The 57,671-nt window shown below is 45.1% G+C and carries 58 protein-coding genes (2 of these 58 only partly in view); 28 read left to right on the top strand and 30 right to left on the bottom strand.

Features of this window, described 5'->3' with window-relative positions:
* The 3 genes from KN811_RS11760 to KN811_RS11770 all read left to right on the top strand — a co-directional run.
* Positions 1-708, top strand: partial view of a cation:proton antiporter gene (locus tag KN811_RS11760; RefSeq protein ID WP_187963753.1) — the end only. It extends 1,314 nt beyond the left edge of the window; the window shows 708 of its 2,022 coding nt (coding positions 1,315-2,022); its start codon lies off the left edge, out of view; the stop codon is at positions 706-708.
* Between the two features lie 11 nt (positions 709-719).
* A complete protein-coding gene (locus KN811_RS11765; protein WP_187963754.1) occupies positions 720-2,495 on the top strand; it encodes an SLC13 family permease in 1,776 nt (591 codons plus the stop codon).
* Between the two features lie 280 nt (positions 2,496-2,775).
* Positions 2,776-2,946: a hypothetical protein gene (locus KN811_RS11770; protein ID WP_187963755.1), complete on the top strand. Its 171-nt coding sequence runs from the start codon at positions 2,776-2,778 to the stop codon at positions 2,944-2,946.
* Between the two features lie 160 nt (positions 2,947-3,106).
* Here KN811_RS11770 and accC read toward each other — a convergent pair whose 3' ends face one another.
* The 6 genes from accC to pdxA all read right to left on the bottom strand — a co-directional run bounded on the left by accC (position 3,107) and on the right by pdxA (position 8,622).
* Positions 3,107-4,459: an acetyl-CoA carboxylase biotin carboxylase subunit gene (gene accC, locus KN811_RS11775; RefSeq protein ID WP_187963756.1), complete on the bottom strand. Its 1,353-nt coding sequence runs from the start codon at positions 4,457-4,459 to the stop codon at positions 3,107-3,109.
* An 85-nt stretch (positions 4,460-4,544) separates the two neighbouring features.
* A complete protein-coding gene (accB, locus tag KN811_RS11780) occupies positions 4,545-5,045 on the bottom strand; it encodes an acetyl-CoA carboxylase biotin carboxyl carrier protein (RefSeq protein WP_187963757.1) in 501 nt (166 codons plus the stop codon).
* Positions 5,046-5,169: 124 nt separating this feature from the next.
* Positions 5,170-6,168, bottom strand: a complete 999-nt coding sequence (locus tag KN811_RS11785) for a beta-ketoacyl-ACP synthase III (protein WP_187963758.1) — start codon at positions 6,166-6,168, stop codon at positions 5,170-5,172.
* A 340-nt stretch (positions 6,169-6,508) separates the two neighbouring features.
* A complete protein-coding gene (rpmF, locus tag KN811_RS11790) occupies positions 6,509-6,706 on the bottom strand; it encodes a 50S ribosomal protein L32 (protein WP_187963759.1) in 198 nt (65 codons plus the stop codon).
* A gap of 29 nt (positions 6,707-6,735) precedes the next feature.
* Complete coding sequence (locus tag KN811_RS11795; RefSeq protein WP_187963760.1) at positions 6,736-7,269, bottom strand: YceD family protein; 534 nt, start codon at positions 7,267-7,269, stop codon at positions 6,736-6,738.
* Positions 7,270-7,572: 303 nt separating this feature from the next.
* Positions 7,573-8,622 (bottom strand): 4-hydroxythreonine-4-phosphate dehydrogenase PdxA, encoded by a 1,050-nt coding sequence (pdxA, locus tag KN811_RS11800; protein WP_187963761.1) that lies wholly within the window; start codon positions 8,620-8,622, stop codon positions 7,573-7,575.
* 199 nt (positions 8,623-8,821) lie between these two features.
* On the opposite strand from pdxA, the gene KN811_RS11805 reads away from it, so the two are divergent.
* Positions 8,822-9,412 (top strand): riboflavin synthase, encoded by a 591-nt coding sequence (locus tag KN811_RS11805; protein WP_187963762.1) that lies wholly within the window; start codon positions 8,822-8,824, stop codon positions 9,410-9,412.
* 54 nt (positions 9,413-9,466) lie between these two features.
* On the opposite strand, the gene KN811_RS11810 is transcribed toward KN811_RS11805, so the two are convergent.
* Positions 9,467-10,474 (bottom strand): AraC family transcriptional regulator ligand-binding domain-containing protein, encoded by a 1,008-nt coding sequence (locus tag KN811_RS11810; RefSeq protein ID WP_187963763.1) that lies wholly within the window; start codon positions 10,472-10,474, stop codon positions 9,467-9,469.
* Positions 10,475-10,717: 243 nt separating this feature from the next.
* Here KN811_RS11810 and KN811_RS11815 point away from each other — a divergent pair, with 243 nt between their 5' ends.
* Both KN811_RS11815 and KN811_RS11820 read left to right on the top strand, forming a co-directional pair.
* Positions 10,718-11,092, top strand: a complete 375-nt coding sequence (locus KN811_RS11815; protein WP_187963764.1) for a hypothetical protein — start codon at positions 10,718-10,720, stop codon at positions 11,090-11,092.
* 162 nt (positions 11,093-11,254) lie between these two features.
* A complete protein-coding gene (locus tag KN811_RS11820; RefSeq protein ID WP_187963765.1) occupies positions 11,255-11,650 on the top strand; it encodes a nuclear transport factor 2 family protein in 396 nt (131 codons plus the stop codon).
* A gap of 168 nt (positions 11,651-11,818) precedes the next feature.
* Here the strand turns inward: KN811_RS11820 and KN811_RS11825 are convergent, their stop codons facing one another.
* The 9 genes from KN811_RS11825 to KN811_RS11865 form a co-directional block, all read right to left on the bottom strand.
* The gene (locus tag KN811_RS11825) at positions 11,819-12,604 is read right to left on the bottom strand and encodes an enoyl-CoA hydratase/isomerase family protein (protein WP_187963766.1); all 786 of its coding nucleotides are present in this window, start codon (positions 12,602-12,604) and stop codon (positions 11,819-11,821) included.
* Between the two features lie 88 nt (positions 12,605-12,692).
* Positions 12,693-14,105, bottom strand: coding sequence for a sensor histidine kinase (locus KN811_RS11830; RefSeq protein ID WP_187963867.1), 1,413 nt, complete (start codon positions 14,103-14,105; stop codon positions 12,693-12,695).
* Between the two features lie 142 nt (positions 14,106-14,247).
* Complete coding sequence (locus tag KN811_RS11835; RefSeq protein ID WP_187963767.1) at positions 14,248-14,799, bottom strand: CopD family protein; 552 nt, start codon at positions 14,797-14,799, stop codon at positions 14,248-14,250.
* Between the two features lie 85 nt (positions 14,800-14,884).
* The gene (locus KN811_RS11840) at positions 14,885-16,246 is read right to left on the bottom strand and encodes an MATE family efflux transporter (protein WP_187963768.1); all 1,362 of its coding nucleotides are present in this window, start codon (positions 16,244-16,246) and stop codon (positions 14,885-14,887) included.
* A 214-nt stretch (positions 16,247-16,460) separates the two neighbouring features.
* Positions 16,461-17,477 carry a ferrochelatase gene (gene hemH / locus KN811_RS11845; RefSeq protein WP_187963769.1) on the bottom strand — a complete coding sequence of 339 codons (1,017 nt, stop codon included), beginning with the start codon at positions 17,475-17,477 and terminating at the stop codon, positions 16,461-16,463.
* An 87-nt stretch (positions 17,478-17,564) separates the two neighbouring features.
* On the bottom strand, positions 17,565-18,683 hold the full coding sequence (locus KN811_RS11850) for a phytase (RefSeq protein WP_187963770.1): 1,119 nt from the start codon (positions 18,681-18,683) through the stop codon (positions 17,565-17,567).
* 91 nt (positions 18,684-18,774) lie between these two features.
* Positions 18,775-21,546, bottom strand: coding sequence for a TonB-dependent receptor (locus KN811_RS11855; RefSeq protein ID WP_187963771.1), 2,772 nt, complete (start codon positions 21,544-21,546; stop codon positions 18,775-18,777).
* A 134-nt stretch (positions 21,547-21,680) separates the two neighbouring features.
* Positions 21,681-22,400 carry a ThuA domain-containing protein gene (locus tag KN811_RS11860; protein WP_187963772.1) on the bottom strand — a complete coding sequence of 240 codons (720 nt, stop codon included), beginning with the start codon at positions 22,398-22,400 and terminating at the stop codon, positions 21,681-21,683.
* Positions 22,401-22,541: 141 nt separating this feature from the next.
* Complete coding sequence (locus KN811_RS11865; protein WP_187963773.1) at positions 22,542-23,435, bottom strand: AraC family transcriptional regulator; 894 nt, start codon at positions 23,433-23,435, stop codon at positions 22,542-22,544.
* 199 nt (positions 23,436-23,634) lie between these two features.
* Between KN811_RS11865 and hemA the strand changes: the two genes are divergently transcribed.
* The 9 genes from hemA (at position 23,635) to hemB (ending at position 33,082) form a co-directional block, all read left to right on the top strand.
* Positions 23,635-24,942, top strand: coding sequence for a glutamyl-tRNA reductase (gene hemA, locus KN811_RS11870; protein ID WP_187963774.1), 1,308 nt, complete (start codon positions 23,635-23,637; stop codon positions 24,940-24,942).
* A 64-nt stretch (positions 24,943-25,006) separates the two neighbouring features.
* The gene (gene hemC, locus KN811_RS11875; protein WP_187963775.1) at positions 25,007-25,975 is read left to right on the top strand and encodes a hydroxymethylbilane synthase; all 969 of its coding nucleotides are present in this window, start codon (positions 25,007-25,009) and stop codon (positions 25,973-25,975) included.
* 146 nt (positions 25,976-26,121) lie between these two features.
* Positions 26,122-27,879, top strand: a complete 1,758-nt coding sequence (locus tag KN811_RS11880) for a TrkH family potassium uptake protein (RefSeq protein ID WP_187963776.1) — start codon at positions 26,122-26,124, stop codon at positions 27,877-27,879.
* Positions 27,880-27,971: 92 nt separating this feature from the next.
* Entirely contained in the window at positions 27,972-28,658 is a 687-nt protein-coding gene (locus KN811_RS11885; RefSeq protein WP_187963777.1) for a potassium channel family protein, read from the top strand.
* On the top strand, positions 28,658-29,329 hold the full coding sequence (locus KN811_RS11890) for a uroporphyrinogen-III synthase (RefSeq protein WP_187963778.1): 672 nt from the start codon (positions 28,658-28,660) through the stop codon (positions 29,327-29,329). Before KN811_RS11885 ends, KN811_RS11890 begins: the two co-directional genes overlap by 1 nt.
* Positions 29,330-29,390: 61 nt before the next feature.
* Positions 29,391-30,416: a uroporphyrinogen decarboxylase gene (gene hemE, locus KN811_RS11895; protein ID WP_187963779.1), complete on the top strand. Its 1,026-nt coding sequence runs from the start codon at positions 29,391-29,393 to the stop codon at positions 30,414-30,416.
* 46 nt (positions 30,417-30,462) lie between these two features.
* The gene (locus tag KN811_RS11900) at positions 30,463-30,972 is read left to right on the top strand and encodes a DUF6973 domain-containing protein (protein WP_187963780.1); all 510 of its coding nucleotides are present in this window, start codon (positions 30,463-30,465) and stop codon (positions 30,970-30,972) included.
* A gap of 156 nt (positions 30,973-31,128) precedes the next feature.
* Positions 31,129-32,031, top strand: coding sequence for an oxygen-dependent coproporphyrinogen oxidase (gene hemF / locus KN811_RS11905; RefSeq protein WP_187963781.1), 903 nt, complete (start codon positions 31,129-31,131; stop codon positions 32,029-32,031).
* A 58-nt stretch (positions 32,032-32,089) separates the two neighbouring features.
* Positions 32,090-33,082 carry a porphobilinogen synthase gene (gene hemB, locus KN811_RS11910; RefSeq protein ID WP_187963782.1) on the top strand — a complete coding sequence of 331 codons (993 nt, stop codon included), beginning with the start codon at positions 32,090-32,092 and terminating at the stop codon, positions 33,080-33,082.
* Between the two features lie 15 nt (positions 33,083-33,097).
* Here hemB and KN811_RS11915 read toward each other — a convergent pair whose 3' ends face one another.
* A complete protein-coding gene (locus KN811_RS11915) occupies positions 33,098-34,159 on the bottom strand; it encodes a DUF3667 domain-containing protein (protein ID WP_187963783.1) in 1,062 nt (353 codons plus the stop codon).
* Between the two features lie 168 nt (positions 34,160-34,327).
* On the opposite strand from KN811_RS11915, the gene KN811_RS11920 reads away from it, so the two are divergent.
* The 8 genes from KN811_RS11920 (at position 34,328) to KN811_RS11955 (ending at position 42,003) form a co-directional block, all read left to right on the top strand.
* Positions 34,328-34,690 carry a hypothetical protein gene (locus KN811_RS11920; RefSeq protein ID WP_187963784.1) on the top strand — a complete coding sequence of 121 codons (363 nt, stop codon included), beginning with the start codon at positions 34,328-34,330 and terminating at the stop codon, positions 34,688-34,690.
* Between the two features lie 97 nt (positions 34,691-34,787).
* Positions 34,788-35,255, top strand: a complete 468-nt coding sequence (locus KN811_RS11925) for a hypothetical protein (protein WP_187963785.1) — start codon at positions 34,788-34,790, stop codon at positions 35,253-35,255.
* Between the two features lie 180 nt (positions 35,256-35,435).
* Positions 35,436-36,512 carry a CNNM domain-containing protein gene (locus KN811_RS11930; RefSeq protein WP_187963786.1) on the top strand — a complete coding sequence of 359 codons (1,077 nt, stop codon included), beginning with the start codon at positions 35,436-35,438 and terminating at the stop codon, positions 36,510-36,512.
* A complete protein-coding gene (locus KN811_RS11935; RefSeq protein ID WP_187963787.1) occupies positions 36,509-36,985 on the top strand; it encodes a methylated-DNA--[protein]-cysteine S-methyltransferase in 477 nt (158 codons plus the stop codon). Before KN811_RS11930 ends, KN811_RS11935 begins: the two co-directional genes overlap by 4 nt.
* Positions 36,986-37,097: 112 nt before the next feature.
* Positions 37,098-37,562, top strand: a complete 465-nt coding sequence (tnpA, locus tag KN811_RS11940) for an IS200/IS605 family transposase (protein ID WP_187963788.1) — start codon at positions 37,098-37,100, stop codon at positions 37,560-37,562.
* A 165-nt stretch (positions 37,563-37,727) separates the two neighbouring features.
* A complete protein-coding gene (locus tag KN811_RS11945; RefSeq protein WP_187963789.1) occupies positions 37,728-38,885 on the top strand; it encodes a serine hydrolase domain-containing protein in 1,158 nt (385 codons plus the stop codon).
* Positions 38,886-38,965: 80 nt separating this feature from the next.
* Positions 38,966-41,167, top strand: a complete 2,202-nt coding sequence (locus tag KN811_RS11950) for a S41 family peptidase (protein WP_187963790.1) — start codon at positions 38,966-38,968, stop codon at positions 41,165-41,167.
* 122 nt (positions 41,168-41,289) lie between these two features.
* Positions 41,290-42,003 carry a 3'-5' exonuclease gene (locus tag KN811_RS11955; protein WP_187963791.1) on the top strand — a complete coding sequence of 238 codons (714 nt, stop codon included), beginning with the start codon at positions 41,290-41,292 and terminating at the stop codon, positions 42,001-42,003.
* Here KN811_RS11955 and KN811_RS11960 read toward each other — a convergent pair.
* The 4 genes from KN811_RS11960 to KN811_RS11975 all read right to left on the bottom strand — a co-directional run bounded on the left by KN811_RS11960 (position 41,992) and on the right by KN811_RS11975 (position 44,543).
* Positions 41,992-42,957 (bottom strand): endonuclease/exonuclease/phosphatase family protein, encoded by a 966-nt coding sequence (locus tag KN811_RS11960; RefSeq protein WP_187963792.1) that lies wholly within the window; start codon positions 42,955-42,957, stop codon positions 41,992-41,994. The genes KN811_RS11955 and KN811_RS11960 overlap by 12 nt on opposite strands.
* A gap of 142 nt (positions 42,958-43,099) precedes the next feature.
* Complete coding sequence (locus KN811_RS11965) at positions 43,100-43,384, bottom strand: DUF1330 domain-containing protein (RefSeq protein WP_187963793.1); 285 nt, start codon at positions 43,382-43,384, stop codon at positions 43,100-43,102.
* A gap of 15 nt (positions 43,385-43,399) precedes the next feature.
* Positions 43,400-43,807, bottom strand: a complete 408-nt coding sequence (locus tag KN811_RS11970; protein WP_187963794.1) for a DinB family protein — start codon at positions 43,805-43,807, stop codon at positions 43,400-43,402.
* A gap of 85 nt (positions 43,808-43,892) precedes the next feature.
* Positions 43,893-44,543, bottom strand: a complete 651-nt coding sequence (locus KN811_RS11975; protein WP_216334828.1) for a helix-turn-helix transcriptional regulator — start codon at positions 44,541-44,543, stop codon at positions 43,893-43,895.
* Positions 44,544-45,137: 594 nt separating this feature from the next.
* Between KN811_RS11975 and hflX the strand changes: the two genes are divergently transcribed.
* Positions 45,138-46,349, top strand: coding sequence for a GTPase HflX (gene hflX / locus KN811_RS11980; RefSeq protein ID WP_187963796.1), 1,212 nt, complete (start codon positions 45,138-45,140; stop codon positions 46,347-46,349).
* A 75-nt stretch (positions 46,350-46,424) separates the two neighbouring features.
* Here the strand turns inward: hflX and KN811_RS11985 are convergent, their stop codons facing one another.
* From KN811_RS11985 to KN811_RS12010, 6 genes are all read right to left on the bottom strand, one after another.
* Positions 46,425-47,345 carry a DUF3078 domain-containing protein gene (locus tag KN811_RS11985; RefSeq protein ID WP_187963797.1) on the bottom strand — a complete coding sequence of 307 codons (921 nt, stop codon included), beginning with the start codon at positions 47,343-47,345 and terminating at the stop codon, positions 46,425-46,427.
* 103 nt (positions 47,346-47,448) lie between these two features.
* Entirely contained in the window at positions 47,449-47,952 is a 504-nt protein-coding gene (locus KN811_RS11990; RefSeq protein ID WP_187963798.1) for a DUF2480 family protein, read from the bottom strand.
* Positions 47,953-48,036: 84 nt separating this feature from the next.
* Positions 48,037-48,366 carry a DUF59 domain-containing protein gene (locus KN811_RS11995; protein ID WP_187963799.1) on the bottom strand — a complete coding sequence of 110 codons (330 nt, stop codon included), beginning with the start codon at positions 48,364-48,366 and terminating at the stop codon, positions 48,037-48,039.
* Positions 48,367-48,475: 109 nt separating this feature from the next.
* Positions 48,476-48,898, bottom strand: a complete 423-nt coding sequence (locus KN811_RS12000) for a SufE family protein (protein WP_187963800.1) — start codon at positions 48,896-48,898, stop codon at positions 48,476-48,478.
* Between the two features lie 32 nt (positions 48,899-48,930).
* Positions 48,931-49,383: a hypothetical protein gene (locus tag KN811_RS12005; protein WP_187963801.1), complete on the bottom strand. Its 453-nt coding sequence runs from the start codon at positions 49,381-49,383 to the stop codon at positions 48,931-48,933.
* A 210-nt stretch (positions 49,384-49,593) separates the two neighbouring features.
* The gene (locus KN811_RS12010) at positions 49,594-50,697 is read right to left on the bottom strand and encodes a zinc metalloprotease (RefSeq protein ID WP_187963802.1); all 1,104 of its coding nucleotides are present in this window, start codon (positions 50,695-50,697) and stop codon (positions 49,594-49,596) included.
* A gap of 374 nt (positions 50,698-51,071) precedes the next feature.
* Here KN811_RS12010 and KN811_RS12015 point away from each other — a divergent pair, with 374 nt between their 5' ends.
* On the top strand, positions 51,072-51,938 hold the full coding sequence (locus KN811_RS12015; protein ID WP_187963803.1) for a cupin-like domain-containing protein: 867 nt from the start codon (positions 51,072-51,074) through the stop codon (positions 51,936-51,938).
* A gap of 88 nt (positions 51,939-52,026) precedes the next feature.
* Here the strand turns inward: KN811_RS12015 and KN811_RS12020 are convergent, their stop codons facing one another.
* The 3 genes from KN811_RS12020 to KN811_RS12030 all read right to left on the bottom strand — a co-directional run bounded on the left by KN811_RS12020 (position 52,027) and on the right by KN811_RS12030 (position 54,857).
* Positions 52,027-52,524, bottom strand: a complete 498-nt coding sequence (locus KN811_RS12020) for a regulatory protein RecX (protein WP_187963804.1) — start codon at positions 52,522-52,524, stop codon at positions 52,027-52,029.
* A 151-nt stretch (positions 52,525-52,675) separates the two neighbouring features.
* Positions 52,676-54,220: an Rne/Rng family ribonuclease gene (locus tag KN811_RS12025; RefSeq protein WP_187963805.1), complete on the bottom strand. Its 1,545-nt coding sequence runs from the start codon at positions 54,218-54,220 to the stop codon at positions 52,676-52,678.
* Between the two features lie 346 nt (positions 54,221-54,566).
* On the bottom strand, positions 54,567-54,857 hold the full coding sequence (locus tag KN811_RS12030) for an HU family DNA-binding protein (RefSeq protein WP_187963806.1): 291 nt from the start codon (positions 54,855-54,857) through the stop codon (positions 54,567-54,569).
* 131 nt (positions 54,858-54,988) lie between these two features.
* Here KN811_RS12030 and mutY point away from each other — a divergent pair, with 131 nt between their 5' ends.
* The 3 genes from mutY to KN811_RS12045 all read left to right on the top strand — a co-directional run.
* Complete coding sequence (mutY, locus tag KN811_RS12035; RefSeq protein ID WP_187963807.1) at positions 54,989-56,026, top strand: A/G-specific adenine glycosylase; 1,038 nt, start codon at positions 54,989-54,991, stop codon at positions 56,024-56,026.
* Between the two features lie 221 nt (positions 56,027-56,247).
* Complete coding sequence (locus KN811_RS12040) at positions 56,248-56,706, top strand: single-stranded DNA-binding protein (RefSeq protein WP_187963808.1); 459 nt, start codon at positions 56,248-56,250, stop codon at positions 56,704-56,706.
* 25 nt (positions 56,707-56,731) lie between these two features.
* Positions 56,732-57,671, top strand: partial view of a gliding motility-associated protein GldE gene (locus KN811_RS12045; RefSeq protein ID WP_247716474.1) — the 5' portion only. The gene runs 395 nt beyond the window's last position; the window shows 940 of its 1,335 coding nt (coding positions 1-940); it begins with the start codon at positions 56,732-56,734; its stop codon lies off the right edge, out of view.

The raw sequence follows: 57,671 nt of genomic DNA on the forward strand, positions 1-57,671 counted from the left end.
AAAGACAAAAAATCCAATTACCCTTTATTTATACTCACTGTTGTTCCTAATAACCTGGAGGCTGAAAAAAATGTGACCAAAGCAAAGAATAAGCTGGAAAGTTTTACCAAAGATGCAGCCGCCTCTGAAACAAAGACAGAAGTCATTGCCACCATAGATTACAACGCATCCAGCGGAATTGCCAGGACCGCAAGAGAGGTCATGGCCAATATCATTTTACTGGGCTGGCCGCAGCGAAAAGGTTTTATACATAAACTCATCGGAGAAAAAATGGAGCATGTTCTGACCTACACAGACAAAATGCTCTTTATATGCGACCTTAAAAAACCGCTGGTCAACCACAAAAGGATATTTGTTGCCGCCCCCCCATTGACCGAACTGGAAAAAGGCTTCGGATTATGGATTAACAAGGTTTCAAAACTTGCGCAGGAACTGAGTATTCCAATCGTATACAGCTGTAATGAAGACACGGAAAAGGCTATTGACAAGCACACAAAACTCAACACTCAAAATTCCAACAACAAGTTCAACAATTTTAAAAACAAGGAAGATTTTTTCAGTTTTTCCAAACAATTGGCTCCTGAAGACCTGTTTGTACTGATCTCAGCCCGAAAGGGATCTGTTTCTTACATCAATACCCTGGACAACCTTCCTGCAAAACTCGAAAAACACTTCTATAATAACACTAAGGTTATCATTTACCCGTAATTACAAAATTTATGGACTTTAACCTTATCATTACCCTCTGTATCATTGCCATAGGTATATTCCTTTTCGTTAAGGACTATTTTTCCATAGACACCACCTCCATACTGATCATGGCTCTGTTCATTGTGGCAGGGGTTTTAAGTCCTGAGGAAGGATTTTCCGGCTTTAACCACCCGGCAACCCTAACCCTAGGCTGTATGTTTGTGGTTAGCGCCGGAGTATTTCATTCCGGCTTACTGGACGGCTTAAGCACAAAACTGGTGAGGCTAGCCCGGATCAATTACTTTTTTGCCCTGGTCATTTTTTGTCTTACCGCTGCGGTATTTTCGGCATTTGTAAACGACTCGGCTGTTGTAGCCCTGTTACTCCCCATAGCCCTCAAGGTGTGCCGGGAGAGTGAGATCAGCCCTTCCAGACTGCTCATCCCCATTGCCTTTGCAGCGCTTTTCGGGGGTACCTGTACGCTGATAGGGACTTCAACCAATATCCTGGTAAGCAGCTATGCCCAGAAATACGGGCTGGAGGGCTTTGGCATGTTTGAGTTCAGCCTGGCGGCGCTATGCCTTGCTGCAGTAGGTTTTGCCTATATCCTTTTTATTGGCCCGCTACTATTGCCAAAACGCAGGGAAGCCTCCCCCGGACTTAGCGAGGAGGCAGAAAAATATGTCACGGAGATCATGATAGGCCAGGACTGCCCCGACCTGGAAAAGTCCATACACAAAACCCGGCTGGTCAATCAATTCAACATACAGGTCCTGAGTATTCGAAGGGGAGATAAAAACCTTTTTACCATACAACAGGATACCATGCTCCGGGAAGGAGATATCCTGAAAGTGATCGTTCTCCCCGAAACCCTGAATGCTTTACGGAATGCAAAAGGCTATAAGATCAAGGGAGATTATTCGGAATACGGTTTTAAAAACGACAAAGACGAACGCAATCTCTACGAAGTCATTATCCCGTTCGGCTCTTCGCTTGCAGGAAATTCTCTCCGCTCCATCAATTTCCGGAGAAAATACAAATCGTCCGTACTCGCCATCCGGCACCGGGGAGAGATCGTCCTCGAAAAGCTATCGGAGATCAAACTCCTCGAAGGCGACATGCTGCTCATCCTCGGGTCACAGGAAGAACTGGACACCCTGTCTGCCCAAAGACTGGCCATAACGCTTTCCGAACACAAAACCACCGGGGTAAACCTGAGAAAGGCCATTCCCGCTGTTATCATTGCCCTGGGTGTGGTGCTGACCGCAGCCCTGGACCTTACCTCAATACTCATCAGCAGTATGGTGGGGTCTTTGCTGCTGATCACCACTGCCACCCTGAAACCGCAGGAGGCTTACAAAGCCGTGGAGTGGAAAGTGATCTTTATGATGGCCGGGGTACTCTCCATGGGAACGGCCCTCGAAAAGACGGGAGGAGCTGAAAAAATAGCGCTTCTGGTACAGGAGAGCCTGGGGCAGTACGACCCGCGCATCACCCTGAGCCTTCTCTATCTCATTACCTTCCTTTCTACAAACGTACTTTCCAGCAAGGCCGCTGCTGCCCTGATGACCCCTATCGTTATAAGCCTGGCTTCTGCAATGGGCGTTAGTGAAAGGCCCTTTCTTATCGCGGTGATGTTTGCCTGTTCCCTTACTTTTATGACCCCCGTAAGTTACCCTACCAATACCATGGTATATGCTCCCGGAAACTATCGGTTTAATGATTTTCTACGTATCGGCACACCGCTCAATCTTATCACCTGGGTCACAGCTTCGTTCGTTATTCCGCATTTCTTCCCGTTTTAACAGCATATTATCGATATAGATTTGTTTTATATTTCAAAAAATATACTTTTGTAAGCAACCAGGGCACAGCTATTAGCCGCAGATCTTTTTCTTTTGCTCTTTGCCCATCATATATAACAGCCCCTTCCCCGAAGTGATATACTACCCCGTAGCTTCGCAGGTGCCTGGAACTCCATTGCACCGGGATATTCTATTGTTCCAAACAACCATTGACCCACTAATGAGGTCCCGTATTTCTTTTTATACGGGCAGTGACAACTATTATAGCAACAACCGAATTATGATTGACAAACACAGGAACGAACTGGAAAAACTCCCGGATGAAATAAAGCACGAAATAAACAAGTGCATGGAAATATACGAAGAACTGGAAAGCTATGACCAAGGCGATCTGGACATCAATACCCTTCAAAAAAGGCTGGAGGACATCCTGGATAAATACGAGATATAACCCCTGCATCTCACTTTGTTTTTACGGTCAACACTTCCCGAGGTGATGCTTTTAGCTTATGCCGAGGAATTCATGCTAAAAAACAAAACCCGGAGCACACCAGGTGTCCGGGCCTTATAGCCTTCTTTTATGTATTATAAAAACATTTTAGTTTCTATATTTACTCTTCCTCCACAGGTTTCATTTCGAAATCTTCCATAAATTTGGTGGTATAGTTCCCTGCGATATAATCGGGATGATCCATCAACTGCCTGTGAAAGGGTATCGTGGTCTTTACGCCTTCTATGACAAATTCGTCCAGGGCCCGTTTCATTTTATTTATGGCCTCGTCCCTGGTCTGTGCCGTAGTGATGAGCTTGGCGATCATAGAATCGTAATTCGGCGGAATAACATACCCGCTGTATACGTGGGTATCCAGTCGCACACCATGTCCTCCCGGCGCGTGTAATGTGGTGATCCTTCCGGGTGAAGGACGAAAATCGTTGTAGGGGTCTTCTGCATTTATCCTGCATTCGATGGAATGCAGTTTGGGTGTGTAGTTCTTACCGGAGATCGGCACTCCTGCCGCTACCAGTATCTGTTCGCGTATCAGGTCGTAATCTATGACCTGTTCGGTGATAGGGTGTTCTACCTGAATACGGGTATTCATTTCCATGAAGTAGAAGTTGCGGTGTTTGTCTACGAGAAATTCTACGGTGCCCGCACCTTCATATTTTATATATTCTGCCGCCTTGACGGCTGCTTCTCCCATTTTGTCCCGGAGTTCATCGGTCATAAAGGGCGAAGGGGTTTCTTCTGTAAGTTTCTGATGGCGCCTTTGTACGGAGCAATCCCTTTCAGAAAGGTGGCAGGCTTTGCCATAGGCATCGCCGACGACCTGGATCTCTATATGCCTGGGCTCTTCGATGAGCTTTTCCATATACATCCCGTCATTGCCAAATGCAGCGGCGGCTTCCTGCTGAGCGCTCTCCAGGGCCTTTTTGAGGTCTTCTTCCTTCCAGACGGCACGCATTCCTTTTCCTCCGCCTCCTGCGGTAGCCTTAAGCATTACGGGATAGCCCATATCTCCGGCCAGTTTATTCGCTTCTTCGTAAGATTCCAGGATGCCCTCAGAACCGGGCACCGTAGGCACTCCCGCTTCTTTCATGGTAGCTTTGGCCGAGGCTTTGTCTCCCATTCTTTCGATCATCTCGGCAGAGGCTCCTATGAATTTTATGTCGTGTTCTGCACAAATCTTGGAAAACTTGGCATTCTCGGAAAGAAATCCATACCCGGGGTGTATGGCGTCTGCATTGGTAATCTCGGCAGCCGCTATGATGTTGGACATCTTCAGGTAGGACAAATTGCTCGGGGGAGGGCCTATGCAAACCGCTTCGTCGGCAAAACGCACGTGCAGGCTGTCGGCATCTGCCGTAGAATAGACAGCTACCGTTTTTATCCCCATTTCTTTACAGGTACGAATAACACGAAGCGCAATCTCCCCTCGGTTCGCTATTAGTATTTTTTTAAACATCTGCTGAAACTTTTATTTTGAATTCAAAAGTCATCCTGAGCTTGCCTGCACTGAACGCAGTTGAAGTGTCGAAGGATAAAATTTCTTATGATGGGTCAACTAAAAACAGAGGCTGATCGAATTCCACCGGAGAAGAGTCGTCTACTAACACTTTTACGATCTTACCGGAAACTTCAGACTCTATTTCATTGAACAGTTTCATCGCCTCTATAACACATAACACATCGCCCTGGCTCACCGTGCTTCCTACTTCTACAAAAGACGGTTTATCCGGAGATGGTTTTCGGTAAAAGGTTCCTATGATGGGAGACTTTATAGTGATGTATTTATCGTTATCGCTTTCTGCCGGGGCCTCTTCGCCCGGTTTGGCAGGAACTGCAGGCTCCTGGGCTTGCTGCTGTCCAGGTTGTTGGGGTACGGCAGCTGTAGGAGCAACCGGCACCTGCTGTATAAACGCGGTTTCTGACGAACTGCCTTCCGTGCCTGTCTTGATGGTGATCTTTATATCATCCATCTCCAGCTTCACCTCACTGGCACCCGATTTGGCTACAAATTTGATCAGATTTTGAATTTCTTTTAAATTCATGATTATTTGTTTTGTTAGTTTTTAGTCTCTTTTTCCCACTTCCCGGGGTCCGGTGTTCAGTAATCGGTGTTCGGTTAATACACTGATTACTGTTTACCGATTACCTCCTTACCTCAATCGGTCATTACCGGGGGTTATATGCCCATTTCAGATATACGGAGCCCCAGGTAAACCCTCCTCCGAAAGCAGCAAAAATAAGGTTATCTCCTTTTTTCAGTTGTTTTTCGTAATCAGCCAGCAAGAGAGGAAGTGTTGCCGAGGTGGTATTTCCGTATTTCTGAATGTTTATCATGACCTTTTCTGCTTCGAGCTTCATTCTTCCGGCGGTAGCATCGATGATCCGTTTGTTGGCCTGGTGAGGTACGAGCCATTGCACATCTTCCCGGGTCAGGTTGTTCTTTGTCATGATCTTCTCTGCAACGTCGGCCATATTGGAAACGGCGAACTTAAAGACGGTTTTCCCGTCCTGGTGAACAAAGTGCTGCTTGTTCTTCACGGTCTCTTCGGAAGCGGGCAACAGGGACCCTCCGGCCTCCATATTCAGGTATGCCCTTCCCTGTCCGTCAGACCTCAGGTATTCATCCTGCAGCCCCAGCCCTTCTTCATTGGGTTCAAAGAGGACTGCCCCGGCGCCGTCACCGAATATGATACAGGTGGTGCGATCGGTATAGTCTATAATAGACGACATCTTGTCCGCACCGATAAGCAATACTTTTTTATACCTTCCGGATTCGATATAGCTGGCCGCAGTGGACATGCCAAATAAAAAGCTGGAACATGCCGCCTGCAAATCGTAGGAAAATGCATTCACGGCTCCGATCTCAGTGGCCACATAGGCTCCTGTGGAAGCCACCAGCAGGTCGGGCGTAGCAGTTGCCATGATCACCAGATCTATGTCTTCAGGATTTATTTTTGCCTTGTCGATAAGGTCTTTTGCAGCTTTTATGGCAAGATATGAAGTTCCTTTACCTTCTCCTTTGAGTATACGCCTTTCTTTTATACCTGTTCTTGTCGTTATCCATTCGTCATTGGTCTCCACCATGGTTTCCAAGATCTGATTAGATAACACAAAATCCGGAACGTATGCTCCTACAGCGGTGATTGCTGCTGTTTTTCTACCCATAGTTTAATTTCATTTATACCAAAACCACGAAACCGAAGAAAAATCAATGTAAAAATCATACCCCCTTCAATGTCTCTTTTCTCCGTTTCGGATATGAAGATCATTCAGTCCCGGTATTTTCTATGTTAATTTTTGCTTTCAAACCAAAATTCAATCAAACCGTCTTTCTTTAAACCTCTTCTTCATTTATTCACAGACGAAGAGGCTTAAACTGTGTGAAATTATTAATTTTCTTTGAATTCTGGTGCAAAATAGTTGGTTTTTACTATTTAGAAAAATATTTCCTCATAAAAAAAACCCTCACATCGTGAGAGTTTTACCTTTTTTCAGACCGTTATTACTATGCTACCTCTTCGGCAGTATTATCGATCAACACTTTGCCTCTGTAGTACAACTTACCTTCGTGCCAGTGAGCTCTGTGATACAGGTGAGCTTCTCCGGTAGTGGAATCTACGGCAATTTGAGGAGCAGTCGCCTTGTAGTGCGTTCTTCTTTTATCTCTTCTCGTACTAGACTGTCTTCTTTTAGGATGTGCCATTTTTGTTTATTTTAAAAAATTTTGTTTTCTTATTTATCCGTTAACAGTTTTTTTAATTCATCCCATCTGGGATCTGTTTCTTCTTTCTTCGCTTTTGCTTCACCGGGTTCCAGCTCTTTCAGTTTCCGAACAATATCGGAATCCAGGCTACCGTCTTCTATTCCAGGGTGCACTTTTTTGGCCGGAACGGAAAGCACGACCATTTCATAGATATACTGTGCTACATTGACCTGGTGTTCACCATGGGGCAGGATAAGTACTTCTTCGCTCTCATCGTTATATTCTTCTCCAAACTTTACGATAAGATCCAGATCTCCTTTTATTTCCAGGTCAAAAGGTTCGTTAGAAAGGTCGCAGTTTACATTTACCGTTCCTTTTGTATTGAACCCAAACTCCAGCATATTGCTTTTTTTGTGCAAGACTACACCTACCTTCAGCGATGCATCGTTAAAGTCGGTATAGTCAAAACCTTCAAAGAACAAATTATCGACATGATAATCAAACCGGTGCTCTCCCTGCTTTAACCCAGCAAAAGGAATATCGAACTCCTTGAACTTCTTCATTTTAAACATCAGTTTGCCTTTGCATCTCATTCCAAAAGCCTTAGGCGCCGGGAACGGGTGTGCAAAGATATAAATTTTTATTAATGACCAACTTACTATCCGGATTTTTTGCCTCCATTTTTATTTTCCCGGAGATCTCCCGCGAAAAAAACCAAGGTTAAACCAGATATTTTAAAGTTTTATGCCGGTCGTCCGGCTTTGTTATAGTCAAATTTACATAAAGAAAACTGAAAATCGTCGTAAAACCTGCGGATTAACAATTTCATTAACTTTCTATGTATCCTGTATTTCAGCCCCCCCTGTTTATTTGGTGTTCACCGACGATTTTTTAAGCGGATTGGCACTTATCTTCTTGTATTCTTCGCGATTCCTATAAATGTGCAAGGCCGTAAAAACCGCTTCCTTGAACGACTGGAAGTCTGCTGTGCCCTTGCCTGCGATCTCGTAGGCCGTACCGTGGTCGGGAGAGGTCCTTACCCTGTCGAGCCCGGCAGTATAGTTTACTCCTTTACCGAAAGAAAGGGTCTTGAAAGGGATCAGCCCCTGGTCGTGATAAGCTGCCAGGATGGCATCGAACTTTTTGTAGTTCTCCGAACCGAAAAAGCTGTCGGCCGAATACGGGCCGAAAACCATCATGCCCATTTCAAAGAGTTCTTTGATCACCGGTTTCAGCACAGTGTCGTCCTCTTTTCCTATAACCCCGTTGTCACCACTGTGCGGATTGATGCCCAATACAGCGATCCTGGGTTTGCGGATACGGAAGTCACGTACCAGCGAATCGTGTATTTTACCTGTTTTTTTGAGGATAAGGTCTCTCGTTATGTTCTCGCTCACATCTTTTACGGCGATATGGTCGGTCATCAATCCCACTTTCAGGTCTTCAGTGACCATGAACATCAGGGCTTCGCCACCGAGTTCTTCGGCCAGGTAATCGGTATGCCCGGGGAAGTGAAATTCCTCAGACTGTATGTTGTGTTTGTTTATCGGTGCAGTGACCAGCACATCTACCTCATCAGCTTTCAGTGCTTCAACAGCCGCTTTCAGGGACAGTAGTGCATATTTTCCGGCCTCGGGTGTTTCTTTTCCGAACTCTATTTTCGGGGCGTTTTTTGAGATATTGACAATATTGACTTTACCGTCCACGACCTGGGAGGCTTCCTGCACCCCGTTGTAATTGATCTCCAGCCCGAAATGCTTCTTCTGGAAAGCGATAACCTTGTTGGAGGCAAAGATCACCGGAGTACAAAACTCCAGCATACGACTGTCTTCAAAGGTTTTGAGCACTATTTCACCGCCTATCCCGTTAATATCTCCGATAGAAATGCCGACACGTATATTGTTTTTCACTTTCATACTTCTGTATTTTTTGGGCAGAAGACCGATATCTGATGACCGATGCATGCACCCGTCAACCGTCTCCGGCCTTCGATCTCATTAAATCATTTATTAAAGACCCGATTATATTTATCAAAATTTTATAAAAGTAACGGTATAGGGTAGTTTTATTATTCCTTACTTTTACATAGCAAAATTAACCAATAAATACGAAAGAATGTTCACAGGGATCGTTGAAGAATTCGGAACGGTGACAAATCTCGCACCGGAAAAGGACAATTTGCACATTTCCATTAAAAGTAATATCGCATCTGAACTAAAAATAGACCAGAGTGTTTCGCATAATGGCGTTTGCCTTACGGTAGTGTCTGTAAACGGTGATGAATATACCGTAACAGCCATCCGGGAAACCCTGGAAAGGTCGTGCCTGGGGCAGTTGAAAAAAGGGGACACCGTAAACCTCGAACGCGCCATGAAGCTGGGCGACAGGCTGGACGGGCATATCGTCCAGGGGCATGTAGACCAAACCGCAATGTGTTCTGACATCAAGAACGTCAACGGTAGCTGGCTGTTCACTTTTACCTATGACGCTTCTTCCAATAATATCACCATAGAAAAAGGGTCCATCACCATAGACGGCACAAGCCTCACCGTGGTCGATTCAGGCCCTGACAGCTTTAGCGTGGCCATTATCCCCTATACGTATGAACACACCAATTTCAGGAATTATAAAATCGGCACCGAAGTGAACCTGGAGTTTGACGTGGTGGGGAAATACGTGGCGAGGTTGCTGGAGTTACATAAATAATATTACCGGAAACAACAAGCCTGTCATCCGCAGCCAATCTTTGTGCCTGAACTGTCAGTTTTTATTTTCTAAAAACAAGGACGGGGACCGGCCTGTCCATTTTTTGAAAGCCCTGACAAATCCGCTTACTTCTGCATATCCCAATATATTAGAGATTTCTTTTACAGATGCAATATCACTTCTTAAATATTGAATTGCCAATGTTTTTCTGACTTCTTCGACAATCTGGATATAAGAGGCCCCTTCGTCCTTTAACCTGCGTTGCAATGTTCGAACGCTTATATTAAAATTGGTAGCTACGGATTCTGCTGATAATGAATACAGATACGAGTTGCTGATCAGGTAATTGAAAATGGCCGTAGAGAAAGACCCTTTATCCGCAAACGTATTTTTTAATTCCGCTACCTGATTTAATAATAGCTGCTGCAATTCATAATTTCCCGTAATTATTTTTGTTTTCAGATATGCCTTGTCAAAATCCAAAGCATAGTACTCTTTTTTACGGACAGGACAATCCAGGATTTCCAAATAATCGTTTTGCCATTTTTCTTTGAACGAAGGCATTGTTACTCTTAAAGGCTTTGGTTGCTGTAATAGCAAGCCTTTTAATTCGTGAACCGTTAATGCAACAAGAAAGTCTCCCATCTGGCCAAAGGAGGTCGCAAAGTTTTTATACTTATTATTTTTCCTGAAAACGATTGAAAACGTTTTTTCCTTTTCCTCTATTTTCATGGTATAGAAATCGGTAAAGAGGTGAATAAGCGAACTTGCATTCAATAAGGCTTGCTTAACCGTATTACTGGTTTGAATGATCTGCCCGACAATATTTAACGCAGCTAACTGCATGGCTGCTCCAAAACGAAAACCGATCAGTTCATCCCTGGAAATCTGTATGGCATTCCCCCATAAGGTTTCCATTTGTTGATTGCTCAACGTAAAATCCGGTTTTGAATTCAGATCCCGGATTGAAAATCCCGAAAGCTCCGCTAACTTTTGTATGTCGATATTTCGTTCTTCACAAAATATCATAAATGCCTGAAGAAATGTTCTTTTATAATTCATACGGCAAATATACCAACAGGTTTGGAGAGATTACAATAGCTTGTCGCAAAATGATAACACCTTGTCGTGAAATGGTAATGAATAACCCTCGTTTCAAAAGTAGTTTTGTAAAAAAGATATTTGATATGAAATGAGCCATGACAAAATTAAGTTGACACTAACCGAAAATGTTCTATGGCGAATTCCATCCCGACATTGGTCGGGGCAGGTACTGACTAATTTAAACCAATAAAAAAAGAACAGATGAAACTAAAAACAATTTTGCTCGTTAATGCGATCAGCTCAGGAATTACAGGATTAATATTATCCGTAGTTCCAACCGTATTTGCTACCATTTTCCAGGTATCCGAAACACTGCCATTTACAGAGGTCGGGATATTCCTGATATTGTTTTCGGCATTTACAGGCTTCACCGCTTTGGGGAACCCGATAAGGATAAACCGTGTAAAAACCATCATAGGGCTGGATATCACCTGGGTGGTTGCCAGCTTCATTTGCGTAGCGATCCTATTTTCAAAAATAAGCGGCTGGGGCTCATTCATGATGATCGGAGTTGCCGCCTGGGTTGGATTAATGGCATTTCTGCAAGCAACAGCAGTGAAAAGATCCGGAACGTAAATTCACTTATTGCGTGTTTTAGAGCGTGGGAGTCAAAAAACGACGACTTATGACACAGTCAACACGGCAAATCTCACGAATATCTATGCGTCACTATCGATCAAACCAAAATCCTGGTGACCCTTTAAACATAAAAGTTTAAATCAATTTTACCCGTATATTATGAATGCTACAAAAACGGTTGTTGAGAATTTTCTCGAATTTTTAAGCAAAAGAGCGTTAGATCAGTTAATAAACTTATTTTCCGACAAGGTAGATTGGTACATTCCGGGAGATACATCAAAAGCAAAATGGCTGGGTAAACGAAACAACAGGCAGGAACTTAAAGACCTTTTTACGTTGTTATGGTCAAATACCGAGCCTCAGATGGCGAATATCTCTAAGATCTTCATTGACCGGTCAGAAGCCGTAATTGCAGGAGAATTTATTACCAAAATGGTACCAACAGGTAAAATAGTCGAATCAATTTTCTTCATTCATTTGGTTGTGGAAAATAACAAGATTGTTAAGTACAGGCTATTGGAAGACAGTTTTGCCGTTTCAAAGTCTCTGGAGTAGGTATGTTTTCCAGGTATAAAGTCCTGGTATATCCTGTAAAAACGAGGGTGCCCAAAAAGTCCTATGCCATGTCATTCTGAACCCTCCTATACCGGTCAGGTTGACGTAAATGCTACTTTTCAGGCACCCTCAATATTATTCTCCCTTAGAGTTATTACAACACGGTCGTTACTTTCCGGGAAATACGGCCTTCCTTTTTTCCAGAAAAGCGGTAGTCCCTTCTTTAAAATCTTCAGTACCAAAACAGTTTCCGAAGGCCTTTATTTCTGCACGATAACCATCCACTCCGTCTTTATACCCGGCATTGACCGCCCGTATTGCAGCAGCTATGGCCACTCCGGAATTTTTGCTGATCTTCAGGGCTATATTCTCGCAAAAATCCAATAGTTCTTCCTGTGAGACCACATGGTTTACTAGGCCGTAATCTTTTGCTTCTTCTGCATTTATCATTCCGGCAGTCATAATCATTTCCAGGGCCTTTCCCTTGCCTACAAGCTGAGGTAGCCGCTGTGTACCGCCATATCCGGGGATCACGCCGAGGGATACTTCCGGAAGCCCCATCCTGGCGTTTTGCGAGGCTATGCGAAAATGACAGGCCATAGCCAGTTCCAGCCCGCCTCCGAGTGCAAAGCCGTTTACCGCGGCAATTACGGGGGTAGACAGGTTCTCTACCAGGTCAAAAAGCATTTCCTGGCCTTTTGCGGCAAGAGCTTCTCCTTCTTTGACCGAAAAATGAGCAAATTCGGAGATATCGGCTCCGGCAACGAAGGCTTTTTCTCCGTTTCCGGTAATAATAATGGCCCTGATATCGGGGTCTTCGTCATTTTCCTTAAAGGCATCGTGCAGTTCTTCGATCGTGGCCCTGTTCAGCGCGTTGAGTTTTGCAGGGCGGTCTATGGTAATAAACGCTATGCCGTTGTCTTCCTCTACGTAAATATTTTTGTATTCTTCCATATCGTTCAAAATATTGCTTTGTTTTTTTGGTCTGTTTCGGTAGAGACGCACGGCCTCTTTTCTTGTTGAGACCCACGGCCGTGCGTCTCTACTCCTTAGGGAAAACGATGGTAAATACGGTGCCTTTACCGGGCAGGGAGGTAAAGTTAATGCTTCCTTTATAGTTTTCTACAATATTCTTTACCATCCCAAGGCCGAGGCCCATACCACTGGTCTTTGTAGTAAACTTGGGCTCGAATATCTTGTCGCGGTTTTCGTCGGCTATACCGCAGCCATTGTCTGCCACGGTGATCTTAACCTTCTGCCCTTCCGAAAATACGGAAACCACTACTTTGGGTTCCTTGCCTTCCGGGATGGACTGTATGGCGTTTTTTACCAGGTTGGTGATAACCCGGATAAGTTGTGTGCGGTCCAGCCTGGCAATGATCTTGTCTTCGTGGGTAATAAACGAAATATAATCTTCCGTAAAAATGTCCAGGGCCAGCCTTACGATCTTTACCACATTCAGGGTCTCGTTCTGCTGGGCAGGCATGCTGGCAAAATTGGAAAAGGCAGAAGCTATACTGCTCATGGTATCGATCTGCTGGATGAGGGTCCTGGAAAATTCGTTGAGTTTTTTCTCCATGTCCGGATCGGAAGGATCGAATTTTTTCTGGAAACTCTGAACACTTAGACGCATGGGCGTTAACGGGTTCTTGATCTCATGGGCCACCTGCCGGGCCATTTCGCGCCAGGCCTGTTCTCTTTCGCTCCGGGCCAGTTTTATGGCACTTTCTTCCAGGGCATCCACCATGCCGTTATAGGCATTGACCAGGTTGTATATCTCCTCACTGGCATGTTCCAGCACTATCCTCTTGTTGGCCGCCCCGGAACTAAACTTGGTCTTCTGCATTTTGTTGCTGACAGTTTTCAGGGACCGGGTGATGTATTTGGAAATGATATAGGCCAGGAAAATGGCCACAATAAGGATAAATACATACACTCCTCCCAACCGCAACAAAAAGGAGCGGAGTTCACGGTTGTTAAAAGAGTCGTTTTCAAAATACGGTATATTGAGTATCCCGATAGGCTTAAACCGCATATCGGTAATATAGGAATAGGAAGCACGGAAACGGTCGCCTGCAACAATATGTTTCTCCACATACCGCTTGTACGGGCTCATGGCGATCGCATTGAGAATGGTGTCGTTCAGCTGAAGGGCCGTGGAGTCCTCTTCGATATAGGGTTTGGAGCTTTTGATAAGATTGCCGTCCAGGTCATAAATATTGAAGGGGACGTTCTGTATGTCAGATATTCTGTAAATCTCATCCCTGAAGATATATTGCAGGTTATCGGTCGTGGGCGGCCAGGTCGTGTTTTCCAGGGTGTAGTTTATACTGGCAATCACCTGGTCTTCTTTGTGCTGCAACCGGTCGTTGTGGTATTCTTCGGCCTGCTGTTTGTATTGCAGTATCGTAACCCCGGCAATAAGTATAAAGGCCACCACCACCAGCAATATCATGGTGATGAAAATACGCAGCCTTAATGACATTCTTTTATCCACCTGGTTAAGATTTAAGGTTTAAAGTTCCAAATTTCGAACCAAACTTTGCCCTTCGGCTTCGCTCAGGGACCGAGTAAGGCATTGAACGTTGAACCTCCGACTATGCATCGGGATTCTTATCTCTTATACGTTTGTAGAGCTTAATACCCAGCATAAGCAATATACCCAGCACCAAAATGCCCAACACCCCGAAAATCCAGTTGATGCTGTTTTTCAGGATTACGAGAAAAACTATGGCAAAAAGCAGGATGGTAGCCCCTTCGTTCCAGATACGCATAAAACCGGAAGAATATTTTACCTCATCTCTTTGCAACTGTTTAAATATCTGATGGGTCTTTACATGATACCCGATAAGGAGCAATACAAAGAAGAGCTTTACGTACATCCAGCCCGCTTGCAGCCATGAAGGGAAAAGAAAGAGCAACCATACGGCAAAGATCACGGCAAGTATGGCGGATGGCCAGGTAATGATAAACCACAACCGTTTGGCCATGAGCTTTAGCTGTTTTCCCAGGATCTCCTTTTCGGGGGACGGTTTCTGAAAGGCCTCCACCTGATACACGAACAGCCGCGGAATGTAGAACAATCCTGCAAACCAGGTGATCACAAAGATAAGGTGCAGTGCTTTTATATAATTATAGTATTCTGTCATCTTTCCCTTATTTACTCGGTTAAATTTAGGAATAATATCCGTATTGGTCAGCGCACCATGAACCGGTTCGATACTTTTTTAGCAATCAGAGATCTTCCGAAATACTCGGCCTTAATTTTGACCTTATTTCCCTGTTCAGATAAAACCCGGTGACCAGGGTAGACAATATATCCGCGATGGGAAAAGATATCCACACCCCCCGTTCACCCAAAAATTCCGGCAATATGAGAATGAGCGGGATAAAAAAGAAGCCCTGCCGTGTAAGGGTTAGCAGAAGTGCGGGCACCGCTTTTCCCACCGCCTGGAAATAGGCAGCCCCGATGAGCTGTATGGCTACGATCGGAACAGCAGCAAAAACCCAGCGCATAGCCGAAGGGGCCTGGCTCACAACATCGGCATCGGTAGTAAACACCCGTACGATGGCATCGGGAAACAGCATAATAAAGGCAAACACCAGCAAAGCCAGTAAAGCGGCATATTTTATAGCTATGTTGATACTCTCTATGACCCGCTGATACATCTGCGCCCCGTAGTTGAACCCTGCTATGGGCAGGAAACCCTGGGTAACGCCGAGCACAGGGAACAACGCAAACATCAGCATCCTTCCGATAATGGCATAGACCGTCACCGACGACTCGCCACCGATGTGATACAATATATTATTCATAAAGAGGTAGGTAATACTCACCACCGCCTGCCTGGCCAGGGTAACAAAACCCAGTGCCCCTATCTCTTTTACAATATCTCCCTTCAGGGCAAGGTGTTTCCAGTTTATTTTCAGTTCGGAGTTCCCGGAGCGAAAAAACCACACAATGTAGGCAAAACACAGCACATAAGAGCCTGTGGTCGCCCAGGCTGCACCATACATGCCGTAATCCAGCACGTTGATCAATATATAATCGAAAAGCAGGTTCCCGACGGAAGGGATCATCATGGCCACCATACCAAACTTGGGTTTGCCTTCGGCCCTGATGACATTGTTGCCCATCATGCAAAGTGCCAGAACGGGTACTCCATACAATACGATCATATAATAGACCTTGGCGGGGTCGAATATATTCCCCTTGCCTCCAAACCCCAGGACTATACTATCCACAAAAGTCAGTCCGGCTACCACAAAAGCGAGCGTCACGATAAGGGTCAGGGTGATCTGGTTTCCAAAAGTACGCAGGGCCTTTTCCGGGTTATTTGCCCCCAGGGCCCTGGAAATAATGGAAGCCCCACCGATACCAATGGCCATCCCCAATGCGGCGATAAAGAACGAGACCGGCAACACCACGTTAATGGCAGCTATGGCAGTAGAACCTATCCAGTTGCCCACGAAAATGGTATCGACAAGGATATTCAACGACATCACCAATATACCGATAGATGCCGGAACAGCTTGTTTTACGAGTAATTTGCCAATGGGTTCGTCTCCCAGATCTTTGGATGAAATCTTTGCCATATCATGTTTTTGTTGAGCGACAAATTTCCGAATCCCCGGCACATAACCTGTGATTTCGCAATTTTTCCCGAAAAACTCCCGGAAACAACATACAAAAACAGAGCAGATACACGAGACCCGTGATCCGGAGAAATAATCTTTTGTCCCTCTAATACAGTCGGAACAGAATGAAAAATATTTTAATCGTGGCTCTTTTCCCTGCTTCGGTCAGATTTTATTGATCTGCCCATTCGTCCATCCACCGGGCCAATACTTTTACCCAGTCTTCCCGGTCGTTTAAACAGGGGATCACATAAAATTCCTCCCCGCCTTTTTCCAGGAAATCCTCTTTGGCCTCCATTCCTATTTCTTCCAGGGTTTCCAGGCAGTCAGAAACAAAGGCAGGAGTGACGATCGCCATTTTTTTGGTCCCTTTTTCCGCAAAGCCGGCCACGGTCTGGTCGGTATACGGTTGCAACCAGGGATCCTTACCCAGGCGCGACTGGAACGAGGTAGAATATGTCCCTTCCTTTAGCCCCAGGTATGATGCCACCTGTTTTGTGGTCTCATAACACTGGTGGCGGTAGCAGAAACGATGTGCCGGCGAGGGGTTGTTACAGCAACTCCCGTCGATCTTACAGTGGGATTTGGTGATATCTGACTTTTTGATATGCCTTTCGGGCACCCCGTGATAGGAAAACAGCAGGTGATCCCATTCCCTGTTCTGTAATTCTTCCTGTACGGAGGCAGAAAGCACCCGGACATAATCGGGGTGATTATAGAAGGCGGGCATGGTGGTAAAACTCATTTCGGGAAAGTGTTTTTTCCGGAGTTTCTCGGCCAGCACCAAAATGGTTTCCGTAGTGGCCATGGCAAACTGCGGATAGAGCGGTACGAGTAGCACTTCTGTCACCCCCTTTTGCCTTAACTCCTTCAGGCCGGATTCGAGGGAAGGATTGCCATAACGCATGGCCAGGGCAACAGGTACGGACACGAGTTCCTGTACTTTTTCCTGCAACCTCTCCGACAGCACAATAAGCGGAGAGCCTTCTTCCCACCAGATCCTTTTATAGGCTTCGGCCGAATTTTTGGGGCGGGTCCTCAGGATTATTCCCCTTACGATAAATGCCCGCAGGAGCCAGGGGACATCGATCACCCTTTCGTCCATTAAGAACTCGTCGAGATATTTCTTTACATCCTTTACTTCAGTACTATCCGGCGAACCCAGATTTACCAATAAAACGCCCTTCATCCTGTTGTTTAAATTTTCGGATAAAAATAGGCATTATTTGAGGTTTAAAACGGAAGGGGCTTTATTTTTTTATCGATAGCATTATAGTCAGTGTTTATCCAGATGCAAACCTTCCGCTACTTTTCTCCAGTCTATCACTTTAAAATTCTGGTTCAGCGTATCCTTACCTTGTGTATTGGCACCGTCCTGGGCGATAAAAAATCCCTGCGGATACTTTTCGTTAAAATAACGGCTTGTGGCATCTATTCCATCCGTGTCGTAGGTGCCGTCCACAGTTTCGCCAGCTACCAGGGCAAAGCTGCCCAGATAGGTGTTTTCTTCCCGGTCGAATACCGCATAGGAATTATTGCCCTGTGACGACAGGATCACATAGCCTTTTCCACCATCCTGCGGATAAATCGTAACGCCTTCAAAATCACTTTTCATATTGCGATCGGTCACCGAGGCCACTTTTTCCCTTTCCGTTCCGTCACCGGGTTCGGCGCCGTACTTCCAGAGGGCTACATTTTCTTCACCGATATATACTTTGGCATGATGGTCATCGGCTACCACCCCTTCGGTCTGGGAGCCCACCTGAAACTTTCGCACTATTTTACCGTCTACCTTATCGCCTTTTGCAAACATTTCCCATTGCTCTACCTCACCTTCCTTTCCGGTGATAAATCCGTAGAACTTTCCGGTTTCCGGGCTTCGGTACATTCCGAAACCGTATACTTCGGGCATTTCGGAAACCAGCTTGCGTGCTGCCACATTTTGCAATGAACCATCCGCCTTGTTGACTTTAAAGACCGAAATGGTATTGTCACTACGGTTGGTAGCAGCGACCAGGGCTACCGTATCCCTGCCCAGAGCAAAACCATCGCGGATATCCACATTATTCACCCGCCCCACCGGGTATTGGAAAAGCTGTTTTCCTTTCAGGTCATACACCACCAGGCCCTGTTTTTTGTTTGTTCCGATAATCGTAGAACCTTCGGGGGTTGCTGTGTTATACCAGATACAGGCATCATCGGCGGCATCATCACCTGTGGCCACGGGTTCGGTTTCCATATCGGCGATGAGGTTTATGATCTCCGGTTGGTCCTTTTTCAGGCTAATACTATCGTTGCCGGTTTGAGACGCACTGCCGTGCGTCTCTACGGGTTGTCGTTTGCAGGATGTTAATATTGCAGCAGATACGGTTAATATTAAGATCGTTTTTTTCATCTGTTTGTTTTTTTAGACAGGGGACCGATGACGGGTGACCGAAACATACACCTGTCATCGGTCTTCCGTCATCGGTCCCTTTAATATTCAGTTAAAAATCAAATTTCACGCCTATGTTCCAGTTAAAATCGTAGTATTCTACCTGTTGGGTTCGGTTTTTTACGCCCTGATAGTATCGCAGGGGCTGATTGGTGATGTTTTTTACCTCGGCAAATATCCGCCATTTGGGGCTTATGGCGTAAGAAGCGTTAAAGTCGAGGAACAACTGGCTGTCGTAATAGCTGTCTTCGAAGGTATCACTGCCATATTCATCGATATAATCGTCGGCCAGGTTGAGGGACATCCGCAGTGAAACTCTATCAGTTTCGTAAGACAGGGAACTGTTGAGCATATGCTCTACGGCACCTGCCAGGTCTGTTTTCTCATCACGCCCTTCCACGCTGTTGGTTTCGGAACCGGTATAGGTATAGTTGGCATAGAGGTTCAGGTTTCTTAAAAATCCGGGCAGGAAATTGAGGCGGCGCTGAAAGGCCACTTCAAAACCGTACACTTTGGCATCCCTGCCATTACGGGGTTGTGAAAATTCGAAGACCCCATCATATCCCGGTATGGTATAGCCCAGTTCGCGATAAGTATAGATATAATCTTTCAGGTTCTTGTAGAACACGCCACCGGAAACAATGCCTACGGACGAAAAATAGTGCTCCCCGAAGATATCAAAATTATAGGATTTTGTAGCCTCCAGGTCCGGGTTCCCGACAGCGATCTCCGCATCGTCCGAATTGATGGCCTGGTAAGGGACCAGGTCGTAATAATTGGGGCGCGCCATGGTCTGGGTAAATGCCGCGCGAAGGATGGTATTTTCGGCAACTTTATATTTTAATTGCAGGTTGGGCAGGAAATTCCCGTACGATTTGCTTTCTTCAATAGCTTTCACATCCTCAAGGGTCTCTCCGGTCTCTTCATCGAAAGTGTAACCTGTATAGTCTATCCCTGTATGTTCAAAACGGAAACCGGCGAGAAATGAGAACTGTTTGCCCAGGTCCTGCTCTATAAAGGCATAGGCCGCGTGAATACTTTCTTCGGCACGGTAGTTTTCGGTAATATACTCATCCAAAACGGGTTCTTTTTCAAACAAATTACCATTGTTCAGGTCCAGATTACTCAGAAAGCCCCTGTCTACAAGATTTCCGGATACATAACGTCCGCCGGGTTTAAAACCGCTTACGGTATGATCGCCATAAGAAACCCGGCTCATGTTTTCCAGGTCGCCGCTCAGGGAGGTATATTCAAAGAAGTCATTATCCCTGTCCTTTTTCTTTTTGTTGTATTTATAGCCGAACTTTATATAACTGGCATAATCGCCTTCCCGGATCAGGGCTGTTTTAAAATTGACCCTGGCCGTGTAATTGTCTTCTTTGGTATCCTGGTTCTCTTCGGTCAGCTCCTTTAACCCGAACAGGGCGGGATCGTTGTAATCCCCGTTTTCCGGAACCATTACAGGGAATTTATTCCGGGAGAAATCCTGGATAAGCTCTATGCCTTCCTGTTCGTATTCGATATAACGTTCGTTGGGCCTTTTTTCGCTTGCCCGTGCCCAGCTTACGTTCCAGTCGGCCTCAAGGGCGTCAAACAGGATATGGTCACCGCCAAGGGAAAGCCTGTACATTTTCTGGTTTTCCAGGCGGGCGTTTTTATTGTCGTGACTCCCTCCTTTGGTCTGCCTTCTCACTTCGGCAGTGTATATGCCGTCGCCATCCTCGTCTTCCATACTCTTGAAGGTAAGGCGGTATCTGTTCTCATAATCGTTGCGGTGGTTAAAGAGGGTTTTGAAATGGAGCTTGTGATCGGCACTGAGGTCATAATCCAGGCTTGCGGAAATACTTTTACGTATACGGGTCACATCATATATCCGGATATCGTGCTCATTGACAAACGGATTATCGCTATCGTCTTTTTTCCATTCGAATTCCACATTGTCCGAGCCGTATTTGTTATAATTATAGGAAGTGCTGAGCACCACACCGAGCTTGTCATTAAAGAAACGGTTGGCGATAATGCCCGAAAAGTTATATACGGGGGTATTATCCCGGATAGGATTGGTCCCTGCCCCGAGTGTTGCGGAAGCCCTGAACCCGGAAGGGGCAGAACGGGTAACCAGGTTTACGGACCCTCCTATGGCATCGCCTTCCATATCGGGCGTTACGGCCTTGTTCACTTCTATGGTCTGTATCATATCGGCCGGGATAAGGTCCATCTGCACCCGCCTGTTATCGCCTTCGGCCGATGGGATACGGTCGCCGTTGAGAGTTACGGAATTCAGCTCCGGGGCCATTCCCCGCACAATGATATCCCGGGCTTCGCCCTGATCATTCTGCATAGCTATACCGGGGATCCGTTTAAGGGCATCGCCTATATTGGCGTCGGGAAATTTCCCTACCTGGTCGGCCGCGACCACATTGGTGATATTCATGTTGTTCTTCTGCTTGTTCAGGGCCTTGGCCTGTCCTTTGAGGTATATTCCGGAAAGCACCACCTCATCCAGGGTATTGGTAAGCATTTTCATTTTAAAATCCAGCCTTATGGTTTGCCCCTCTTTTATGGTTACGGTCTGGGTCTGGGTGTTGTATCCCAGGTAAGACACCGAAACTTCGTAGGTTCCTTCATCGAGGCCGGTCATGGTATAAAAACCGTCCACGTCTGTAACTGCTCCCTTGGTTATGGATGTAATGAGTACGGAAGCTCCCGGAAGCGGAAGATCGTCTTCATCGAGTACACGTCCTTTCAGGACCCCGCTTACCTCGGCATAGGAATAGGCAGAGACAAGCAGTGCTATACTGCACGTCAACAATAGTTTTTTCATAGTTTTGGCTATTAACGGGCACAAAACTACTGTAGCTCTCTTGCAATGGAGTTAGCTAAAGTTTACACTATTATTAACATAATGTGTAAAATCGATACAGATGTTATAAAATGTTTAAGAGATGGTCCGGGCATTTAGCGGTAAAGGCAATATTTGATCCCTTCGAGCAGATGTTTTACAAAAGCGTCCTCACTGTAAGATTCTTCAGTATGTCCTCCTGCGGTATAGAAAGAACGCCCCCCGGCAAATTCCTGATACCACGCAACAGGATGGGACTTGCCGTTGGTACCTCCTTCATAAGACGATTCGTCCAGGTTGAGCAATACCTTGATATTAGGATTGATATTTTTGAAGTTATACCATTCATCAGTCCTTGTCCAGGTTTCCCCGAGATGAGAACAGGTAGAATGTGTGGGCATCTTTACCTGGACAACAGCTTCCTGCACCTTGGGGTGATCCTCGAAATACGCACCGACCAGCATGCCGTACCAGGGCCAGTCGAATTCGGTATCCGTAGCGGCGTGGACCCCTACAAACCCTCCTCCTTTTTCCATAAAAAGCTCAAAGGCCCTTTGTTGTTCCTCGTTCAGTATATCACCGGTGGTATTGAGAAATATTACAGCATTGTAGCGTGACAGGGTATCCTTATTGAAAAGGGTGGAGTCTTCGGAATGAACCACATCGAAATGATTTTCCTGCCCGAGTTTTTCTATCAGTGTCACACCCGTTTCAATGGATTTGTGGCGGAATCCTTCGGTTTTGGTAAAAACCAGTACACTTTGCTGCTTTTGTGCATAGAGACCAAATGACATGGCAGTAAGCAGTACGACCAATAGGGTTGGGGTTAGTTTCATTCCGATATAATCTGGTTAAATATCTTGTTTATATTTCTTAAATGGATAGGAATTTCAAATTTAGCAATTAGTTATGGATTATGCAGTTTGCCCGGCAGTTTTAACGCATTACTGATATAAAATGGTGTTTAGCCTCTTCATTTATCCCGCAAGGGACATCAGGTATTTTTTAGGTGTAGTTCCATACTTCTTTTTAAAGGCCGCAATAAAATGACTTGCAGTACTGTAACCTATCTTAAGCCCTACTTCATTGACATTATGCGCCCCTCCTTCGAGCATTTTTCGGGCATATTCCATCTTGTAGTCGAAGAGAAAGCTGTATACCGAATCCCCGTAGATCTGCTTGAACCCGGTTTTCAGCTTTTTGAGGTTCAGCCCCACTTCATTGGCCAGGATTTCCAATCCGGGCGGCTCGGCCATATTGGCGATAATGATGTCTTTGGCTTTTTTGATACGGGCCACATTTTCTTCATCTACCAAGAAAGGGCACTGCTCTACATCGGCATCCTCGGGTTTGTTGAAATACAGCCCCATCAGTTCATAGGCCTTTCCCTTCAGGTACAGCCTTTTTACCGAATCATGGAGGTTGTAGTGTATCATCTGGTTGAGCACCACCGTCATGGCCGGGGTGATCTCCGCATCATTATAATACTTTTTGTCCTTGTTCTCTTCGCTCAGAAAGTGGATATAGTCTGCTTCGTGCGAAAAAAGCGAGTGGAATTCCTTGATGGAGATCAGTACGGAGACAAGCTGTGATTTCGGCGCCATTTCCAGGTCGATGGGCAAGTCGCGCTGCGGGTTGTACAACAACAGCGACTGCTCTTCGCCTACCTCGAGATGGTATCGCCCCCCGTTGAAATTGAATTTTGAACTTCCCCGGAGGCAAAAGTGAAACTGGATAAAGCTGCAATCGATCTCCCTGATAAGGTGCTGATCGGTATTTTCTTCATTCTGAAGCCTTAAGATAGAAAACCCTTCTTCGAGCTGTATCTCATCAGCAGAACTTATAGCGATATTTTTATCTTCTATAACCATGACAAAATTCACTTATTTATTTAGAACAATTCTAAACTGAAATGTTTAAAACCGCTGATATTACTACAAATTTAACGCATTTCGGCAATAAAAGGGTTCAAAAAGGGAAAAATTTCCTGAAGCGTCATAAAAAGTTCTTTGAGCGTTATTTTTTTATCCGGCTGAATTTTACTTTTGTTGCGATTTTAGATGTTACCTAATGGAAAATTATAACCTTAACCGGGGAAAATATTTTTACGTTGTAGGACTGAGCTACAAAAAGGCAGATGAAGAGATCAGAGGTAAATTCAGCCTGGACGAGGACAAAAAGGCCCATCTGCTCCGGCAGGCCAGGGAAGAAGGTATTGACGAAATACTGGTTATTTCTACCTGCAACCGCACGGAAATATACGGTTTTGCACAGCATCCCTTTCAACTTATAAAATTACTCTGCGATAACTCCAACGGCAATCTCGAAGAATTCCAGGAAGTGGCCTATGTTTATAAAAGCAGTGAGGCCATTACCCACATGTATCGTGTAGGGACGGGCCTGGACAGCCAGATCCTCGGCGATTTCGAGATCATTGCCCAGATCAAAAAGAGTTTTATCCTTTCCAGGGAACAGGGTATGGCCCAGGCCTTCCTGGAACGCCTGTGCAATTCGGTCATACAGGCCAGCAAGCGCATTAAAAACGAAACCGAGCTGTCTTCCGGTGCAACTTCGGTTTCCTTTGCATCCGTGCAATACATCCTCAACCATGTAAAGGAGGTTTCGAAAAAAAATATCCTGCTCTTCGGAACCGGGAAAATAGGCCGGAATACTTGCGAAAACCTCATAAAACATACAGGTAACGATCATATCACCCTGATAAACAGAACCAAGGGCAAGGCCGAAAAGATCGCGGGGAAATTCAACCTCACGGTCAAAGACTACGCAGACCTCCATACTGAAATTGAAAAATGCGACGTTCTTATCGTCGCTACCGGGGCACAGTCGCCTACGGTGTCCGCAGACCTTATCCCAAAAGACAAGGAATTGCTTATTCTTGACCTTTCCGTCCCTAAAAATGCAGACCATAGTATTGTGGCTATGGACAAGGTAACGCTGGTACACCTGGACCACCTCTCCCAAATGACGGACCAGACCCTGGAACGCAGAAAGACATTTATTCCACAGGCCGAAGCCATTATAGACGAAATAAAGACCGAATTTACCGAATGGCTCGGTACCAGGAAATTTGCTCCTACCATAAAGGCATTGAAAAAGAAACTGAAATCCCTCAAGGATGCCGAGGTGGATTTTCAGCGTAAAAAAATAGAAGATTTCAACGACAGCCAGGCAGAGATCATCGGCAACCGCATTATACAGAAGATCACTACACATTTTGCCAACCATCTCAAAGAAAACAATGGCTCAGCCGATGAAAGCCTGGAACTTATCCAGAAGGTTTTTCAACTGGACAAGCCCAACGGCCCGGCATCCGGGAACAAAAATACCAAAGCCTCCTCACAGCACGACAAAGCATAAGTGGCAGTCCGGCAGGGATACAAACCATCCTTTTTCCGACCACCCAATGGCTAAAACCGAACATATGGAAAAAATCATAAAAATAGGGACCCGGGACAGTGAACTTGCACTATGGCAGGCCAACAAGGTCAGGGATGGCCTTGAAAAACTCGGTTGCCGTACGGAGATCGTGCCCGTAAAATCGGATGGCGATATTATCCTGGACAAGCCCTTGTACGAGCTCGGTATCACGGGCATCTTTACCAAAACCCTGGACGTGGCCATGATACAGGGTAAAATAGACGTAGCTGTACACAGCATGAAAGACGTTCCCACGGCCCTGCCCAAAGGTATTGTACAGGCTGCTGTACTGCAACGGGCAGATACGGCAGACATTCTGGTTCACAAGGGAGACCTCTCTTTTCTGGAGCATTCAGGGACCATTGCCACAGGCAGCCTTCGCCGCAAAGCACAATGGCTGCACCGCTATCCCGGCCACACCGTGGAAAACCTGAGGGGCAATATAAATACCCGGATGCGCAAGTTACAGGACAACGACTGGCAGGGCGCCATTTTTGCCGCTGCCGGGCTGGAACGGATCTCTCCCTTCGCAGGAACAGACCTCAACCCGGAACACCGCACCCCACTGGAATGGATGGTCCCCGCCCCGGCACAGGGTGCCATGGTAGCCGTGGCCCTGGAAAAAGACACATACAGCCAGTCGTGCCTCTCCAAGCTGAATCACCGGGAAACTGAAATATGCACATATATTGAGCGCCAGTTCCTCCGCGTGCTCGAAGGCGGGTGTACCGCCCCCATAGGAGCCCTGGCCACCATTGCCGGAGACACGGTTAGCCTGACCGGAATACTGCTTTCTCCCGACGGACGCCAAAAACTTTCCGTAAAAAAAGAAAAATCGTTAAACAATTATCACGACCTTGGCAGCATATGCGCTCTCGAAATACTGGATCGGGGCGGAAAGGAGATCATGAAACACATAAAATCGCACCAGCCCGGCCCGGGACCGAATGGCAAAGCCCCGGCGAAAACATAACGAGATAAGCGATTTTTTTTAAAAACCTCCCTAAGATTTTAGTTTATTACAATTTATTATGAAATTTGCACAGCGTTTGTTTGCCGCTCATATCCCGGCACTTATATTCAGCACGGGACAAGCGGAAAATATTTTTCGGATAAAGAATGCCTAAGAAAAAACTAAAAAATTACAAAAGCCCGCTTTCCAAGATCTACGGTTTTACGGATATCATCCTCATTGTATTCCTGATCTTCGACTTCGGGTACGAGGCAGATTACCACCCGGTTGTTTATAACAAATCGCTGGTGCTATTGGGTATAGCTTTTGCCCTGATAGCCCTGAATTTTGCAAGGCTCCACATTTCCAAAGACCTTGCTATCAATCGCATGTATAAGGCCAATCTGATTGTGCTGATAAGTACGGTCGTCATTACCCTCGCTGTTTTCTGGCTGGGCAGTTATGACAGCATTCACAAGATCAGGGAAGTATCTTACCTTATCGATATCGGATTGATCCTGTACTTTCTGCTAAGGCTCACGCATCTGCTCCGGAAACTGTATACCGTTTATCACAACCCTCTTATCCTCTTTATAGGAAGTTTTATTGTTATTGCACTCATCGGGTCTTTTCTCCTGATGCTTCCCAATGCCACGACCAACGGTATTCAATACATAGATGCGCTTTTCACTTCTACCAGCGCCGTTTGTGTCACCGGGCTTATTGTCATGGACACGGCCACGGACTTTACATTTTTAGGACAGACCATTATACTGACCATTATTCAACTCGGAGGGATAGGCATGCTTACATTTACTTCCTTTTTTGCCTTTTTCTTCAAGGGCGGGACTTCTTTCCAGGAGGGCCTTAATGTCAAGGATTTTATGGGCACCGAACGCCTGAACGATGTATTGAAAATGGCTGTGGAGGTTGTTATATTTACTTTTGGGCTGGAACTGGCAGGCGCTGCCTTTATTTATTATACCATCCATGATGTCCCCGATATACAGAACAAACTGTTCTTTTCCATATTCCACTCCATATCTGCCTTCTGTAATGCCGGATTTTCCATACTGTCTGACGGGTTTTATGACAAGAACCTCAGTCACGCTTATGGTTTCCAGTGGGTGATCATCTACCTCATTATCTTCGGCGGACTGGGATACAATATTGTTAAAAACTTTATAAAATACATCAAGACATTATTGTTAAACCTCATCATCTACCGCAAATTTATACAGCCGGTAAGGGTGCTTACGCTCAATTCGAAGATCGTCTTCGTCACCACCTCCATCCTGCTGTTTTTCGGTACCGTATTTATATATATCGGGGAAACCGGGAATATACTGAAAGACCACGACACCCTCCTGGGAAAAATAACAACAGCCAGCTTTACATCGGTCACCACCCGTACTGCAGGCTTTAACACCCTGGATTTTGCCGACCTCACTACGCCCGTCATCCTGTTCGTGATCCTGCTGATGTGGATAGGGGCTTCGCCGGCTTCTACCGGGGGAGGTATAAAAACGAGTACCTTTGCACTGGCAACCCTGAACATATTTTCACTTGCAAGAGGAAAGGAACACATAGAAATAGGTACGCGAAAGGTTAATAACCAATCCGTAAAAAGAGCATTTGCCATAATCTGCATCTCCCTTATCGTTATCGGGAATGCTATATTATTGTTATTGATATTCGAAAAAGATTTCTCGCTTATACAAATTGCATTTGAGATCTTTTCGGCATATAGTACCGTGGGATTGTCCCTCGGCATTACCGGGGAACTCAGCGACCCGAGTAAATATGTGATCATTTTTGTAATGTTCTTCGGGAGGATAGGATTACTCAACTTGCTAATAGGCATGCTGCGGCAAATTCAGCACAATTTCCACCAGTATCCCGAAGAGAATATTTTGATAAACTAATGCTTCGGCTCCGCTCAGCAACCGGGTACGCAATATAACCAGAGGTTGATGTTTTTCGGTTCCTGAGCGAAGCCGGAGGAAAAGCAATACAGATGAAAATTGTAATTGTCGGACTGGGAAATTTTGGGTCATCCCTTGCCGTTTACCTTACTGATATGGGAAATGAGGTTATCGGTGTGGATAATAAAATGGAGAAGGTAGACCGTCTGAAGGATACGATCTCCCATACGGTATGTATGGATGCTACCAATGAGATGGCCTATGAAGCCGTTCCCGTAAAAAATGCGGATCTTGCCGTCATTGCCATAGGGGAAAACGAAGGCGCCACCATTATCGCCACGGCCATCATCAAAAAATTGACCGATGCGAAGATTATAAGCCGGTCCCTGTCGCCCATTCACGATACCGTACTCCACGCCATGGGCATAGAGACCATCGTCCATCCCGAGCAGGAGTTTGCCGAGGCACTGGCCAAAAAGATCAACCTGAAGAGCATGATCAACAATTTTGAACTGGACCCTAACCACTCAATTTCCGAGATCAAGGCTCTGCCCGAATTTGAAGGCAAAACACTTCAGGAGATCGATTTCCGCAACGAATACAACCTCAATATTATCACTATTATCCGGAAAGAAAGGAAAACCACCCTATTCGGAACACGGCAGTCCATCGGAAAAGTCCTGGGAGCCGTAAACAAGGACAGTGTGGTCCAGGCCAATGACATTCTCGTGGTTTTCGGTGCCAATAAGGATATTGCCAAATTCTGTTCTATCGAATAATGCAGGACACCCTCCGCATATTATCTACAAAAAAACTGCTCCCGTGCCAAAAAGACCTTTTGCTCCACGCCGGCTTCCAGATGGTGGAAGCCGATTTTATAAAGGTCGAGTACAGGGATGTGGACCTCAGCCAGGTCAGGGACCATCTTATCTTTACCAGCCGAAATGCTGTGAAAAGCGTCCTTCAACATAAAGGCTGCGGGGCATTAAAACAAAAAAACTGTTTTTGCGTAGGCAAAAAAACCAGGGCACTGCTGGAACAAAATGGCTTTAATGTCATAACCTATACGGATTATGCAGCAGCACTGGCGGCAGAGATCCTTCAAAAGTATGCCCATCTCAGTTTTACGTTCTTCAGCGGCAACCTCAGGAGAGGCGACCTGCCCGACACCCTGACCCGCCACAATATCGATTTTAACGAGATAGAATCCTATACGACAAGGCTTACCCCACATGAAATAAAAACACCCGTGTCGGGCATCCTTTTTTTCAGCCCGTCCGGTATAAGGAGCTACCTGGAGAAAAACACTATAAACGACGAAGTTTGTTTCTGCATCGGTACCACAACCGCGGGAGCTTTGGAAAAAATAACGAAGAATATTGTCATCGCCAATACTCCCGATGTAGAAAGCACCATAGCGAGCACCGCCAAATATTTTAAAAAGATATAAAACAGGACGATATCATATATTTCCACCCTAATATCTGATATCTAAAATCTAACATCTACACATGATAAAGAACGACTTATTCCTGAGAGCTCTGAACGGAGAAACCATAGAACGCCCTCCGGTATGGATGATGCGCCAGGCGGGAAGGTATTTACCCGAATTCCGTGCCCTCCGGGACAAATACGATTTTTTTACCCGTTGCCGCACTCCCGAACTGGCAGCAGAGATCACCGTACAGCCCATACGGGTCGTAAAGCCCGATGCGGCCATTCTTTTTTCGGATATCCTCGTAGTTCCTCAGGCCATGGGTATCGAGGTGGAAATGAAACCCGAAATAGGCCCCTGGCTGCCCAACCCGGTGCGCTCCCTGGCCGATGTGGAAAAAGTGCGGGTCCCTGACATTCAGGAAAGCCTGGGCTATGTCATGGATGCCATAAAGCTCACCAAACAGGAATTGAACGATGAGGTGCCGCTTATCGGTTTTGCAGGCTCTCCCTGGACGATCTTTTGCTATGCCGTGGAAGGAAAAGGTTCCAAAACCTTCGACACGGCCAAGGGATTCTGTTTCTCCCAGCCCGAAGCCGCCCATGTATTACTGCAAAAGATCACTGACACTACCATAGCCTACCTCCTGGAAAAAGTAAAAACAGGCTGTGATGCCATACAGATATTCGACAGCTGGGGAGGTATGCTCTCTCCGGATGATTACCGGGAATTTTCCTGGAAATACATCAACCAGATCGTAGAAGCCCTGGCCCCTCATACCAGGGTCATCGTCTTCGGAAAAGGATGCTGGTTTGCCCTGAACGAAATGGCACAGAGCAAAGCAAGTGCACTGGGCGTGGACTGGACCTGTTCGGCCCGGAATGCACGCTATCTGAGCGGAGGAAATATCACCCTTCAGGGAAATTTCGATCCAGCCAGGCTGCTGTCACCGCCGGCAACCATTAAAAAAATGGTACACCAGATGATCGATGAATTCGGAAAGGACCGGTATATTGTCAACCTCGGGCATGGTATACTGCCTCATATTCCCGTAGACCATGCGCGGGCATTTATCGATGCCGTAAAGGAATACAACAGCTAGCCGTACGAACTTTTGTGTACGTCCCGGCTGTTAAAGAAATAAAGGGATGTCACTGTGGAAACTGATAAAAAGCCTGAAATTCCGGCAAATAACCAGCCTCCTGGTTTTATTTGCACGGCATCCGCTTATGCCGGTCCCCACAGCGAGGGCTACCACAAAGAGTCTGGACATATGCCGTCACCTCTTTCCAAAAAGACATCGGGCTAACGGCAGGGCCAATGCTTTTCGCCACGCACTTTGGAATGTGCTGCTGGCCAGGGAAGCCATGAAATGGAACAAAAACCCGGAAAGATCCCTGGCCTGGGCCAAACAAATTACGGACTGGCACGAACAATTTGCACCAAATCCCGAACCCGCCAGGGCTATGGACCTGCACAACAATGCCGTGGGACGGGATTTGTTTGTCAAATGGCTGAGGTCCAAAACAGAACTTACGGATGCTGAGATCATTACAAAACTAAAAGAAGTCATGGCTGCAAGCAAAAAAATAACCGGGGTGTCCGACATCCGGATGCATCCCGGGGAACTGGTTCACATAGAGGATGACCCGAATTAAACAAGTTAGATTTTTTAAATATGAAATGCCCGTTAACAAAACTTTCAAACCAACCGAAAAGGCTCTTAGGGCATTACTTGTACAGTTATTATTTTGTAATTGGAACTCATGAATCTTCGATTTCCATCTGACCTATTAAAAAATAAAAAAGAACAGATGAAACAAAAATTTTTCCAGTACATACAGGAACTCCAGGATACCATCACTTCCCGGCTCGAACAGGCAGACGGAGCAGCAAAGTTCCGGGAAGACCTTTGGGAGCGCCCGGGGGGCGGAGGCGGACGTACCCGTGTCATAGAAAACGGCGGGGTTTTCGAAAAGGGAGGGGTAAACATCTCCAGGGTCTTTGGCGAACTTCCCGAACTCATGCAAAAAAATTTCGGTGTTGAAGACGGTGACTTCTTTGCCTGCGGGCTCAGCCTCGTCCTGCACCCCAAAAACCCTTTTGTCCCCACCGTACATGCCAACTGGCGTTATTTTGAAATGTACGACAAGGACGGGAACATAACCGACCGCTGGTTCGGCGGCGGGCAGGACCTTACCCCATACTACCTCTTCAACGAGGACGCCATACACTTTCATCAGGTGTGCAAATCGGCCTGTGACAAACACAACCCTTCTTTTTATACGGACTTTAAAAAGAAATGCGACCATTATTTCTGGAATACCCATAGAAACGAGGCCCGGGGTATAGGCGGACTGTTTTTTGATCACTGCAAACCCTCCGAAAAAATGACGATAGAGCACTGGTATGATTTTGTGACCGAAGTGGGCGACAGTTTTCTTGAGGCCTACCTGCCTATCGTAGAGCGTAGAAAGGACCTGCTCTATTCTGAAGAGAACCGCAACTGGCAGGAGATCCGCCGGGGCAGGTATGTGGAGTTCAACCTCGTACACGACAAGGGCACCCTCTTCGGCCTCAAAACCAACGGACGCATAGAAAGTATCCTGATGAGCCTGCCGCCTCATGTACAATGGGTATATGACCATCATCCGGAAAAGGGAAGCGAAGAAGAAAAACTGCTCCAAATCTTACAAACCCCGAAGGACTGGGCATAAAACAACAATACAGATCATATTTATAACAGGTATAACTTTTATTAAAAAACGACATATTATGTACCCACTGAGAAGAAACCGCAGACTGCGAAAGAACCAGGCCATACGAAGCCTCGTCAGGGAAACCGTTATAAGCCCGGATGATTTCCTGGTGCCGCTTTTTGTAACCGAGGGCAATAACCTCAGGGAAGAGATCGCTTCCATGCCAGGTTACTATCGTTACAGCCTGGACCAGCTAAAACAGGAGGTCAAAGAACTTTGGAAACTGGGACTAAAATCGGTATTGCTCTTTGTAAAGGTCCCGGAAAACCTCAAAGACAACAAAGGCACGGAAGCCATCAACCCCGACGGCCTTATGCAACGCGCCATAAAAACGGTAAAGGACACTGTTCCGGAAATGCTCGTCATGACCGATGTGGCCCTGGACCCCTATTCGTCTTACGGCCATGATGGTATTGTGGAAAACGGACGCATATTAAACGACGAATCGGTCGACGCCCTTACCGAAATGAGCCTTTCCCACGCCAGGGCCGGGGCTGATATTGTAGCTCCCAGCGACATGATGGACGGGCGTATCCTCTCCATCCGCGAAGCCCTGGAAGACGAAGGATTTATCGATACCGGGATTATGAGCTACAGCGCCAAATATGCCTCCGCCTTTTACGGGCCTTTCCGGGACGCACTGGACTCTGCTCCTGTTGATCAAAAAGATGTCCCCAAAGACAAAAAAACATATCAGATGGATTACGGCAACCGTATAGAAGCCCTGCGTGAAACCGAAATGGACATCGACGAAGGAGCGGACATCGTCATGGTAAAACCCGGCCTGTGCTACCTCGATATTGTCCGGGACATCAAAAATGAATTTGATGTCCCGGTAGCAGTCTACCAGGTCAGCGGGGAATATGCCATGATAAAGGCCGCAGCCGAAAAAGGCTGGCTCGATTACGACGCGGTGGTACTGGAGCAACTCACCGCTATAAAACGTGCCGGGGCCGATATCACGGCCTCCTACTTTGCCAAAGATGCGGTTAAACTCTTAAACGGATAACCGGCTCATCCGTCCTTACAGGAATTTAAGGGAGAAATAAAGTTCATAAACCAGGGCTATCCAAAAGACCAGGAAATACATAAAACCGAGCACATTGAACTTTATCACGGTCTTCAACCATCCCTGCCCGTAAACCCTGAGCAGCGACACAAAAGTATAGACGGATACCACTAAAAATGAAATTGTGCCTATCCATTCCATACTTCCCAGTTTAAAATGGATCAGGACAATGCCTATGCCGTATATGAGATAGGCAAAGCTATGCAGGTGCAGGCCGTGTATGAGATGCTCTACATAATACCACGGCCTGCGTATGTAAAGGAGTTTCAGGATCAGGGCAAAAAAAGGAAGCAGGAAAAACATCATTATGGGCAGGTTCCTGGCAAATCCTACCATAAACAGATTGGAGTTGGCCACAAAGTTCCGCTGGCTTTTAAGGCTCATAAAATCAAAAAGGCTCCGGTCACTGTTTTCCAGGGCTCTTGCAAAAGAACTGTCAGAGACCAGCGGGTCCTGTGCCAGGAGTTTTAGTTCTTTCCAGCCCAGTCTGTGGTTCGTAGAATCGAACGCTTGTTCTTCCGGGCTTTCCGGACCGTTCATTACGTAAAGTTGATTCTCCCTTGCCTGTTGCAACAGGCTGTCCATTTCCGCTCTTTCCTGCGGATCGAGAGCGTCCCTTATTTCAGGTTTATCCATAAATCCTTTCCCTACAAGGTCTATCCCGAATAAATTTCCGGCCATGACCTGGTCAAAAAAGTTTCGGGGAATGATCAGGCTGACCATAAAGAAATAGAACAGCGACATGATCAGGTAAAGACGGATAGGGTTGAGATATGTCCTCCTCTTTCCGTCGTTATAGATATTGGTCAGTTTTCCCGGTTTGTACAAAAAGACCGGAACAGTCCGGAAAAAAGTAGAATCAAAACTGAGATAATTGGAAAAGAAATCGGCTATAAATATCCTTACGGGGACTTTCCGGTCCAGGTTTTCCTGCCCGCATACCGGGCAATAATTGTCCTTTTCACCCAGTTCGGTCTCACAGTCCAGGCAAAAAGGGAGGTGTCTTGTTGTTTTCATAAAAATGGTCAGTGAGGTATTTGCTAAAAATAGTAAAAACACTTTATCAAAAGCAATTAAGAGCATTCAAAACAGCAAAAAAATATCTAAACACGGATCTTACGTACAGATCCCTTAAAATTTTAACTTCAAATTAGCTTTTACCTTCCACATTCCACGTAATTTTGCATGATGGAAAAACAGTGGCGTAAAACATATATTTCCCTGGCCTTCGTCTTGTTATGGCTGTGCGCCCTCTCAGGGACAGCATCCAGCATTTCGACCCCTTCAGGCAAAGCCGGAAATTATACTTACTCTGCCATCACCAAAGCCACTGCCCCTACTGGTCTGCTCGGAGAAGAAGAGTTGTCCCGTACGTTCTTTAGCGGCGATATAAAACTCCTGCCTTCCGGATTGCCCGCACCTGAGTTTGCAGGGATCGGCATACCCAGCCTTCATTTGACTACCGGGGAGGTCTTATCTCATAACGATACCTCAGACCTCAGGCATCAAATAGAACAACTGATATTTCCGTTTCACTTTTTTTATTGATCTTCCCTGTCATTCCCGTATTGGCCATAACCCGGATGCACACTGACATTACCGGGAATATGGCCGTATCATCATATTCATCAAAAAAAATAAAGAAATGGATTTAATCTCTCTTGAAATGGGGGTGGTATTCCTGTTGATATTCATGGCTCCTGTTATTTATATTCTGACCAAGGAAAGCAGGAAAAAGAAAAAGCTAAATGCCGATATCGACAAAATATGCGCGGACAACCATATAAAAAACACCGGTAAGGAATATATCGGACACCAGGTTTTCGTATTGGACCCCAACGGTAAAAAATTGTTGAACTATCACAGGAAACAGGGCAATTTCAGCGTCGTGGACCTGAAAGAATACGACTCCTGCTCCCTGCAAAGGTCCGGGGAGAGGAATGAGCATTACAAAAACATTCTGCGGAGTATTTCTATAAGCTTCAATAAAAAGGAACAAGGAAAGCCTCTTTATATTACAGTATTCGACGATTCATATGAAAACCCGCTGGAAGCCGAAGCCATTTTGCATGAAACCGAACGCTTCGTGAGGCTTCTCAATACGCAGGCATAATATTTAACACAAGAGGCTGTATAAAAAGTAGTCTTTACGTCACCCTGAACTTGTTTCAGCATGACGGGGATGGAACTTTTTGGGCAGCCTCTTCCATTTCCATGTCCGGGAATAACCGGGCCACTTTCTCTCAAACCGGTTTAATTTCCTAAATTAGCATTCATCAAACCGAAAAGAATAATGGCCTTACTGATCACCTTCGCTACCATTTCCATATTTTTCTCCTTTCTGTGCTCTGTCCTGGAAGCTGTTTTGCTGAGTATTACCCCTACTTTCATAAACCTCAAAAAACAGGAAGGAAAAGGCTATGCGAAAAACCTGGAAGCCCTGAAGAACGATGTTGACAGACCCCTGATAGCCATCCTTACCCTGAATACCGTGGCACATACTGTTGGGGCCATACTGGTGGGCGTACAGGCCGAAAAAACATTTGGCAGCGGTAACAATGCAGTAGGTATCGTTTCGGCCATAATGACCATTCTTATCCTTGTCGTGTCCGAGATCATCCCCAAAACCATAGGTGCTACATTCTGGAAACAACTCGCAGGTTTTACTTCCACGGGGCTGAATATTATCATATTTCCGCTGCACTATACCGGTATTCTCTGGACCCTCCGGCTTACCACCAGGCTTATTGGCGGCGGACATGCCCACGAATCGGTTTTCAGCCGCGAAGATTTTACCGCAATGACAGACATTGCCGAACAGGAAGGTGTCTTTGACAAAAGCGAAAGCAAGGTCATTAAAAACCTGTTGCAATTTGACGAAGTACTGGCCAGGGATATTATGACCCCGAGAACCGTAATGAAAACAGCTTCCGAAGATCTGATCATAGAAGATTTCTTTAAGAAGAATCCCAAACTCCGTTTTTCCAGGATACCCGTTTATAAAGACAACCCTGACCACATTACGGGTTTTATCCTCAAAGACGTGGTCATGGAAGAGATCATCAACGGCAATGGCAACATGAAGCTGGCCGATATCCGGCGTAATATCCTGATCGTACAGCGGAGCCTGCCCATTCCGAAACTTTTTGAGGATTTTATAGTACAAAGAGAACACATTGCCCTGGTTGTGGATGAATACGGTTCTGTAAGCGGACTGGTAACCATGGAGGACGTCATAGAAACCCTCCTGGGCCTGGAAATCGTGGATGAAAGCGACAATGTGGAAGACCTCCAGGTCCTGGCCAGGAAAAACTGGAAGCTCCGGGCAAAACGCTTAGGTATTCTCGATGAAAAAAATGAGGAATCATGATCACAATACACATCAAAACACCTCTCGGCCCTACCCGTATCCGGGGAGATGAGAACGGTATCGCTTCTATCTCCGCCCTTAACACGGAAGATATTACTTATGACGAGGTTATCCCCGAAGAGCTGGAAGACTGTGTCTATCAGCTACGGGAATACTTCGAAGGTAAGCGCAGGGAATTTCACCTGAAACTGAACCCCGACGGATCGGATTTCCAGAAACGCGTATGGGAAGAACTCTTAAAGATCCCTTATGGAAGGACCATGTCTTATCTCGAACTCTCCAAAAAACTGGGTGATGTAAAAGCTATCCGGGCCGTAGCCGCCGCCAACGGAAAAAACCCGTTGTGGATCATTGTACCTTGCCATCGTGTCATTGGCAGTGATGGCTCACTAACCGGCTATGCAGGAGGCCTGTGGCGAAAAAAATGGCTGCTGGAACACGAAAGCCCGTATAAACAACAGTCCTTGTTTTGATCCGTATTTTTACATTATATTTATAACAAAGAAAAAATCCCGAAGGGATGACATTATTATAAATAAAACAATAAACACATTAAAAAAACCCTGAAAGGGTGAAACAATTATAATGCCCGGAACATTCTCACAGATATACATTCAGGTTGTTTTCGCGGTAAAAGGCAGGCAAAACCTCATTGCCCAATCGTGGAAGGACAACCTCTATAAATATATTTCAGGGATTATCAAGGGCAAAGGGCAAAAATCCATTATTGTGAACGGAATGCCCGATCACATTCATGTATTTATCGGGTTAAAACCTTCCATGGCTATCTCCGATCTGGTTAGGGATATTAAAAATAATTCTTCCAAATTCATCAATGAAAACAAATTTGTTAAAGGAAATTTTTCATGGCAGGAAGGTTATGGCGCTTTTTCGTATTCCCAATCTCATATTGATAATGTATATCATTATATATTGAACCAGGAAAAACACCATAAAAAAAGGACGTTCAGAGAAGAATATATAGATTTCCTGAAGAAATTTGAAATCGAGCATGATGAGAAATATTTATTTGAATGGGTGGACGGATAGTGTCACCCCTTCGGGGTTAATTGATTTGCCTTCAATACATGTTCTATAATAATGTCATCCCTTCGGGATTAAATGCAACACAAAATCCCGAAGGGATGACATTATTACAACCCAAACAATATCGCATTCATTAATAAAACCCTGAAAGGGTGAAACATATATCATATGAAATTCCTGAAAGCATTTTTCAAATGGCTGTTGATCCTCGTTATCCTCCTGATTGCATTTCTTTATATCTTCAACTACGACTACCTACTCAAGGCGGTGATCAACATTTACGGCAGGGGCCATACCACGGCCTACCTCGACGATTATACCGTTTTTGACAACCGGATCGTCGAAAAAGGCGACCCCCAGCCCTGGCCCTTACATCGGGATTACAACAAGGCAACGGCAACGGAAAAACTGGAAAGCACCCACAACGAACTTGGGACCGTGGCTTTTCTCATCATTAAAAACGACAGCATCTGGTATGAGAAATATTATGAAGATTACGACAAGGATTCCAAAAGCAATTCTTTCTCTATGGCCAAAAGCATGGTTTCGGCTATGCTGGGCAAGGCCATTATGGAAGGTAAAATAAAGGGCCTGGAGCAACCGGTAAGCGATTTCTTTCCTGAATTTTCCGAAGGCATGGCTGCCCGTTTAACCGTGGGCGACCTCTCTTCCATGGCCAGCGGGCTCAATTGGGACGAATCGTATTACAGTCCTTTCTCTATCACCACCAGGGCCTATTTTGACGACAACCTCCGCGATGTTATCCTGGGACTGAAAGTCGTGGAAGAACGCGGGCAATATTACAAATACCTCAGCGGCAATACGGAACTGCTGGCTATGGTGCTGGAGAAAGCTACCGGAAAAACCCTGTCTGCCTACCTTTCCGACAAGTTCTGGAAACCCCTGGGCGCTGAAAACGATGCGTTATGGCAACTGGACAGCGAAAAGGACGGCCTGGAAAAAGCCTATTGCTGTGTGGCCAGCAACGCCAGGGATTTTGCCCGCTTCGGAAAGTTATACAAGGACCATGGCCAATGGAACGGGAAGCAGTTACTGGATTCTTCCTTTATAGCCAGATCCGTGACACCCCGGTTTCCGGACTCCCCGCAATACGGTTACGGTTTCTGGCTCAGCAATCACAGGAACAAGGAGATCTTTTATATGCGAGGGCATTTGGGGCAATATGTCATTGCAATCCCGGAAGACGATCTTATCATCGTAAGACTGGGACACCGGAAAGCAATCCAAACCGAAGGCGATCCACACAGCAGTGATTTTTACACTTATATTGATGAAACTTATAAAATACTCAAAAAAAACCCTTAATCATTTGTTATTTAACAAATATTTAGATTGTATGTGATGTTTTTTGCTCTTCCTTTAATGGAAGAAAAACCCACGCCATTATGAAAAATCATTACATTTTTATTCTATTCTTCGCACATTATTGTATTTACGGACAATCCCAGGATTTCAATTTCAGCTTTGAAGACATTGAAGGGGAAACACCCATGGGCTGGAAGCTCTTTGGAAATGAGAATTATGATGCCTTTGTAGATAGTACCATTTCGGAGCATGGTAAGAATGCGGCTGTTATAGAATACCATGGAGATCATCCCGAATTTAAAGCGTGGGCCTATGATATTCCCGCAAAATACAAGGGTAAAAAAATAAAGCTCTCCGGTTATATAAAAACGGAAAATGTCACAGACGGCTATGCAGGTCTATGGATGCGCATAGACCCCAGGGTTTCATTCGACAATATGCAAAACAGGGGGATCACGGGAACAACGGACTGGAAAAAATACGAGATCACCCTTGATCTCAAGCCCGATGAAGCCCGGGAAATAGTCTTCGGGGGCCTTTTGGTGGGAAAAGGAAAAATGTGGATAGACGACCTCCAAGTTTCCATAAATGGAAAACTGATCGAAAAAGCTCCTCTAAAAAAACTTTCCCCTGCAGAAAAGGATCGTGAATTTGATCAGGGTTCCCGCATAAAATTCCCGGAACTCAACGATAAAATGATCAGCAATCTCGATCTGCTCGGAAAGATATGGGGCTTTTTAAAATATTATCATCCAGAGATCGGTGCGAGAAACTACAACTGGGATTACGAATTGTTCCGGATACTGCCCGAATACCTACGTGCTTCCACCGATAAGGAAAGAGATGATACCCTATACGCCTGGATAGAAAAATACGGTTCTGTCGAAATCTGCAACACCTGCCAGGCGACTTCAGAAGATGCATTTTTGAAACCGGACCTGGCCTGGATCGATCACAGCGGCTTGTCTCCAAGACTAAAAGACAAACTACATTACATACAACAAAACCGGCATCAGGGAAAGCACTACTACATAAGCAGTGCCCCCGGGTCAGGGAACCCGGAATTTAGGCATGAAAATCTCTACTCCCAAATGTTTTACCCGGATGAAGGCTTCAGGTTACTGGCATTATACCGGTATTGGAATATGATCCAGTACTACTTCCCTTATAAACATTTGATAAGTAAAGACTGGAATAAGACCCTAAAGACATATATCCCAAAATTTATCCATGCCAAAAATGAACTGGAATATGAACTGGCCACCCTGCGAATCATTGGGGACATACAAGACACTCATGCTAATTTATACGGTCAGAATAATGCCATTCGGGAGTGGAAGGGAGCGCTTCGTGCTCCGGTAGTGACCCGGTTCATCGAAAACAAGCTGACAGTCATTGACTACTATAACCCTAAATTCAAAGACCGGACAGGATTGGAAAAAGGCGATGTAATTACCAAAATAAACGGCAAGCCCGTAACTACGCTGATTGAAGAAAAGCTACCTTATTACCCGGCTTCCAACTATACTTCACAATTACTCGGTATGTCCCGGGACCTTTTACGCTCAAATAAAAGCACCATACAGATAAATTATATAAGAGATCGGGAAGAACTGTCTAAAACCCTGAAACTATACCACAGCGATTCGCTTAATATAACATCCTGGTACAGACGCGGTGAAGCAGATAAAAGTTATAAGTTTTTAGATGGAAATATAGGTTATATCACTTTGAAAAGCATTAAACAAAAAGACATTAAAAAGATAAAAAAAGAATTTATGAACGCCAGGGGGATTATTGTAGATATACGAAATTATCCGAAAACTTTTGTTCCGTTTACCCTGGGGTCTTTCTTTACCTCCCGTCTTTCTCCATTTGTAAAGATCACCGCAGCTAATTACAACAACCCGGGAGAGTTTACCTTTACCAGAACCAATAAAATTCCACCTAAAAAGAAAACCTTTAAGGGAAAAGTAGTGGTCCTCGTCAATGAAAATTCCCTGAGCCAGTCAGAATACACAGCCATGGCATTCAGGGCAGGGGACAATGTTACTATCGTAGGGAGTACCACGGCCGGAGCTGATGGCAATGTATCTTCCATTAACCTGCCCGGCGGTTTACGATCTGCTATCTCCGGTATAGGCATATACTATCCGGACGGCACGGAGACTCAACAGGCAGGTATTGTTCCGGATGTAGAGGTTTTACCTACCATTCAGGGAATAAAAGAAGGGAGGGACGAAGTCCTGGAAAAAGCAATTGAGATCATCAATAACGATTGACCGGAAGCGGGAAAAGCATATAAAATTACCCGGTTTCCAGAGGGCGGAATAAAAGATAATTTGTATTTTGCAGTCAGTCAAATCATTACGAGATCATCACGGTTATTTCCTGAAACTAAATTATGCTGCAAAAATTACCCATAGAAAATATCCTTTTCCTGGACATTGAGACTGTTCCCCTGAAGGAAGATTTCGGCTTGCTGACGGAGGAACAACAGGAACTCTGGGCACAAAAAACAGCCTACCAGAGAAAAGACGAGTTCTCCCCGGAAGAATTTTACGACCGGGCAGGTATCTGGGCCGAGTTCGGAAAGATCATATGTATCTCTGTGGGCTACTTTACCAACAGGGGGAATGAACAACAATTCCGCACTACCTCTTTTTACGGGGAAGAGAAAAAGCTCCTTACCGAATTCAAGAACCTGCTGGAAGGGCATTTCAGCCAGCCGCATCATCTTTTATGTGCACACAACGGCAAGGAATTCGATTTTCCTTACATTGCCCGCCGCATGGTTATCCACGGCATACAGATCCCTTATAAATTAAACCTCTTCGGCAAAAAACCCTGGGAAGTGCCTCACTTAGACACTATGGAACTGTGGAAGTTCGGGGATTACAAACACTATACTTCCCTGAAACTCCTCACCAACATCCTCGGCGTCCCTTCTCCCAAGGATGACATTGACGGCAGCCAGGTCAGGGATGTATTTTATGAAAACAAGGACATCGATAAGATCGTTACGTATTGTGAAAAGGATGTGGTGGCTACGGCACAGGTATTTCTGCGGTTCCGGGGAGAGGACATCCTTCCGGAAGATGCTGTCTTACACGTTTAATTTTAACTGTATGTACACCGGAAAGTGATCGCTATACCCACCAAAGTACCTCCGCCCTGCATAGGTGCGAAAAGGGGTTCCCTTAAACCTGCCGCTCCATTCCTTTAAAAAGCGCTTGTCAAAAACATCGGCATGGGCAAAGCTGTGAGTACCCTTTTTTTCTTCAAAAAAGTCGCGGGAAAACAATATCTGGTCAAACAGGTTCCATTTAAAATTGTAGTTGGCACTCCCCCTGTCGTGAGTATGTAATTTTTCCATAGGGTTGTACAGGTCCGGAGACAACAGGTGTTCTTTGATACTTTTGGAAAACGGATTATCGTTAAAATCTCCCATGATGATAAATGTGGGCGCTTCTTCTTCCTGCCTTACCCTATCCATGATCTCATGTACCAATCCGGCCGCTGCAATACGTTTATATGCCGTGTCTTCTTCCCCGTCCCTCCGGGAAGGCCAGTGGTTGACCAGCAGGTGAATGCGCTGATCGTTAAGCAGTCCGGTAACGTGGAGTATATCGCGGGTATAATCGCGCTGGCCGTTTGTATTATCAATCAGCAGCGGTACGGCTTCGGAAGAGACCACCTTAAAATGGCGGGGCTGGTAGATCAGGGCGGTATCTATCCCTCTTTCATCGGGAGAGTCGTAATGCACCAGGTCGTATCCCTTGTTTTTCAGGTGACGCGACTCCAGCAGTGCTTCCACAACCTGCTTGTTCTCCACTTCGGCAAGACCTATCAGTACGGGTGCTCTCTGACTCGTTTTGTAGCCAATACCGGATATTGCTTTTCCCAGTTTGTACAACTTTTTCCGGTATCTTTTTTTGGTCCAGTGCAAAGCGCCTTCCGGTGTAAAATCGTCATCCAGGGTATCCGGATCGTTGCGGAGGTCGAACAGGTTTTCGATATTGTAAAAGCCAACGGTATAAAGGTTGGTAGCAGATTTTTTCTTAAAAAACATAAGGTACGGATATGTTCATAAGGAGTAAAAGTAACAATAATAAGCCAGGAATTTAAAACGAATGATTTACAACGCCTTTTTATTTACAAAAACACCCGGCCGGGTAATGGCCAGGTGTCTATACTGTGCTGCCATTTAATCATTAGCCTACCGCTAAAATAAATTGACCATTTCGGGTAGTTTTTATCCGGATCTTCTTTATCTGCCGGTATTCTTCCGAATGATAGCAGGCCAAAGCCTGTTCCCTAGAAGGAAAGACCACAATGGCATTTACATCTTTGGCCTCTCCTTCAATTGGTGTTGCATTTAAATCAGACACCAGAACTTCTGCTCCATATTTTGGAAGCAGGTTTACTACGGCTTCCACATATTCGGGATATCCTTCACCATCCAAAATATCGTAACTAATAATATAGTATGCTTTCATATATAAAATACCGGATTAGAAAGTGTATTCGGGAGGCACAATATTTTGGCATCTCAAAAAAATGACTGCCTGCCCCCTGTGATGTGTAATGTGGTCAATCGTAGCAAAAAATCCATGGACACTATCATCATTAAGCGAAACGCTTTTTATGGATTCTTCCACATAGGTATACGCCTCTTTGAGATAGTTCATAAGGTCTGCCTTGTTTCTTTTGTCTTCCGGCTGGTCCCATTCGGTCGGCCTGGACAGGATAAAATTGTCTGTCCACCAGTACATGCCGTAGCCTATATGGGCAAGTAGTTCGGCAAAATTCCACCCTGCACCTTCGGGTTTAAAGGAATACCCGCTATCGGGCATTGTCCCGGCTACCTTTAAGGTGTATTTTCCGGAAGTTTCCAGTGTTTTTAAAATTTGTTCTTTCATGATGTGTTTTTTTAGTATTGAACAAAACTAGGCCACCTTAAAAGAGAAGGCTTTAGGATTCTTGCTCTTTTATTTTCCGTGTTTTTTAAACGTACTGTTCGCGGAATCTGCCCGGGGAAAGGCTGTATCTGGCCGTAAAAGAAGCCGTAAAATGTTCAACGCTGTTAAAACCAGATACGTAGGCCACATCTGCAATGGGGCTGGCTGATGTTTTTAACAGCATTTCTGCATTTTTAAGCCTTACGGAAAGCAGGAACTGATACGGTGAACAGGAAGTAAAGGTTTTAAATATCCTGCTGAAATGAAAGGGACTTATACAACATTCGTCCGCAATATCAATTAAAGAAATATCATTGTCAAATTCTTCTATAATAAATGCTTTGGCCTGTTCGATAGTAATTAAATGGTTCTTTTTTAACCTCGCACTGATCTTTTTTTCATTTCGGGGTTCTGCAATGGCTCCCAATGTCTTTTCTATGATATCGAGCACTATACCGTCGAGCTGCAGTTTGCCATAGTTCCTGGAAAATAAAAGGCGCATAAGCTGAAAATGAAGAAATTCGGTTTCGGGGGTTGTACTTATTTGTAATGAATGCAAGTCGTTATCTGCAAAAAAGGCATGGCTGTAATGTTTCTTGATACTTTTATAGAAATCTGCTTTAAATTCAATGATCGTACATTCGTCAGGGATATGATGTATGTGGGCTACCGTATGTTCATATCCTGGTTTTGTCAATAAAATACATCCTGTATGGGAATCATAACTGTGCCGGAAAACATTAAAAAGAAAATTTCCCTTTCTGACAAAACTTATTGAAAAGGCATCGGTATACTCAGGCTTTGAAGTTTTACAGTCAGTACACCTGCATTTAAAATCCAATACCTGGTAGAAATCCGAGCTAAACAGCGTAAAAACATCCGCTTCCATAATTTTTATACAAAATAATAAGATGCTTAAGACAACTGTATGTCAGGAGTATTCTTAAAATCGTATCCTATTGATTAAAAGCAATCTAAATATAAAAAAGTTTTCCCAAACTAAGCAGGCAGGAAATGACTCCGTTATTTACTTTATAAAACGGAATATTGCAGTTCACCGCTAATGGGAAACCACCTTCCGCTTTGAACACAAACCATAAAACCGACCAGACATTAATCAATTTCCGGAATTATAAATGAAATCAACAAGCCCCTGGAAAAGGCGGAATTGTGTACCTTTGTAATACATTAATCCCCACATATACATTTTGTTACTTTCGGTTTGTGGTCACGGGGAATATTCATCAGGAAAGTTACACCATAACAATGGTTTATTGTAGATTATAATTTTATGCTTGAAAAAAAGACACTGGATTATGAAAAAGTAGTGCTCATTGGTGTAATAAACCAGGAGCAGGATGAGAAGAAGTCTAACGAATACCTGGATGAGCTGGAATTTCTTTCTTATACAGCGGGAGGAGAAGTGATGAAGCGTTTTACGCAAAAGATAGACACTCCTAACCCGAAGACCTTTATCGGCCGGGGAAAGATGGACGAAGTTGCAGCCTATGTAAAAGAACACGAAATAGGCACGGTAGTCTTTGACGACGAGCTTTCGCCCGCCCAGCAAAAGAATATCGAGAAAATACTTCGCTGCAAGATCCTGGATCGGACGAGTCTTATCCTGGATATTTTTGCCCAACGGGCCCAGACGTCCTATGCCCGTACGCAAGTGGAACTGGCACAATACGAATACCTGTTGCCCCGCCTGGCCGGATTGTGGACGCACCTGGAAAGGCAGCGTGGTGGTATCGGTATGAGGGGCCCCGGGGAGACTGAGATCGAGACTGACCGCCGTATTGTCCGCGACCGCATTGCCCTGCTGAAAAAGAAGCTGGAAACCATAGACAAGCAAATGGCCACCCAGCGCGGAAACCGTGGCGCACTGGTCAGGGTTGCACTGGTGGGCTATACCAATGTGGGGAAATCAACGTTGATGAATGTGATCAGTAAAAGCGATGTATTTGCCGAAAACAAGCTCTTTGCAACGCTGGACACCACGGTGCGGAAGGTCGTTATCGGCAACCTCCCGTTCCTCCTGAGCGATACGGTTGGTTTTATACGAAAATTGCCCACTCAACTGGTGGAATCGTTCAAGAGTACGCTGGACGAGGTAAGGGAAGCCGATCTGCTGCTTCACGTGGTGGATATTTCACATCCCAATTTTGAGGAACATATTGCTTCCGTAAAAAAAATACTCTCGGAAATAGATACGGCCGACAAGCCGACACTGATGATATTTAACAAGATCGATCAATATACTTATGAGACCATAGCCCCGGATGACCTGGCCACCGAAAGGTCGGAAAAACACTTTACTATTGACGATTGGAAACACACCTGGATGAACCGGATGAACGGGCAGGCCTTGTTTATCTCTGCCCTGAACAGGGAAAACCTCTCGGAGTTCCGCAAAAAGGTCTACGAAGAGGTGCGAAAGATCCATGTGACCCGCTTTCCCTACAACAATTTCCTGTACCCGGAATATGTAGATGAATTATAGTCCAGTTGCCGGTTGCGGGTTGGCCGGTTGCCAGTTTTGAAACCGGCAACTGGCAACCGACAACTGTTTTTTCTCTTAAAATCCGAAATTCACTCCAAGGCCGAATACCTCCCTGATCTGGAATCCCTGGTAGGCATTGTCGTCATATATGGTCTGGAAGGTAAGATTGGTAGAAAGGTAGTCGTTGATCTTCATCACAAGATTCAGCGTATAGTCCAGGTCTACATTCTGCGGGTCTTCCAGGTAGTTGGAATACAGGCTCAGGATATTCTCAGCCGATACATTCTCCATGATGTTGAATTTGTAATACCCTGCGGCGTAGAAACCGAGTTCATAACGGAAGCTCTCCCCGGGATCAATTCCGAAGGTCTCTATGTCATCACTTGAAACAAAGGTTTCGGTATCCTTGTCATAGGTAAAGACTTCGCCGGTGAGGAATGTCATTTTAGACGTAACCGGTGCGAGGTTGAACTTCAGGTTATCGTTCTTTTTCCACAACATACCTGGGCCGAAGGTCACATATGCCGGTTTAAAGAATCCCGAAGTGGCAAAATCTTCGTTCATATCATTTGCGTAGTCATATCCGTCCGTAAACTGTGTCCGGAAATTGGCAAAGAAAGAGTAGCTCCAGTAGCCTGTGGCTTTTTTACCTACGAGAGAGTTAAATTCCAGCCTGTCGTCCGTTTTCCTGGTATTTTCGTCCTTGATCTTGGTAAGGCCGTAACTGGCAATGATCTTGTTGTCCCAGGTCCAGTCTCCTTTGGTATAATTAAAATCGTAATTCAAACTCAGGTTTCCTGCAACGTTGTTCTCTCCCCCGGCAAGCCAGTTAGAAAATGCCGACTGGTTCAATAAAAAGGTAACGGTTCCGCCACGGACCCAGCCTTCCTGTCTTGTAGTGTCCTGTGCCTTGTTAAATGAATCTTCATCCATTACCTGGGCATTCACTGCCACTGCACAAAGCGCAAAGGCCAGTGCGAATACAATTTTTCTCATCTCCTTATTTTTAATTTTTAAAGCCCGCAAACGTAATTCGGACGCTTTGTTCTGACAAAAATAAGAAGTTTTTTAACACAAAACAGGGATAAAGTGTATGATTTTATCGTTTAAATAACGGAACGGAAGAGCATGCCTCTCCATACATCACGCTTTTCGCCACTTTTTGAAGGTGTTCTACCAGCATGATATATGCGTTTCGGGGCACGGGTTTATCGGCACAGCCTTTTACAATGACGGGGAGGTCTTTAAAAGATGAGAAGTCTACTTTCAGCAGGGCATCCCGGTAAACAGCGGTTTCGAGACTTTCCATATCGCCTGCCACCACTTTTTTGCTCACGGGTGTTAAATAGGTGGTTACCAGCATAAATGCCCAGGCGGGAATAATAGCATCGGAAGAGCAGGTGAGTGCCACATAAGCATCCTGGTAGCGGCTCCAGTCATGGTTCTTCAGGGACTGCCGGAAATCCTTTTCCCTGAGGATGAAGCCTTCGTACAGCCATTCTTTTATATCCAGTAAAATCCTTTTCCCTTCGGGATAGTAGTCCCCGGGATCTATGGTTACCAGTTTGCTTTGCGCTATACGATTTACGATCTCTTCGGCCATTTTACTTGGGAGTTTGGGAGTCTTGGAGTTTTTGGTTGATCTCGGTTTTCTGCCCGGGCCGGGCATAAGGTCCGGCTCACGTTTTTACAATAGCCCGAGTTCCAGCTTGGCTTCTTCGCTCATCAGGTCCTGGCTCCAGGGTGGATCGAAGGTGATCTCTACTTCCACATCTTTTATAGAGTCAATGGATTTCACCTTTTCTTCGACTTCCACCGGCAGGGTTTCTGCCACGGGACAATTGGGTGTGGTGAGGGTCATCAGTATTTTCACGTCATAGTCTTCGTTGACGAAAACGTCATAGATAAGCCCCAGTTCGTATACATCCACCGGGATCTCGGGATCGTAGATCGTTTTCAAAACTTTGACGATCTTTTCTCCGAGTTCGGTAGTATCTATGGTTGTTTCTGTACTCATTTTCAAAAATTTTATTTTTAGGTTTTGTTGCCACGAAGGCACAAGGGCACAAAGAATTGCATATCCGTGTTTCTTTTCACTTCATGCCTTAGCGCCCTTTTTTATCCTCTCAGTTTAACTGCGTTTGATATGCTATGGCATACATCTTCAGTTGCTTTATCATATTCACCAATCCGTTGGCACGGGTAGGCGAAAGGTGTTCTTTCAATCCTATTTCATCGATAAAGCCCGTATCGGCATCGATAATATCTTTCGGGGCCTGGTTGGAAAAAGTCCTGACCAGGATGGCAATGATACCCTTGGTTATTATGGCATCACTATCTGCGGTAAAACACAATTTGTCTTCCTGCAATTCGGCATGCACCCACACCTTGCTCTGGCATCCTTTGATGAGATTATCGTCTGTCTTGTATTTTTCATCGATCAGGGGAAGAGTCTTACCGAGCTCTATCATATATTCATAGCGCTGCATCCAATCGTCAAACATGGAAAACTCTGCAATTATTTCTTCCTGGATCTTGTTAATGGTCATATTGCAATTTTTATGCAAAAATACGACAAGTATTATTGCTTTTCAACAGTTTCTGCCAATGCCAGTATAGTTTTAACCAATGGTTCGACCTCTTCCGGGGGATAGCCGTGATCAAAACCGGAAGTCCTGTACGCTTTACCTTCCCTGGTGATGATCAGTTCGGCATGGGCCGCCCCGTCGTAAAGCCTCTTGTCCGTAGGAGCCTTGAGCTCCCTGATTTGGGTAACATCTATTTTATCCAGCACTGCCAGCAGGTCCTGCCAGTCTTTATCGTCCATCTTTGCTAGGGTTTTAGCTGCTTTGTCCCTGCTTTTCTGAACGCTTATGGTTTCCGGGCTTATGACCACCTCGTAAAAAGATCCCCTGGACAGGGCCTTGTATTGAAAACTAATGTTTTCTTTTTGCCCCGTATTTTGCAGGGCAGCACGGTTCTCGCATTCCCTGCCCGCCACGGCAAACAGGAGTATGGCAAACAATATTTTCATATGTGTATTTTGGACGGAAGACTGATGACAGGTGACGGATGCATACATCCCTCATTCGTATTCGGCCTCCTGTCTGATTGATATTCAGTTAAAAGTTGATCATTCCTCTATATGTTCGAAGATCAATCACCGGGAATTTTTGATAATTTTATATAAAGGTATACAAAAAAGGCACCAAAAATGGTGCCTTTAGGAATATTTTAAAATTTTCTATTGCACAAAACTATCCCGTGCACCACCCGAAGCAAAAATAGCCCGCATCCTGGCTTTCTGGCCTTCGGAGAACATCTGCATACACGCATCGTCTACATAGTCCATAAAGTTCATAGTCATATCATTAGAGCGGCAGTGCGCGGTAGGGTAAGAAGGACACCCGTAGTTGGGACGGTCCGAAGTCGGGGTATCGGCCACAAAATCGTCCCGGTTGCACCTGCCGTCACCCCATATGTGGCGAAGGTTAAGCCAGTGACCTACCTCGTGGGTAGCAGTTCTTCCTTTGTTAAATGGAGCCTGTACATATCCCTGTGAACCGAAGTACTGGGGAGATATTACCACACCGTCTGTATCCGGGCTTCCTCCCGGGAACTGGGCATATCCCAGAATGCCGCCACCAATATTACACACCCAGATATTCAGGTATGTCGAAGGGTCAATGGCATCCGAACCTCCCTCTGAAGAATGCTTCATGTCGTTATTGGTGCCCCACGAAGTCCTGGTAGAAGATTTTCGGATGACATCCGCCAGGGTAAACTGAATATCGGAATTTGCAATTACACCTTCAAATTCAGCAGGTACCTGGTTAATATCGCTATTAGACGCGTTAAAATCATTGTTAAGCACCTGTATCTGGGAATTGATCTGGGCATCACTGATATTTTCATCTGAGCTATTGTAGATCACATGCACCACCACAGGTATGGTTATAGTGCCCAGCCCGTCATCAACCGGATCGTCGCCACCGTCATTTCCACCTCCGCCATTACCGTTTCCGTTACCGTTGCCATTACCTGTACCGTCGGGCTTTTTGGATGCGATAAAGGTCCTCAGGTTCTTTTCAACATCATACATTCGCTGGTAGAGTCCGGGGTCTTTGTCCAGTTGCTTTTTCAGCATCTCCATGGAATAACAGCTCTTACCACCCGCTTCCGGCCGGGCAGCAAGATCGTCCTCTTCGGCATAAACATAAAAGTCGCTCATATCAACTTCCTGTTCGGCGTTGACAGCTTCTTGTGGTGTAACTTCCGCATCCGGATCCCGGTCGCAGGACAGCATCATCAGGCCAAAAACGGCCATGGCAAAACTTACTTTTCTCATAAAAATTTGCTTTAGTTAGTAATAAAGATTCCCAAATATATAATTTTTTAACAAAAATTAAAGGTTTTGTTAATATTTTTTTAGGAAGAATTATCCCTACATTACAATGTTATTACCTTACTAAGCATGTGTCTTTTCTTAAAACAACTGCCGTACCCCTGAACGCAACGGGAAAAAAGTGGGGGTTTTATTCTGCTTTCGATATAGCCATTCACTATCAGAATTTTTACAGTTATTTCATACAAAACAAATTTGCGAAAAGTCATGGTTTCTTACATCCGGCATGCAAGACCTGCCACTTAAATGAAATTTTAAGAAACAATTTTGAAACAATTCTTTAACTTTGCCCGGTTAAAAATCAATGTACTTTATCTATGCAACTGCAGGAGATCCCTCGTGTAAAGAATATCACTAAAGAGGACTTTTTAGCCCGGTTTGTAAAGCTCCAAAAGCCTGTGGTTATCCAAGAACTCACCAGGGACTGGGGAGCTTATGACAAATGGCACCTCAGTTATATCGACAAAATTGCAGGAGACCGGATCGTTCCGTTGTATGACAACCGGCCTGTGAGCCATGAGGACGGTTTTAACGAACCGCATGCCAAAATGAAGATGAGTGAATATATCAAACTCCTGGAAACAGAGCCTACCAATTACAGGATATTTCTCTACAACCTGATGAAGGAGGTGCCTTCCCTGCAGGAGGATTTCAAATGGCCTGAGATCGGATTAAAGCTGGTAAAACAGCTTCCCATGCTCTTTTTCGGTGGGGAGAACAGTAAGGTTTTCATGCATTTCGACATTGATTATTCCAACATACTGCACTTTCACTTTCACGGAAAAAAGCAGTGTATTATCCTTCCGCCGGACCAGTCGAAATACCTGTATAAAATTCCGCATTCACTGATATCGCGCGAAGACATCGATTTTGATCACCCTGATTACGAAAAATGGCCTGCCCTGAAGCACGCCAAAGGCTATATTGCCAACCTGGAACACGGTGAAATGCTCTATATGCCGGAAGGTTACTGGCATTATATGAAATATCTCACTCCCGGTTTTTCCATGAGCCTGCGGGCATTTCCGAGACACCCGATGAACCTTGCCAAAGCGGCATACAATGTGCTGATCATGCGCCACTTTGATAATTTTATGCGCAAACGCAAAGGACAGGCCTGGATAGACTACAAGAACGAACAGGCGGTAACAAGGACCCACAGGGAACTCGGTATCACAGTTTAGGTTATATTGTTACCGGAGGCATTCAAAAAAGGGTTAACCCAGTACAAGAACATTCGTTCGGGTGTTTTTGCGGAGCAAAACATAAGAGCTAACGGGTCAGTTCGTTTACTTTTTCATAGACCAGATGACTTTCCCACCCTCTGTACAGCAGGTAATCGGCCAGTTTTTTTCTGCCCCGGGAAAGGGTTCCGGTACTTTTTTTTCCGGAAGGAAGGCCGTCGCTGATCTGCAGCCATCGTTTTTCTGCGATCTCGTGGAAGGTATCGAGATAATCGTTTTCGTCGATCTCCTTCAGCGCCGCCCGGATGTTTGGCGTTGTAATATCCCTGGCTTCCAGTTCTCTTACAATGCGTTGTTTACCCCATTTTTTCTGGCGGAATTTTCCCCTGGCAAAGCTCCTGGCAAAGCGCTCTTCGTTTAAAAAGTCATGTTCAATTAGGTGTACAACCACCGCATCCACAGCCAGGGGGATCATACGCATTTCGCGGAGTTTTGCCACCACTTCTTTATGGCAACGCTCCCGGTAAGCGCAGAAATGCTCCAGTTTTCGCTTGGCCTGGTCGAGGGTATAGGTTTGTTTGTTCATCGATGTGAAAAAACTAAATGCAGATCAAAAATAAAAACATCTTTGTTATAAAGATTATCTTCGGCTTGTTTTATTTATAACATGAGCCCATAAAAAAACACCTTGCCTCTATCCGGTTGAGGACAGGAACAAGGTGTTCATTTTTTAATGATTAAGATAAAATAGTTCCCTTTTTATCTTTAAATCGGTATTCCAAATACGTGTAAGCGTCTCTTGGTAATATCTTTACCCATTTCTGATGTTCTAAGAACCACTTAGAACGGATGGATGGAAATCCTTTGGTTAAATAGGCCGCAATGAACGGGTGTACGTTAAGCACTATTCCGTTCTTGTAGCTTTTACTTTGTATAACTTTTTCAAGATCGGCAGAGATCTTATCTATTATAACTATGGGGGCCTCTATTTCCCCGTTACCGTTGGGGTTCTCTTCCCTTGTTTTGATATTCATTTCCGGTCTCACTCTCTGCCTCGTGATTTGTATAAGGCCAAATTTACTGGGGGGTAAGATTTTGTGCTTGGCCCTGTCTTCTTTCATTTCCTCTCTGAAATGATCATAGAGTTTTCTGCGGTTTTCCTGTTTTGTCATGTCTATAAAGTCCACAACAATAATTCCGCCCATATCCCGCAACCTCAGTTGCCTTGCTATTTCACTGGCTGCTATGAGGTTTACCTCCAGCGCCGTATCTTCCTGGGATTTGGCTTTGTTAGACCGGTTACCACTATTCACGTCTATCACATGCAGGGCCTCGGTATGTTCTATAACCAGATAGGCGCCCTTGCTCATGGAAACGGTTTTTCCGAAAGAAGTCTTAATTTGTCTTTCAATCCCGTATTTTTCAAATAGGGGAACACGGGATTCATACAATTTCACGATAGATTCTTTTTCTGGTGCAATTTCATGCACGTAATCTTTAATTTGATAGTAAAGCGTTTCATCGTCCACGTAAATTCCGGTAAATGAATCGTTAAATACGTCTCTTAAAATAGACGCTGCGCGATTCATTTCACTCAATACTTTGGACGGGTGTCCCGCTTTGTGGATTTTTTTACACATCGCTATCCATCTAAGGTATAGGTTGTGTAAATCTTTATCCAGTTCTGCGACTTTTTTGCCTTCAGCAACGGTACGAACTATAACACCAAAGCCCTTGGGCCTGATGCTTTGCACGAGTCTTTTCAAACGGTCCTTTTCTTCTTTGCTCTCGATTTTCTGTGAAACCGAAATACGATCGGAAAAGGGGACCAGCACCAGGTATCTTCCTGCTATGGAAAGCTCGGAACTGATCCTGGGGCCTTTGGTGGAAATAGGCTCCTTTACAATTTGTACCAATATAGACTGATTGGATTTAAGCACATTGACTATGCTTCCATTCTTGTCTATATCCTGCTCAAATGGGAAGTCTTTTAATGAAAAGTCTTTTAATTTACCTGTGCTTACACGTTTTATGAATTTCAACAAAGAAGGTAACTTGGGGCCAAGATCGTGATAATGCAAAAAAGCATCCTTCTCATACCCTACGTTTACAAAAGCGGCATTAAGCCCGGAAACAGGCTTTCTGATCTTGGCCAGCATAATATCGCCAACAGCAAAATCACTGCTATCTTCTTCTTTATGTAATTCTATAAGTTTTCCATCCTTTAACAAGGCAAAATCAACGTCAGAGGAACCAGATCTTACGATTAACTCCTTATTCACTCTGAATGATTTTATGTCCATCTCCCATACCATAAAGGCAGGCAGATGAAAGGATTAAACAATAATTTTCACAGGTTTTCCTGCCTTTTACGACAGGCTAATAAACCCGGCGAAACTTTATCTGTCTCGGATAAAGTCTCTATTTCAATGAACGTTGTTAGTTTTTTAAAGCAAAACGACGGAGACACACGACCCCCGAAAATATCGGGGCGAGTTGTGTGTCTCTATCTTATTTTTTCTTTTTATGTCGGTTAGCCCTAGCCCTTTTTTTGCGTTTATGCGTAGCTACCTTATGTCTTTTTCTTTTTTTACCACTCGGCATAGTCTGTAAAATTAGATTAATATGTTATTTAACTTCCACGTTGGTTTTCACTCCCTCAACAAAAACTTTTGCAGGCTTGAACGCGGGAATATTGTGGGCCGGGATCTTTATGGTAGTGTTCTTAGAAATGTTTCTACCTGTTTTTTCAGCTCTGGTTTTAATTATAAAGCTGCCAAAACCCCGCAAATAAACATTATCTCCACTTTCCAATGAAGTTTTTACCTCGTCCATGAAAGATTCTACTGTGGCCTGTACATCTCCTTTTTCCATGCCAAGTTTTTCTGAAATCTTAGCTACGATGTCTGCTTTCGTCATTTTTATTATGTTTTATTAACTATATTAATTTTAGGGGTTGCAAATATATAAATTAATTACTCAAAATTTAAACCCTAATTAATTAAAATTTAACCATATAAACTTTATACTTTTGATTTTTATTCGAAAACATGACTTTTTCAGAGATAATTACAGATTGGTATCATCAAAACAAACGCGAACTACCGTGGCGCAAGACCACAGACCCATACAGAATATGGCTGTCAGAGATCATGTTGCAGCAAACCCGGGTAGATCAGGGTTTGCCTTATTACCTGAAATTCGAAAAAGCCTATCCCACAGTCTTTGACCTGGCCCATGCGCCGGAAGAGGAGATATTGAAGTTATGGCAGGGGCTGGGCTATTATTCCAGGGCCAGGAATCTCCACTACACAGCCAAAGAGATCGCCTTTGAACGCAACGGACAATTTCCATCTACATACAAGGAGCTCCTTAAGTTAAAAGGTGTCGGCGACTATACGGCCAGCGCCATAGCTTCCATCTCCTTCAACGAGGCTGCACCGGTAGTCGACGGCAATGTGTACAGGGTCCTGGCGCGTTTTTTCGGTGTGGACACGCCTATTAACTCCACAAAAGGCATTAAGTATTTCAAGCAACTGGCCGGCGAGCTTATAGACAGGGACAAACCCGCAGCATTTAACCAGGGCATCATGGAATTCGGCTCGATACAGTGCAGGCCAAAATCGCCAAAATGTTCCGAATGCCCGCTGAACTCAAGCTGTGTGGCCTTAAGAGACCAGCTCGTGGACCAATTGCCGGTAAAGATAAAAAACACCAGGCTGAAACATCGGTATTTTAACTACCTCATTGTCCAGAACGAACAGGAAACCCTGCTCTTTCAAAGAAAGAAAAAGGACATATGGCAACACCTGTATGAGTTTCCCCTGATCGAATCAGACAAGATCCTGGAAGAAAAAGATATTATACAGCATCCGGAATTCCGGAAACTGGTCGGAAAAAACCCTTTTGAACTTTCGCGCTACAACAAAGAAGCCGTGATCCACAAACTGTCTCACCAGCACATACATACCACCTTCTGGACCGTGACCCTCGAAGACCATATAAAAGGAGGCATTCCCAAGGCGGAGGTCAAAGCATATCCCGTGCCCGTTTTAATTGCTAACTTTGTACGGGAATATGAATTTTGACCCTTTTGCAGGAGAAAACAGCTAATTTTTAGTATTTTTGGGTAATAAACTGCGATCGTTTTAATGAAAAACACGGGGGTTTTCCAAAAAGCGTGAAACTTCCTGGTTGCGTATGAATAAATTGCCCCTAAGCAAAAACAACAGGACATTTTCAGCGCAGCGGAAAACCATATCATCAATACGATTAAACGAACAACAAAGACCAATAACAGAATATAATCATGAGCGGAACACTGAACAAAGTAATGCTGATCGGGCATTTGGGAGATGATGTAAAAATGCATTATTTTGAAGGAGGAAATTCCCTGGGGCGGTTCCCCCTGGCCACCAATGAGACCTATGTAAACAGGCAAACCGGTGAACGGGTAACCAATACCGAATGGCACAATATAGTGGTCCGGAACAAAGCCGCCGAAATTTGCGAAAAATACCTGAGCAAAGGAGATAAAATATATGTTGAAGGACGCATAAAAACAAGACAGTGGCAGGGAGAAGACGGCAATACCAGATATTCTACCGAGATCCAGGTCACGGATTTCACCTTCCTGTCCGAGAAAAGGGAAAATAGTGACAGCAACTATTCCCAGGCTGCTCCTTCCCCATCTCCGGAAAGCGGAGCTCCCAAGAACGATCCCGCCCCTCCGCAGGATACAGGAGAGGATGACGATCTACCGTTTTAAGTAAGTTTAACCAAATTCACAGCGATTGGACCCTGAACCCTCGAGTTTTTTAATATTTCTTTCCGACATAGGAGGTATAAGTATTTTTAAATTTGTTATGCTTATACTATTGCTCATCTGCTCGGCACTGATCTCGGGAGCGGAAGTAGCCTTCTTTTCCCTGACACAGACCGATATCAACGAGGAAGAAGCCTCCAAAACCACGAGGGGCAACCTTATTGTAAGACTTATTCAAAAACCCAAAAAGCTGTTGGCCACCATACTGGTTGCCAATAATTTTATCAACATTGCCATCGTGTTGTTGTTCAGTTCCCTGGGCAATACCTTTTTTGGCACTATACACCAAAAGATCTTCGGCTTTATAGACCTGAGGTTTCTTATTGAAGTTGTGGCCGCCACGGCCCTGATCCTTCTTTTCGGCGAGATCCTTCCCAAAATATACGCCAGCCGTAACCGGATAAAGTTCGTTCATTTTATGGCCTACCCCCTAGCTGTCCTGGACAAGGTACTCTCCCCGCTGAGTATCCCCATGAAAGCATCGACCTCTTACCTTCAGGACAAGTTGGGAAGGCAAAAGACCAATCTCTCGGTAGACCAGCTGTCTCACGCCCTGGAACTCACCTCCGAAGAGGACACCACCAGGGAAGAACAAAAGATCCTGGAAGGCATCGTGTCTTTTGGCAATACCGACACGAAACAGGTGATGTGCCCCCGCATCGATATCTTTGCGCTCAGCGAAGACCTGAAATTCTCTGACGTGATCAGGGAGATCGTCAAAAACGGATATTCCCGAATACCGGTGTTCAAAGAGAATGTAGACCATGTTACAGGAGTACTCTATGTAAAAGACCTCCTGCCCCATATCGACAAAAAGACCCTTAACTGGGCCAAGCTGAAAAGAGAAGCCTATTTTGTTCCCGAAAACAAGAAACTCGACGACCTCCTCAGGGAATTCCAGGACATGA

The organism is Sinomicrobium weinanense (assembly GCF_018863395.1).
In the GTDB taxonomy this organism is placed as follows: domain Bacteria; phylum Bacteroidota; class Bacteroidia; order Flavobacteriales; family Flavobacteriaceae; genus Sinomicrobium; species Sinomicrobium weinanense.

What these genes read in the sequence shown, in the direction of transcription:
- KN811_RS11930 (WP_187963786.1), top strand. Translation starts at nt 35,436, where the DNA reads ATGGCCTTACTGATCACCTTCGCTACCATTTCCATATTTTTCTCCTTT.
- KN811_RS11805 (WP_187963762.1), top strand. Translation starts at nt 8,822, where the DNA reads ATGTTCACAGGGATCGTTGAAGAATTCGGAACGGTGACAAATCTCGCA.
- pdxA (WP_187963761.1), bottom strand. Translation starts at nt 8,622, where the DNA reads ATGAAAGTGAAAAACAATATACGTGTCGGCATTTCTATCGGAGATATT.
- KN811_RS11920 (WP_187963784.1), top strand. Translation starts at nt 34,328, where the DNA reads ATGATGGAAAAACAGTGGCGTAAAACATATATTTCCCTGGCCTTCGTC.
- hemC (WP_187963775.1), top strand. Translation starts at nt 25,007, where the DNA reads ATGGAAAAAATCATAAAAATAGGGACCCGGGACAGTGAACTTGCACTA.
- KN811_RS11770 (WP_187963755.1), top strand. Translation starts at nt 2,776, where the DNA reads ATGATTGACAAACACAGGAACGAACTGGAAAAACTCCCGGATGAAATA.
- KN811_RS11965 (WP_187963793.1), bottom strand. Translation starts at nt 43,384, where the DNA reads ATGAAAGCATACTATATTATTAGTTACGATATTTTGGATGGTGAAGGA.
- tnpA (WP_187963788.1), top strand. Translation starts at nt 37,098, where the DNA reads ATGCCCGGAACATTCTCACAGATATACATTCAGGTTGTTTTCGCGGTA.
- KN811_RS11785 (WP_187963758.1), bottom strand. Translation starts at nt 6,168, where the DNA reads ATGGGTAGAAAAACAGCAGCAATCACCGCTGTAGGAGCATACGTTCCG.
- KN811_RS12040 (WP_187963808.1), top strand. Translation starts at nt 56,248, where the DNA reads ATGAGCGGAACACTGAACAAAGTAATGCTGATCGGGCATTTGGGAGAT.
- hemF (WP_187963781.1), top strand. Translation starts at nt 31,129, where the DNA reads ATGAAACAAAAATTTTTCCAGTACATACAGGAACTCCAGGATACCATC.
- KN811_RS11990 (WP_187963798.1), bottom strand. Translation starts at nt 47,952, where the DNA reads ATGGCCGAAGAGATCGTAAATCGTATAGCGCAAAGCAAACTGGTAACC.
- KN811_RS11880 (WP_187963776.1), top strand. Translation starts at nt 26,122, where the DNA reads ATGCCTAAGAAAAAACTAAAAAATTACAAAAGCCCGCTTTCCAAGATC.
- KN811_RS12020 (WP_187963804.1), bottom strand. Translation starts at nt 52,524, where the DNA reads ATGAACAAACAAACCTATACCCTCGACCAGGCCAAGCGAAAACTGGAG.
- hemA (WP_187963774.1), top strand. Translation starts at nt 23,635, where the DNA reads ATGGAAAATTATAACCTTAACCGGGGAAAATATTTTTACGTTGTAGGA.
- KN811_RS11960 (WP_187963792.1), bottom strand. Translation starts at nt 42,957, where the DNA reads ATGTTTTTTAAGAAAAAATCTGCTACCAACCTTTATACCGTTGGCTTT.
- hemE (WP_187963779.1), top strand. Translation starts at nt 29,391, where the DNA reads ATGATAAAGAACGACTTATTCCTGAGAGCTCTGAACGGAGAAACCATA.
- KN811_RS12005 (WP_187963801.1), bottom strand. Translation starts at nt 49,383, where the DNA reads ATGAAAATATTGTTTGCCATACTCCTGTTTGCCGTGGCGGGCAGGGAA.
- KN811_RS11950 (WP_187963790.1), top strand. Translation starts at nt 38,966, where the DNA reads ATGAAAAATCATTACATTTTTATTCTATTCTTCGCACATTATTGTATT.
- KN811_RS11795 (WP_187963760.1), bottom strand. Translation starts at nt 7,269, where the DNA reads ATGAAGAAGTTCAAGGAGTTCGATATTCCTTTTGCTGGGTTAAAGCAG.
- KN811_RS11900 (WP_187963780.1), top strand. Translation starts at nt 30,463, where the DNA reads ATGTCACTGTGGAAACTGATAAAAAGCCTGAAATTCCGGCAAATAACC.
- hflX (WP_187963796.1), top strand. Translation starts at nt 45,138, where the DNA reads ATGCTTGAAAAAAAGACACTGGATTATGAAAAAGTAGTGCTCATTGGT.
- KN811_RS11830 (WP_187963867.1), bottom strand. Translation starts at nt 14,105, where the DNA reads ATGATATTGCTGGTGGTGGTGGCCTTTATACTTATTGCCGGGGTTACG.
- KN811_RS11850 (WP_187963770.1), bottom strand. Translation starts at nt 18,683, where the DNA reads ATGAAAAAAACGATCTTAATATTAACCGTATCTGCTGCAATATTAACA.
- KN811_RS11865 (WP_187963773.1), bottom strand. Translation starts at nt 23,435, where the DNA reads ATGGTTATAGAAGATAAAAATATCGCTATAAGTTCTGCTGATGAGATA.
- KN811_RS11985 (WP_187963797.1), bottom strand. Translation starts at nt 47,345, where the DNA reads ATGAGAAAAATTGTATTCGCACTGGCCTTTGCGCTTTGTGCAGTGGCA.
- KN811_RS11890 (WP_187963778.1), top strand. Translation starts at nt 28,658, where the DNA reads ATGCAGGACACCCTCCGCATATTATCTACAAAAAAACTGCTCCCGTGC.
- mutY (WP_187963807.1), top strand. Translation starts at nt 54,989, where the DNA reads ATGACTTTTTCAGAGATAATTACAGATTGGTATCATCAAAACAAACGC.
- KN811_RS12010 (WP_187963802.1), bottom strand. Translation starts at nt 50,697, where the DNA reads ATGAGAAAAGTAAGTTTTGCCATGGCCGTTTTTGGCCTGATGATGCTG.
- KN811_RS11915 (WP_187963783.1), bottom strand. Translation starts at nt 34,159, where the DNA reads ATGAAAACAACAAGACACCTCCCTTTTTGCCTGGACTGTGAGACCGAA.
- KN811_RS11925 (WP_187963785.1), top strand. Translation starts at nt 34,788, where the DNA reads ATGGATTTAATCTCTCTTGAAATGGGGGTGGTATTCCTGTTGATATTC.
- KN811_RS12000 (WP_187963800.1), bottom strand. Translation starts at nt 48,898, where the DNA reads ATGACCATTAACAAGATCCAGGAAGAAATAATTGCAGAGTTTTCCATG.
- KN811_RS11815 (WP_187963764.1), top strand. Translation starts at nt 10,718, where the DNA reads ATGAAACTAAAAACAATTTTGCTCGTTAATGCGATCAGCTCAGGAATT.
- accB (WP_187963757.1), bottom strand. Translation starts at nt 5,045, where the DNA reads ATGAATTTAAAAGAAATTCAAAATCTGATCAAATTTGTAGCCAAATCG.
- hemB (WP_187963782.1), top strand. Translation starts at nt 32,090, where the DNA reads ATGTACCCACTGAGAAGAAACCGCAGACTGCGAAAGAACCAGGCCATA.
- KN811_RS11955 (WP_187963791.1), top strand. Translation starts at nt 41,290, where the DNA reads ATGCTGCAAAAATTACCCATAGAAAATATCCTTTTCCTGGACATTGAG.
- KN811_RS11860 (WP_187963772.1), bottom strand. Translation starts at nt 22,400, where the DNA reads ATGAAACTAACCCCAACCCTATTGGTCGTACTGCTTACTGCCATGTCA.
- KN811_RS11995 (WP_187963799.1), bottom strand. Translation starts at nt 48,366, where the DNA reads ATGAGTACAGAAACAACCATAGATACTACCGAACTCGGAGAAAAGATC.
- hemH (WP_187963769.1), bottom strand. Translation starts at nt 17,477, where the DNA reads ATGAAGGGCGTTTTATTGGTAAATCTGGGTTCGCCGGATAGTACTGAA.
- KN811_RS11885 (WP_187963777.1), top strand. Translation starts at nt 27,972, where the DNA reads ATGAAAATTGTAATTGTCGGACTGGGAAATTTTGGGTCATCCCTTGCC.
- KN811_RS11855 (WP_187963771.1), bottom strand. Translation starts at nt 21,546, where the DNA reads ATGAAAAAACTATTGTTGACGTGCAGTATAGCACTGCTTGTCTCTGCC.
- KN811_RS11825 (WP_187963766.1), bottom strand. Translation starts at nt 12,604, where the DNA reads ATGGAAGAATACAAAAATATTTACGTAGAGGAAGACAACGGCATAGCG.
- KN811_RS11765 (WP_187963754.1), top strand. Translation starts at nt 720, where the DNA reads ATGGACTTTAACCTTATCATTACCCTCTGTATCATTGCCATAGGTATA.
- rpmF (WP_187963759.1), bottom strand. Translation starts at nt 6,706, where the DNA reads ATGGCACATCCTAAAAGAAGACAGTCTAGTACGAGAAGAGATAAAAGA.
- KN811_RS11970 (WP_187963794.1), bottom strand. Translation starts at nt 43,807, where the DNA reads ATGAAAGAACAAATTTTAAAAACACTGGAAACTTCCGGAAAATACACC.
- KN811_RS12030 (WP_187963806.1), bottom strand. Translation starts at nt 54,857, where the DNA reads ATGACGAAAGCAGACATCGTAGCTAAGATTTCAGAAAAACTTGGCATG.
- KN811_RS11835 (WP_187963767.1), bottom strand. Translation starts at nt 14,799, where the DNA reads ATGACAGAATACTATAATTATATAAAAGCACTGCACCTTATCTTTGTG.
- KN811_RS11820 (WP_187963765.1), top strand. Translation starts at nt 11,255, where the DNA reads ATGAATGCTACAAAAACGGTTGTTGAGAATTTTCTCGAATTTTTAAGC.
- KN811_RS11810 (WP_187963763.1), bottom strand. Translation starts at nt 10,474, where the DNA reads ATGAATTATAAAAGAACATTTCTTCAGGCATTTATGATATTTTGTGAA.
- KN811_RS11935 (WP_187963787.1), top strand. Translation starts at nt 36,509, where the DNA reads ATGATCACAATACACATCAAAACACCTCTCGGCCCTACCCGTATCCGG.
- KN811_RS11840 (WP_187963768.1), bottom strand. Translation starts at nt 16,246, where the DNA reads ATGGCAAAGATTTCATCCAAAGATCTGGGAGACGAACCCATTGGCAAA.
- KN811_RS12015 (WP_187963803.1), top strand. Translation starts at nt 51,072, where the DNA reads ATGCAACTGCAGGAGATCCCTCGTGTAAAGAATATCACTAAAGAGGAC.
- KN811_RS11945 (WP_187963789.1), top strand. Translation starts at nt 37,728, where the DNA reads ATGAAATTCCTGAAAGCATTTTTCAAATGGCTGTTGATCCTCGTTATC.
- accC (WP_187963756.1), bottom strand. Translation starts at nt 4,459, where the DNA reads ATGTTTAAAAAAATACTAATAGCGAACCGAGGGGAGATTGCGCTTCGT.